This window comes from Caballeronia sp. LZ062, from assembly GCF_031450785.1.
Taxonomy (GTDB): Bacteria; Pseudomonadota; Gammaproteobacteria; order Burkholderiales; family Burkholderiaceae; genus Caballeronia.
Window position 1 is genome coordinate 741,088 of sequence record NZ_JARTWB010000002.1, and the last position, 57,671, is coordinate 798,758.

At 64.2% G+C, this 57,671-nt stretch carries 51 protein-coding genes and 1 tRNA gene (1 of these 52 running past the window's edge); 31 read left to right on the forward strand and 21 right to left on the reverse strand.

Annotated elements, in window-relative coordinates; genetic code table 11:
• Positions 1–31: 31 nt before the first annotated feature.
• The 4 genes from lysS to P9239_RS09530 form a co-directional block, all read right to left on the reverse strand.
• On the reverse strand, positions 32–1,558 hold the full coding sequence (gene lysS / locus P9239_RS09515) for a lysine--tRNA ligase (RefSeq protein WP_309750212.1): 1,527 nt from the start codon (positions 1,556–1,558) through the stop codon (positions 32–34).
• Positions 1,559–1,651: 93 nt separating this feature from the next.
• A protein-coding gene (prfB, locus tag P9239_RS09520; RefSeq protein ID WP_309750213.1) for a peptide chain release factor 2 occupies positions 1,652–2,756 on the reverse strand; the annotation gives its coding sequence in 2 pieces (ribosomal slippage) (positions 1,652–2,683 and positions 2,685–2,756; 1,104 coding nt in all).
• A 447-nt stretch (positions 2,757–3,203) separates the two neighbouring features.
• Complete coding sequence (gene recJ, locus P9239_RS09525) at positions 3,204–4,904, reverse strand: single-stranded-DNA-specific exonuclease RecJ (protein WP_309750214.1); 1,701 nt, start codon at positions 4,902–4,904, stop codon at positions 3,204–3,206.
• A 12-nt stretch (positions 4,905–4,916) separates the two neighbouring features.
• On the reverse strand, positions 4,917–6,032 hold the full coding sequence (locus tag P9239_RS09530) for a regulator (protein ID WP_309750215.1): 1,116 nt from the start codon (positions 6,030–6,032) through the stop codon (positions 4,917–4,919).
• 215 nt (positions 6,033–6,247) lie between these two features.
• Between P9239_RS09530 and P9239_RS09535 the strand changes: the two genes are divergently transcribed.
• From P9239_RS09535 to ftsB, 9 genes are all read left to right on the forward strand, one after another.
• Positions 6,248–7,501: a lipoprotein-releasing ABC transporter permease subunit gene (locus tag P9239_RS09535; protein ID WP_309750216.1), complete on the forward strand. Its 1,254-nt coding sequence runs from the start codon at positions 6,248–6,250 to the stop codon at positions 7,499–7,501.
• Positions 7,494–8,207, forward strand: coding sequence for a lipoprotein-releasing ABC transporter ATP-binding protein LolD (gene lolD, locus P9239_RS09540; protein ID WP_309750217.1), 714 nt, complete (start codon positions 7,494–7,496; stop codon positions 8,205–8,207). The genes P9239_RS09535 and lolD overlap by 8 nt, the downstream gene beginning before the upstream one ends.
• 24 nt (positions 8,208–8,231) lie before the next feature.
• Positions 8,232–9,020 (forward strand): TatD family hydrolase, encoded by a 789-nt coding sequence (locus P9239_RS09545; protein ID WP_309750218.1) that lies wholly within the window; start codon positions 8,232–8,234, stop codon positions 9,018–9,020.
• Positions 9,021–9,090: 70 nt separating this feature from the next.
• Positions 9,091–11,724, forward strand: a complete 2,634-nt coding sequence (locus P9239_RS09550) for a ComEC/Rec2 family competence protein (protein ID WP_309750219.1) — start codon at positions 9,091–9,093, stop codon at positions 11,722–11,724.
• Positions 11,725–11,751: 27 nt separating this feature from the next.
• On the forward strand, positions 11,752–12,555 hold the full coding sequence (locus tag P9239_RS09555) for an alpha/beta hydrolase (protein WP_309750220.1): 804 nt from the start codon (positions 11,752–11,754) through the stop codon (positions 12,553–12,555).
• 148 nt (positions 12,556–12,703) lie between these two features.
• Positions 12,704–14,398 (forward strand): CTP synthase, encoded by a 1,695-nt coding sequence (locus P9239_RS09560; protein WP_309750221.1) that lies wholly within the window; start codon positions 12,704–12,706, stop codon positions 14,396–14,398.
• A complete protein-coding gene (gene kdsA, locus P9239_RS09565; RefSeq protein WP_309750222.1) occupies positions 14,395–15,249 on the forward strand; it encodes a 3-deoxy-8-phosphooctulonate synthase in 855 nt (284 codons plus the stop codon). Before P9239_RS09560 ends, kdsA begins: the two co-directional genes overlap by 4 nt.
• A gap of 158 nt (positions 15,250–15,407) precedes the next feature.
• Entirely contained in the window at positions 15,408–16,691 is a 1,284-nt protein-coding gene (eno, locus tag P9239_RS09570) for a phosphopyruvate hydratase (RefSeq protein WP_159836526.1), read from the forward strand.
• Positions 16,692–16,810: 119 nt separating this feature from the next.
• Entirely contained in the window at positions 16,811–17,275 is a 465-nt protein-coding gene (ftsB, locus tag P9239_RS09575) for a cell division protein FtsB (RefSeq protein WP_175944209.1), read from the forward strand.
• A gap of 79 nt (positions 17,276–17,354) precedes the next feature.
• Here the strand turns inward: ftsB and P9239_RS09580 are convergent, their stop codons facing one another.
• From P9239_RS09580 to P9239_RS09590, 3 genes are all read right to left on the reverse strand, one after another.
• Positions 17,355–17,702 (reverse strand): hypothetical protein, encoded by a 348-nt coding sequence (locus tag P9239_RS09580; RefSeq protein ID WP_309750223.1) that lies wholly within the window; start codon positions 17,700–17,702, stop codon positions 17,355–17,357.
• Positions 17,703–17,851: 149 nt separating this feature from the next.
• Positions 17,852–18,802 carry an Hsp33 family molecular chaperone HslO gene (gene hslO / locus P9239_RS09585; RefSeq protein WP_309750224.1) on the reverse strand — a complete coding sequence of 317 codons (951 nt, stop codon included), beginning with the start codon at positions 18,800–18,802 and terminating at the stop codon, positions 17,852–17,854.
• Between the two features lie 60 nt (positions 18,803–18,862).
• Positions 18,863–19,387: a gamma carbonic anhydrase family protein gene (locus P9239_RS09590; RefSeq protein ID WP_309750225.1), complete on the reverse strand. Its 525-nt coding sequence runs from the start codon at positions 19,385–19,387 to the stop codon at positions 18,863–18,865.
• A gap of 181 nt (positions 19,388–19,568) precedes the next feature.
• Here P9239_RS09590 and P9239_RS09595 point away from each other — a divergent pair, with 181 nt between their 5' ends.
• From P9239_RS09595 to P9239_RS09640, 10 genes are all read left to right on the forward strand, one after another.
• The gene (locus P9239_RS09595; RefSeq protein ID WP_309750226.1) at positions 19,569–20,423 is read left to right on the forward strand and encodes a ferritin-like domain-containing protein; all 855 of its coding nucleotides are present in this window, start codon (positions 19,569–19,571) and stop codon (positions 20,421–20,423) included.
• Between the two features lie 49 nt (positions 20,424–20,472).
• Positions 20,473–21,357 carry an alpha/beta hydrolase gene (locus P9239_RS09600; protein WP_309750227.1) on the forward strand — a complete coding sequence of 295 codons (885 nt, stop codon included), beginning with the start codon at positions 20,473–20,475 and terminating at the stop codon, positions 21,355–21,357.
• Positions 21,358–21,446: 89 nt separating this feature from the next.
• Entirely contained in the window at positions 21,447–22,277 is an 831-nt protein-coding gene (locus P9239_RS09605) for a 3',5'-nucleoside bisphosphate phosphatase (protein ID WP_309753967.1), read from the forward strand.
• Between the two features lie 146 nt (positions 22,278–22,423).
• On the forward strand, positions 22,424–23,053 hold the full coding sequence (locus P9239_RS09610; protein ID WP_309750228.1) for an L-threonylcarbamoyladenylate synthase: 630 nt from the start codon (positions 22,424–22,426) through the stop codon (positions 23,051–23,053).
• A gap of 97 nt (positions 23,054–23,150) precedes the next feature.
• Complete coding sequence (locus P9239_RS09615) at positions 23,151–23,816, forward strand: site-2 protease family protein (RefSeq protein ID WP_309750229.1); 666 nt, start codon at positions 23,151–23,153, stop codon at positions 23,814–23,816.
• Positions 23,817–23,820: 4 nt separating this feature from the next.
• Complete coding sequence (locus P9239_RS09620; protein ID WP_309750230.1) at positions 23,821–25,023, forward strand: tryptophan--tRNA ligase; 1,203 nt, start codon at positions 23,821–23,823, stop codon at positions 25,021–25,023.
• Positions 25,023–25,631 (forward strand): class I SAM-dependent methyltransferase, encoded by a 609-nt coding sequence (locus tag P9239_RS09625; protein ID WP_309750231.1) that lies wholly within the window; start codon positions 25,023–25,025, stop codon positions 25,629–25,631. The genes P9239_RS09620 and P9239_RS09625 overlap by 1 nt, the downstream gene beginning before the upstream one ends.
• 87 nt (positions 25,632–25,718) lie before the next feature.
• Positions 25,719–26,633: a 4-hydroxy-tetrahydrodipicolinate synthase gene (gene dapA, locus P9239_RS09630; protein ID WP_309750232.1), complete on the forward strand. Its 915-nt coding sequence runs from the start codon at positions 25,719–25,721 to the stop codon at positions 26,631–26,633.
• 186 nt (positions 26,634–26,819) lie between these two features.
• A complete protein-coding gene (bamC, locus tag P9239_RS09635) occupies positions 26,820–27,962 on the forward strand; it encodes an outer membrane protein assembly factor BamC (RefSeq protein WP_309750233.1) in 1,143 nt (380 codons plus the stop codon).
• Between the two features lie 3 nt (positions 27,963–27,965).
• Positions 27,966–28,739 (forward strand): MBL fold metallo-hydrolase, encoded by a 774-nt coding sequence (locus P9239_RS09640; protein ID WP_309750235.1) that lies wholly within the window; start codon positions 27,966–27,968, stop codon positions 28,737–28,739.
• 115 nt (positions 28,740–28,854) lie between these two features.
• Here P9239_RS09640 and P9239_RS09645 read toward each other — a convergent pair whose 3' ends face one another.
• Complete coding sequence (locus P9239_RS09645; protein ID WP_236572749.1) at positions 28,855–29,109, reverse strand: hypothetical protein; 255 nt, start codon at positions 29,107–29,109, stop codon at positions 28,855–28,857.
• 265 nt (positions 29,110–29,374) lie between these two features.
• Positions 29,375–30,613 carry a cupin domain-containing protein gene (locus P9239_RS09650; RefSeq protein ID WP_309750236.1) on the reverse strand — a complete coding sequence of 413 codons (1,239 nt, stop codon included), beginning with the start codon at positions 30,611–30,613 and terminating at the stop codon, positions 29,375–29,377.
• Positions 30,614–30,646: 33 nt separating this feature from the next.
• On the opposite strand from P9239_RS09650, the gene P9239_RS09655 reads away from it, so the two are divergent.
• Positions 30,647–31,189 carry a peptidylprolyl isomerase gene (locus P9239_RS09655; protein ID WP_309750237.1) on the forward strand — a complete coding sequence of 181 codons (543 nt, stop codon included), beginning with the start codon at positions 30,647–30,649 and terminating at the stop codon, positions 31,187–31,189.
• A 52-nt stretch (positions 31,190–31,241) separates the two neighbouring features.
• Here the strand turns inward: P9239_RS09655 and P9239_RS09660 are convergent, their stop codons facing one another.
• The 5 genes from P9239_RS09660 to P9239_RS09680 form a co-directional block, all read right to left on the reverse strand.
• Positions 31,242–32,618: a hypothetical protein gene (locus tag P9239_RS09660; RefSeq protein WP_309750238.1), complete on the reverse strand. Its 1,377-nt coding sequence runs from the start codon at positions 32,616–32,618 to the stop codon at positions 31,242–31,244.
• A complete protein-coding gene (mutS, locus tag P9239_RS09665; RefSeq protein ID WP_309750239.1) occupies positions 32,581–35,205 on the reverse strand; it encodes a DNA mismatch repair protein MutS in 2,625 nt (874 codons plus the stop codon). Before mutS ends, P9239_RS09660 begins: the two co-directional genes overlap by 38 nt.
• Positions 35,206–35,543: 338 nt before the next feature.
• Positions 35,544–35,912, reverse strand: a complete 369-nt coding sequence (locus P9239_RS09670; protein WP_309750240.1) for a glycine zipper domain-containing protein — start codon at positions 35,910–35,912, stop codon at positions 35,544–35,546.
• Positions 35,913–36,091: 179 nt separating this feature from the next.
• A complete protein-coding gene (gene lplT / locus P9239_RS09675) occupies positions 36,092–37,390 on the reverse strand; it encodes a lysophospholipid transporter LplT (RefSeq protein ID WP_309750241.1) in 1,299 nt (432 codons plus the stop codon).
• Between the two features lie 208 nt (positions 37,391–37,598).
• Positions 37,599–38,402 carry an inositol monophosphatase family protein gene (locus tag P9239_RS09680; protein ID WP_309750242.1) on the reverse strand — a complete coding sequence of 268 codons (804 nt, stop codon included), beginning with the start codon at positions 38,400–38,402 and terminating at the stop codon, positions 37,599–37,601.
• Between the two features lie 299 nt (positions 38,403–38,701).
• On the opposite strand from P9239_RS09680, the gene P9239_RS09685 reads away from it, so the two are divergent.
• Both P9239_RS09685 and cysE read left to right on the forward strand, forming a co-directional pair.
• Positions 38,702–39,490, forward strand: coding sequence for an RNA methyltransferase (locus P9239_RS09685; RefSeq protein ID WP_309750243.1), 789 nt, complete (start codon positions 38,702–38,704; stop codon positions 39,488–39,490).
• 160 nt (positions 39,491–39,650) lie between these two features.
• Positions 39,651–40,445 (forward strand): serine O-acetyltransferase, encoded by a 795-nt coding sequence (gene cysE, locus P9239_RS09690; protein WP_309750244.1) that lies wholly within the window; start codon positions 39,651–39,653, stop codon positions 40,443–40,445.
• A 110-nt stretch (positions 40,446–40,555) separates the two neighbouring features.
• Here cysE and P9239_RS09695 read toward each other — a convergent pair whose 3' ends face one another.
• The 4 genes from P9239_RS09695 to P9239_RS09710 all read right to left on the reverse strand — a co-directional run bounded on the left by P9239_RS09695 (position 40,556) and on the right by P9239_RS09710 (position 43,420).
• On the reverse strand, positions 40,556–41,365 hold the full coding sequence (locus P9239_RS09695) for a UDP-2,3-diacylglucosamine diphosphatase (RefSeq protein WP_309750245.1): 810 nt from the start codon (positions 41,363–41,365) through the stop codon (positions 40,556–40,558).
• An 11-nt stretch (positions 41,366–41,376) separates the two neighbouring features.
• Positions 41,377–41,868 carry a peptidylprolyl isomerase gene (locus P9239_RS09700; RefSeq protein WP_244846768.1) on the reverse strand — a complete coding sequence of 164 codons (492 nt, stop codon included), beginning with the start codon at positions 41,866–41,868 and terminating at the stop codon, positions 41,377–41,379.
• Positions 41,869–41,941: 73 nt separating this feature from the next.
• Positions 41,942–42,529, reverse strand: coding sequence for a peptidylprolyl isomerase (locus P9239_RS09705; protein ID WP_309750246.1), 588 nt, complete (start codon positions 42,527–42,529; stop codon positions 41,942–41,944).
• Positions 42,530–42,628: 99 nt separating this feature from the next.
• On the reverse strand, positions 42,629–43,420 hold the full coding sequence (locus tag P9239_RS09710) for a tetratricopeptide repeat protein (RefSeq protein ID WP_309750247.1): 792 nt from the start codon (positions 43,418–43,420) through the stop codon (positions 42,629–42,631).
• A 455-nt stretch (positions 43,421–43,875) separates the two neighbouring features.
• Between P9239_RS09710 and cysS the strand changes: the two genes are divergently transcribed.
• The 9 genes from cysS (at position 43,876) to P9239_RS09755 (ending at position 55,418) form a co-directional block, all read left to right on the forward strand.
• Entirely contained in the window at positions 43,876–45,273 is a 1,398-nt protein-coding gene (gene cysS / locus P9239_RS09715; protein WP_309750248.1) for a cysteine--tRNA ligase, read from the forward strand.
• A gap of 47 nt (positions 45,274–45,320) precedes the next feature.
• A complete protein-coding gene (locus P9239_RS09720) occupies positions 45,321–46,352 on the forward strand; it encodes a DNA repair protein (RefSeq protein WP_309750249.1) in 1,032 nt (343 codons plus the stop codon).
• Positions 46,353–46,479: 127 nt separating this feature from the next.
• Entirely contained in the window at positions 46,480–47,451 is a 972-nt protein-coding gene (locus P9239_RS09725) for an acetyl-CoA carboxylase carboxyltransferase subunit alpha (protein ID WP_309750250.1), read from the forward strand.
• Positions 47,452–47,496: 45 nt separating this feature from the next.
• Positions 47,497–48,924 carry a tRNA lysidine(34) synthetase TilS gene (tilS, locus tag P9239_RS09730; RefSeq protein WP_309750251.1) on the forward strand — a complete coding sequence of 476 codons (1,428 nt, stop codon included), beginning with the start codon at positions 47,497–47,499 and terminating at the stop codon, positions 48,922–48,924.
• Between the two features lie 335 nt (positions 48,925–49,259).
• Entirely contained in the window at positions 49,260–50,510 is a 1,251-nt protein-coding gene (locus P9239_RS09735) for an aspartate kinase (protein ID WP_175944160.1), read from the forward strand.
• 151 nt (positions 50,511–50,661) lie between these two features.
• Positions 50,662–50,754 (forward strand) — tRNA-Ser (locus tag P9239_RS09740).
• 312 nt (positions 50,755–51,066) lie between these two features.
• Positions 51,067–51,318, forward strand: a complete 252-nt coding sequence (locus tag P9239_RS09745) for a PAAR domain-containing protein (RefSeq protein ID WP_309750252.1) — start codon at positions 51,067–51,069, stop codon at positions 51,316–51,318.
• 10 nt (positions 51,319–51,328) lie between these two features.
• On the forward strand, positions 51,329–54,181 hold the full coding sequence (locus tag P9239_RS09750; RefSeq protein WP_309750253.1) for a type VI secretion system tip protein TssI/VgrG: 2,853 nt from the start codon (positions 51,329–51,331) through the stop codon (positions 54,179–54,181).
• A 190-nt stretch (positions 54,182–54,371) separates the two neighbouring features.
• Positions 54,372–55,418, forward strand: coding sequence for an Imm72 family immunity protein (locus tag P9239_RS09755; protein ID WP_309750254.1), 1,047 nt, complete (start codon positions 54,372–54,374; stop codon positions 55,416–55,418).
• 303 nt (positions 55,419–55,721) lie between these two features.
• On the opposite strand, the gene P9239_RS09760 is transcribed toward P9239_RS09755, so the two are convergent.
• The 3 genes from P9239_RS09760 to P9239_RS09770 form a co-directional block, all read right to left on the reverse strand.
• On the reverse strand, positions 55,722–56,480 hold the full coding sequence (locus P9239_RS09760; protein WP_309750255.1) for a M48 family metalloprotease: 759 nt from the start codon (positions 56,478–56,480) through the stop codon (positions 55,722–55,724).
• A 144-nt stretch (positions 56,481–56,624) separates the two neighbouring features.
• Positions 56,625–57,560 (reverse strand): malonate decarboxylase subunit epsilon, encoded by a 936-nt coding sequence (mdcH, locus tag P9239_RS09765; protein ID WP_309750256.1) that lies wholly within the window; start codon positions 57,558–57,560, stop codon positions 56,625–56,627.
• Positions 57,557–57,671: the 3' end of a malonate decarboxylase holo-ACP synthase gene (locus tag P9239_RS09770; protein WP_309750257.1), read on the reverse strand. It continues 524 nt past the right edge of the window; the window shows 115 of its 639 coding nt (coding positions 525–639); its start codon lies off the right edge, out of view; its stop codon occupies positions 57,557–57,559. The genes mdcH and P9239_RS09770 overlap by 4 nt, the downstream gene beginning before the upstream one ends.

Consider the following 57,671-nt stretch of genomic DNA (forward strand, 5'->3'; position numbering starts at 1 on the left):
CTTCTCACCGGACACAAACCGCACCGCCCGCTCAGTCTTCCCGACGCAGATGCGGAAAGAGAATCACATCGCGGATGCTCGGGCTGTCGGTCAGCAGCATCACCAGACGGTCGATGCCGATGCCGCAGCCGCCCGTCGGCGGCATGCCGTATTCGAGCGCGCGAATGTAGTCCGCGTCGAAATACATGGCTTCTTCGTCGCCCGCGTCTTTCTGGTCAACCTGCTTCTGAAAGCGCGCGGCTTGATCTTCCGGATCGTTTAGTTCCGAAAAGCCGTTCGCGATCTCGCGCCCCGTGATGAACAGCTCGAAGCGTTCCGTGATGCCCGGCACCGAATCCGACGCGCGCGCGAGCGGCGAGACTTCGATCGGATAATCGACGATATACGTCGGCTCCCACAACTGCGATTCCGCCGTCTCTTCGAAGAGCGCGAGTTGCAATGCGCCGATGCCGGCGTTCAGGAAAGCGGGCTGCGTCGTATCGACGCCGAACTTCTTCAACTCCGTGCGCAGGAACACGGCGTCGCCGAGCTGCGCGTCGGTGTACTGCGGCGCGTACTTTTGAATCGCCTGGTTGATGGTCAGGCGATGGAACGGCTTCGACAAATCCAGCTCGCGCCCCTGATACATGATGGTCGCGGTGCCGAGCGCGTCGACGGCGGCCTGGCGGATCAGTTGTTCGGTGAAGTCCATCAACCAGCGGTAATCCGTGTAGGCCGCGTAGAACTCCATCATCGTGAATTCCGGGTTGTGACGCGGCGAGACGCCTTCGTTCCGGAAATTGCGATTGATTTCGAACACGCGCTCGAAGCCGCCGACGATCAGCCGCTTGAGATAAAGCTCCGGCGCGATGCGCAGGAACATCTGCATGTCGAGCGCGTTGTGGTGCGTGACGAAAGGCTTCGCCGCCGCGCCGCCCGGAATGGGATGCAGCATCGGCGTTTCGACTTCCATGAAGTTCGCCTGCGCCATGAAGTTGCGGATGGACGTGACGGCCTTCGTGCGCGCCATGAACGTCTTGCGCGACTCCGGCGTCACGATCAGATCCACGTAACGCTGGCGATAGCGCATTTCCTGGTCGGCGAGGCCGTGGAATTTGTCCGGCAGCGGACGCAGCGCCTTCGACAAGAGCCGCAGTTCCGTGCAGCGCACCGACAGTTCGCCCTTGTTCGTGCGGAAAAGCACGCCCTTCGCGGCTATGATGTCGCCCAGGTCCCACTTCTTGAATGCCTCGTAGACGTCCGCGCCGACGTCGGCGGGCGTCACGAAGAACTGAATCTGCCCGCTGCCGTCCTGAACCGTCGCGAAGCTCGCCTTGCCCATCACGCGCTTCAGCATCATGCGGCCCGCGAGCGCGACGGGCAGGGGATTCGCTTCGAGCGTCTCCTTGTCGGTCTCGGCGTAGTCATTTTGCAGCGCGGCCGCCTGATGCGTCGGGCGGAAATCGTTCGGATAGGCGACGCCTTGCTCACGCAGCGAGCGCAGCTTGTCGCGGCGCTCGGCGATGATCTGGTTGTCTTCCAGTTCGGGAGCGGCGCTCGTCTGAGTCGGTTCGGTCATGATGATTCTTGGCTTGTGATGCTGCGGATGTGCGGCAAATGCGCGGCGGATGAAACGAAGACGGCGCGACCGGAAGCCGCGCCGCTTGAAGACTTAAACGCCTTGTTTCAGGCTCGCGCTGATGAAGTCGTCGAGGTCGCCGTCGAGCACGGCGCGCGTGTTGCTCATTTCCACGCTGGTGCGCAGGTCCTTCACGCGGCTCTGGTCGAGCACGTAGGAGCGAATCTGATGTCCCCAGCCCACGTCCGTCTTGCTCGATTCGAGCTTGTCCTGCTCGGCCTGGCGCTTGCGCATTTCGAATTCGTACAGACGCGCCTTCAGCATCTGCATGGCTTCGGCGCGGTTGCGGTGCTGCGAGCGGTCGTTCTGGCACTGCACGACGATGCCGGTCGGCGCGTGCGTGAGACGCACGGCGGAGTCCGTCTTGTTGATGTGCTGGCCGCCCGCGCCCGATGCGCGATACGTGTCCGTGCGGATATCGGCGGGATTGATCTCGATCTCGATGGAATCGTCGATTTCCGGATACACGAACACCGACGAGAACGACGTGTGCCGCCCGCCCGAGGAATCGAACGGCGACTTGCGCACGAGCCGGTGAATGCCGGTTTCGGTGCGCAGATAGCCGTACGCGTACTCGCCTTCGACCTTGATCGTCGCGCTCTTGATGCCGGCGACGTCGCCTTCGGATTCTTCGAGCACTTCGGTCTTGAAACCCTTGCGCTCGCAGTAGCGCAGATACTGGCGCAGCAGCATGGACGCCCAGTCGCACGCCTCGGTGCCGCCCGCGCCCGCCTGAATGTCGATGAAGCAGTTGTTCGGATCGGCCGGGTTCGAAAACATCCGGCGGAATTCCATGTCTTCGACGCGCGCTTTCAGTGCGTCGGCGTCGGATTCGCAGGCGACGAGCGTGTCTTCGTCGCCTTCTTCGCGCGCCATCTCGAAGAGTTCGTCGGCGTCGCGCAGATCGTTGTCGAGGGCGGAAAGCGTCGACACCACGCCGTCGAGCAGCTTCTTTTCACGACCGAGCGCCTGCGCGTTCTTCGAGTCGTTCCAGACGTTCGGGTCTTCGAGTTCCTTGTTGACTTCGGCTAGGCGCGCGGACTTGGCGTCGTAGTCAAAGATACCCCCGTAGCTCGCCCGCGCGGCGGCGCAGGTCGGCCAGAAGGCTTTCGATCGCGTTGAGACGTTCTGCTTCCATTGTCGATCTTCGGCTTCGTAAAAAGGTCAAATTATAGCCGATCGACGCGCTTTTCCCGCGCTGGCGCACGCCGTGACACGGGACGCTGCGCGCTTGAACGTCCGTGCACAGGCGCTTCGCGCGGGGCGTCGAGCGGCACGATGTACTTCGCCTCAGGTTGACGAACGTCTCTTCGATTTCTGCGGGCTGACGAACGCTCGAAGCGCGCAATCGCACTGGCGCGGGGGCTGATTAACGAAGACGCGCGCCGAAATGGCGATGCCGCAAACGCTGCCTAAGCCACGATGTACTTCGCCGCGTCTTCCGGCGTCGCGCCGATTTTCGGGTTGACGAACGTCTACTCGATTTTCTGCGGGCTGACCAACTCTCGAAGCGCGCAATCGTATTGGCGCGGTCGGCCAATTAGCGAAGACGCGCGCCGAACACGACAATGCGGCGAACGCTGCCTCAAGCCGCGTGCTCGACGATCAGCTGCACGCGCGCCACGCCGTTCCACGAATCGCTGACGAGCCGGTACGCGACAGTCGCGCGCGGCGGCAGCGGATCGACGTGATTGAACCAGATCGCGTTGAAACGCTGGCGGCCGCGCACGAGTTGCAGCTTTAGGTGCTTGTCCTTCACGAGCGATTGCGACGCGACGTCGAATTCCCCCGAAAACGTCGGCGCCGGAAAGCCCTGTCCCCAGACCGCCGCGTCGAGCAGTTCGATGAATTGCGGCGTGAAATACGCGTCCTCCAGTTCGCCGTCCGTCTCGATGGTCCGCGAGAGCGCGTCGGCGGTCAGCCACTCGCGGCCGATCGCTTCGAACGCGTCCGTGAAGCGCGGAATGTCGGCGGTGGCGAGCGTGAGGCCCGCCGCCATTGCGTGGCCGCCGAACTTGTGGATGAGACCGGGCTCGCGCTTGCTGATGAGATCGACGGCATCGCGCAAATGGAAGCCGGGAATCGAGCGTCCGGAGCCTTTTGAGAGCGTGCCGGCGTCGTCGGCGTGCGCGAACGTGAACGACGGCCGGTGAAAGCGCTCCTTCAGCCGCCCGGCGACGATGCCGATCACGCCCTGATGCCAGCTCGCGTCGTAGAGCGTGAGGGTCGCGCGCTCGCCCGCATCGAACGATTGCAGTTCGGCGAGCGCCTGCTGTTGCATGCCGGCTTCGATTTCGCGCCGCTCGCGGTTCATCGCGTCGAGCTGTTGCCCGAGTTCCCATGCGCGGCCGATGTCGTCGGTCGTCAAGCATTCGATGCCGAGCGACATGTCCGAGAGCCGTCCCGCCGCGTTCAGGCGCGGCCCGAGCGCGAAGCCGAGATCGAAGCCCGACGCGGCGCGCGCATCGCGGCCGGCCGCGCGGAACAGAGCGGCGATGCCCGGCTGCATGCGGCCTGCGCGAATCCGCTTCAAACCCTGCGCGACGAGAATCCGGTTGTTGCAGTCGAGCTTCACGACATCGGCCACGGTGCCGAGCGCAACGAGATCGAGCAGGCCGTCCAGACGCGGCTCCGGCGTGCTCTCGTAAGCGCCGCGCCGGCGCAGCTCGGCACGCAGCGCGAGCAGCACGTAGAACATCACGCCGACGCCCGCGATACATTTGCTCGGAAAGCCGCAGCCCGGCTGGTTCGGATTGACGATGGCGCGTGCGGCGGGCAGTTCGTCGCCCGGCAGGTGATGGTCGGTCACGACGACATCGATGCCGAGCGCGTTGGCCGCCGCGACGCCTTCGACGCTCGCGATGCCGTTATCGACGGTAATCAGCAGATCCGGCACGCCGAGCGGCGAGCGCGCGGCCAGTTCGACAATCTCGGGCGTCAGCCCGTAGCCGTATTCGAAGCGGTTCGGCACCAGATAGTCGATGGTCGCGCCGAACATGCGCAGGCCGCGCACGGCAACCGCGCACGCGGTCGCGCCGTCGCAGTCGTAATCCGCGACGACGAGCATGCGCTTGCCGGCCGCGAGCGCATCGGCGAGCACGGCGGCAGCGTCGTCGCAACCCTTCAGGCCGATGGGCGCGTGCAGGCGCTTCAACTCGGTTTCCACTTCGTCCGGCGACGTGACGCCTCGCGCCGCATAGAGCCGCGCGATCACGGGATGCAGGCCATGGCGCATAAGGGCTTCGGCATCGGCGGGGGACGAGGCGCGGGTAACGATTCGCGTCATGCGGGAAGAGCCTTATTCGATGAGAAGCGCCGCGATAGGGCGGCGGCGCCAGAATTTGCGCAAATCGCCGCGCGTGACCGACAGCGTGACCGAGCCCGTATCGCCGCACAGCGTGAGACGCAGGCGCTTGAGCGAACCGCTCGATAGCGCATCGAGCGCCGGCGCGAACCACGCATCTTCGAGCGCCTTCAGCGCCGCGTTCCAGCGCGCCCAGTCCTGCTCGATGAACGGCGCGGAAAACGGGTCGAGTTCGACGAGCGTCGCGCCTTCGCCGCCGTCTTTCGGAAGCGCTGCATACGACTCCGGCGGCGTAGACGGCTTCACGCCCGAAGCGAGCGCGAGGCCGCGCGTGGCGGCGGCATCGGACATCACGGCGGCGAACGGGCGCGTGACCGGGCGCATCGCGCCTTGTGCGTGCAGCCAGATCGAATTGATGGGCGGAAGTCCGCGCGATTCGCGCTCGACGTTCAGCGGATGTTCGAACCACGCCATCTGCACTTCGTTCTGCAGCTTCATCCACGGGCGCGAGCGATCGCCGGTCCGGGCTTCGTGCGGCAGCCAGATTTCGATGTTGCGTCCCGCCGCGCGCAACGGCGACGCGCCCGCGAGCGCGCCGAGCGCATCGCCCGATACGTACCAGCGCAGCGGCGTCGGCGCCTGCAACGCTAGGCCCAAGTCTTCGATGACCGGCCGTGCGGTGTCCAGCAGCGCGCGCGCTTCCTCGGTGCGCACGCCGAGCGTGGCGGGATCGATCAGCACGAGATGATCGTGCGCGATGCGCACGTGAACCGGCTCGATGCACGCCCACAGCGCGGCGTCTCCAGAACCGGACGCGCCGGGATCGCCGCCATCGGCAAGGAGCATGAAGGGCGCGAGCGGGGCGTCGTCGGCATAACGTTGGCCCGCGTTCGGCGAAACGATGCCGAAGCGTTGCGCGATCCAGCGCTCATGCGGCAGCGTACGCTGGAAGTCTTCGCCGATCACGCGTTCTTCGAGCGTCGCGCGGGCAAGCAGTCGGTCAAGCGCCGCGCTGTCCAGTCCGTGCAGCGCAGTCGCGGCGTCGGCCGCCGAGGGCAGGGCGAACGGCAGCAGAAGGTGAAGGTCGGCAAGGGGCATGATGGTCGGCATTGTAGGGCAAAGCGCGACGCGTCATCGGCGGGGGGCACGATGCGCAAGGCGCTGCAAGACCCGCGCTTGTTACGACGCCGACCCCATGTGTGGCAAACTTTCGCAAATTTCGCGGCGCAAGGCGCACGGCCCGGTCATGCGCTGTCAAATCGGGGCGATTCACGCCTTCACGCCGGCCAAGATAGCAACGCAGCAACAGCAGAAAAAGGATTCGCTTGAAACTTCCGTACGAATGGCAGATTGGCTGGCGCTACACGCGCGCCAGCAAACGCACCACAGGCAACGGCTTCATCTCATTCATCGCGCTCGTGTCGATGGCGGGCATCGCGCTCGGCGTCGCCGCGCTGATCGTCGTGCTGTCGGTCATGAACGGCTTCCAGAAGGAAGTGCGCGACCGCATGCTCTCGGTGCTCGCGCATGTCGAAATCTTCTCGCCGACGGGGTCCATGCCCAATTGGCAGTTGACCGCGCAGGAAGCCAAGCGCAATCCCGAAGTGACCGGCGCGGCGCCCTACGTCGAAGCGCAGGCGCTCTTGACGCGGCAAGGCGCGGTGAGCGGCGTCGCGCTGCGCGGCGTGGAGCCGTCGCTCGAGCCGGAAGTGTCGGATATCGGCAAGGAAATGCGCGCGGGCAAGCTCGCGGACTTGGTTCCCGGCGAATTCGGCATCGTGCTTGGCGGCGATCTCGCAACGAACCTCGGCGTGATGACCGGCGACAAGATCACGCTCGTCGCGCCCGAAGGCACCATCACGCCCGCGGGCATGATGCCGCGCCTGAAGCAGTTCACGGTCGTCGGCATCTTCGAGTCCGGCCACTACGAATACGATTCGACGCTCGCGCTCATTTCGATCCGCGACGCGCAAGCGCTCTTTCGCCTTCCCGCGCCGACCGGCGTGCGTCTGCGTCTGAAGGACATGCAGCGCGCGCCCGATGTCGCGCGGCAACTGTCGCACACGCTCTCCGGCGACCTCTATATCCGCGACTGGACGCAGCAGAACAAGACGTGGTTCTCCGCCGTGCAGATCGAAAAACGCATGATGTTCATCATTCTCACGCTGATCATCGCGGTGGCGGCGTTCAATCTGGTGTCGTCGCTCGTGATGACCGTCACCGACAAGCAGGCCGATATCGCCATCTTGCGCACGCTCGGCGCGCAGCCCGGCTCGATCATGAAGATATTCGTGGTGCAGGGCGTGACCATCGGCTTTATCGGCACGGCGCTCGGCGTGTCGCTCGGCTGCGTGATTGCGTGGAGCATTCCGTGGCTCGTGCCGATGATCGAGCATGTGCTCGGCGTGCAGTTCCTGCCGCCTTCGGTGTACTTCATCAGCGAGTTGCCGTCCGAACTCGTGCCGGGCGATGTCATGAAGATCGGCGTCATCGCGTTTTTGTTGTCGTCGCTCGCGACGCTCTATCCGAGCTGGCGCGGCGCGAAGGTTCGTCCGGCGGAGGCGCTGCGCTATGAGTGACCTGATTCCGGCAAATAATGTCGTGCTGCAGGCGTCGGCGATTTCTAAGGCGTTCGAGCAGGGCGGCGCAAGCGTGCGGGTACTCGACAACGCGCAGCTCGAAATCTATCGCGGCGAAAAGCTCGCGATCGTCGGCGCGTCCGGTTCCGGCAAGAGCACGCTGCTGCACGTGCTCGGCGGCCTCGACGAGCCGAGCGCGGGCAAAGTGTCGCTGCTCGGCAAGCCGTTCACCGAGCTAAAAGAGAAAGAGCGCAACGAACTGCGTAATCGCGCGCTCGGTTTCGTGTATCAGTTTCATCATTTGCTGCCTGAATTCACCGCGCTGGATAACGTCGCGATGCCGCTGCGCATTCGCCGCATGAGCGAAGACGCGGCGCGCAAGGAAGCGATGGCCATGCTGGAACGCGTCGGCATCGCGCATCGCGCGAAGCATCGGCCGGGCGCGCTGTCGGGCGGCGAGCGGCAACGCGTGGCGATTGCACGGGCGCTCGTCACGCGGCCCGCGTGCGTGCTCGCCGACGAACCGACCGGCAACCTCGACGGCGGCACGGCGGATACGGTGTTCAACCTGATGCTGGAGTTGTCGCAGACGCTCGAGACGAGCTTCGTGATCGTCACGCACGATCCCGATCTCGCCGCGCGCTGCGACCGCATCATGCGTCTGCGCGACGGCGTGCTGCACGAAGAGCCGCCGGTGCCCGTCTAAGCGGCGCGCGCCTCGGAGGACGCCATGTGGATCGACACGCACTGTCATCTCGATGCCTCCGAGTTCGACGCGGACCGCGACGCGGTGGCCCGCGCGGCGGTCGATGCAGCGGTGACGCGCATCGTGATTCCGGGCGTCGAGCGGTCGAACTTCGATACGGTGCGCGCGTTGTCGCATCGCATCGAGGGCGGCGCGTATGCGCTCGGCATCCATCCGCTTTTCACGCCTCGCGCCACCGACGACGACCTGCGCGTGCTGCGCGAGCAAATCGCGGCGAGCATGGACGATCCGCGCTTCGTCGGTATCGGCGAAATCGGGCTGGATTATTTCGTGCCGACGCTCGACGATGCGCGCCAGCAGTTCTTCTACTACGAGCAACTGAAGCTCGCCCGCGAGTTCCGACTGCCGGTGATTTGCCACGTGCGCAAGTCGCAGGACAAGGTGCTCAAGGGCCTGCGCGTGCACGGCATTCATTGCGGCATCGCCCATGCGTTCAACGGCAGCTTTCAGCAGGCGGAAGCGTTCATCGCGCAGGGGATGCGGCTCGGCTTCGGCGGCAATCTGACGTTCGAGCGGGCACGGCAGATCAGGCGGCTTGCGGCCGACCTTCCGCTCGATGCGATCGTGCTCGAAACCGATGCGCCCGACATTGCGCCCGCCTGGCGCTACAAAGGCCGCAATACGCCGGATCAGGTCGCGGGCATCGCGAAAGTGCTTGCGCAACTTCGCGGCATCGATGAAGGCGCGCTTTCCCTAGGCACAACGGCTAACGCGCACGCCGCGCTGCCCCGGCTCGCGCTGGCGGCTTCATAATCGTTCACGGTTGCATTCGGTTCGGATCACTGAATTATGTGATGCGGGCGGATGCGTTCGCGGGACGAGAATGGAGAGCATAAGCGTGCGGGCGGTGTTGCTGTGTTTTGCATTGGGCGTCGCGTGGTTGCAGCAACAGGCCGTGTTGCCGGGCTGGGGCGGCTGGGCGGCATGCATCGCGATTCTTTGCGTAACGGCGGGCGCGGGTTTCGTCGTGAACGGGCGAGGGCGCATCGTGGCCTTCGCGGTGGCAGCCGCTGCAATCGGCTTCGCCTACGCCGCCGTGCGCGCGGAAATGCGCTTGCAGCAGCACTTGCCGGTCGAGTTCGAGCAGCGCGATATCGAACTGAGCGGCTTTGTGCGCGGTCTGCCGGAGCCGCAAGACGAAGGCACGCGCTTTCTCTTCGAAGTGGAATCCAACGGCGCGAGATTGCGTGATTTCCCGCGCATCGTGAGACTGCTTTGGGCGCAGGATGCGCCTGGGCTCGTCGCGGGCCAACGCTGGGCGCTGACTGCGCGGCTCAAGCGCCCGCACGCCAATGCGAACTTCTCACTGCGCGATGGCGAAGTCGGCTTGCTTGAGCGCGGCATTCGCGCGACAGGCTCCGTGTCCGTCAGCCGGCCAGCGCGGCTTCTTCCCGGCGACGTAATCGGACCATGGCTCGCCATCGACCGTTGGCGCGCGCGCATCCGGCGGCGCATCGAAACGGTGCTCGCGGACGCGCCGCATCGCGGGGTCGTCGTCGCGCTGGCGGTGGGCGCGCAAGACGCCGTGAGCGACGGCGACTGGGCCGTTCTGCGAGCGACCGGCACGAGCCATCTCGTCGCCATTTCGGGGCTGCACATCGGCTTCGTCGCGGGACTCGCTGCGTTTGTCTGCGGCTTCGTGTGGAAGCGCGTTCGCTTGGCGGGCGTGCCTGCGCCGCTGGTGGTTGCCGCGCCGAAGGTGGCGGCGCTCGGTGCGGCGTCGTTTGCGGCGTTATATGCCGCGCTCGCGGGCTTCAACGTGCCCGCGCAGCGCACGTTGTGGACGCTGGTCGTGTTCGCGATCGCGTTCGTCGGCGGGCGGCGGCCGGCGTCCTCCCTCGTGCTCGCGTGGGCGCTTGCGTTCGTGCTGATCGCGGATCCGTGGGCGGTGACATCGCCCGGATTCTGGCTCTCGTTTTGCGCGGTCGCGGCGATTTTGCATGCGATCACATCCAACGGCAGGCGCGCGTCGAAAGCGCCGCGCGACGACGCCGACGACTGGCTCGCAGGTTTGGAAGCGCGTGATCCGGTGCTGCCCGATGAAGTCGCGTCGAGTCGAACCGTCGCCGATTCGCCGCCGCGCGGGTGCTCCCGCTCGCTGACCGGCGCGAGCGGTCGCGCCGCTGCGAACGCGTTTCCTGATGAAGCCGGGTCTAGCCAAGCCGTCACCGATCCGCCGCCGCGCACCCGTTCGTGGTCGCTCGTCAACGCATGCCGGCGCGCCGCTGTGAAGGTGCGTGGACACTTGGCATCGAGCGCGCGCGTGCAATACGCCGTCACGCTCTCGCTCGCGCCGTTGACCGCCTACTGGTTCTCGCAAATTCCGCTCATCGGCCCGCTCGCCAACGCGTTCGCGATTCCGTGGATCAGCTTCGTCGTGACGCCTGCCACGCTCGCCGCGCTCATCGCCCCCGCACCGCTCGATGCGCCGATGCTTCACTTCGCGCACGCCGCGCTGTCCGTTCTGTTCGACGCGCTCGAAAAGGTAGCCGACGCAGGCCCCGCATGGTCGCTCTGGTATTTGCCGCAACCCGGAATGTTCGCGATGGCGGCGTCGCTGACGGGCGCGGCGTGGGCGCTTGCGCCGCGCGGTTGGCCGTTGCGCTTTGCCGTGCCGCTCACGTGGCTGCCGCTTCTCGTACCCGCGTCGAGCGGCGTGTCACAAGGCACGTTTCGCGTGACCGCGCTCGATATTGGCCAAGGCTCCGCGCTCGTCGTCGAGACCGCGCATCACACGCTGCTTTTCGATGCCGGCCCCGGCCCCGAGTCGACGCACGCAGGCGAGCGCATCGTCGCGCCGTATCTGATCGCAACAGGCGTGCGTTCGCTGGATGCGCTCGTCGTCAGCCATTCCGATTCAGACCACGCGGGCGGGGCGCCTGCGGTGCTGCAAGCGGTCGTAGTGCGGCAACTGCTGGCGTCGCTGCCCGCGAATCATGCCCTCTGGTCCGACGCCGGCAGGCGCGGCGCCGATACGCTGCGCTGCGCGGCCGGTCAACACTGGACATGGGACCGCGTGGACTTCCGCGTGCTGTGGCCCGATCCCGGGCCGCTGACCGGCACGCCGAATCATCAGGCTTGCGTGATGAAGGTGACGAACGCAGCGGGGCGCACCGCGCTCTTCACGGCGGATATGGAAGCCGACGTCGAACGCACGCTCCTCGCGCGCGATCCCGCCGCGTTGCGCGCCGATGTGCTGATCGTGCCGCATCACGGCAGCCGCACGTCGTCGACCGAGCCTTTCCTCGATTCCGTCGGGCCGCTCGCCGCGGTATTTCAGGTAGGCTATCGCAACCGGTTTCACCATCCGAATCCCACGGTGTACGCGCGCTATCAGATGCGCGACATCGCGCTCACGCGCAGCGACGAGGACGGCGCGGCGCGCATCGACATCGGCTCAGAAGTCGTGCTCGATCGCTACCGGCAAACGCACGCGCGCTACTGGATGGGGCGCTGAGAACAAGACGACAAGACGAGGAGCCGCTTGAAGGACGTCATCCATTTCTCGCACGCGAACGGCTTTCCGGCGTCGACGTATCGCACGGTTTTTGCCGAACTCGCCGACGACTACGAGATTCGCAGCATCGAACGATACGGCCACGATCCGCGCTTTCCGGTCACGCAGGGCTGGCCGCACCTCGCGGATCAGCTCATCGAGGACATGAGCCGCTACCGGCAAGACGCGCATCCGAAGGTGTGGCTCGTCGGGCATTCGCTCGGCGGCTATCTTTCGCTGATGGCGGCGCAAAAGCGCCCCCAGTGGGTGAAAGGCGTGGTGATGCTGGATTCGCCGATCATCGCGGGATGGCGCAGCGGCGTGCTTCGCGCGACGCAATGGACCGGGCTCGACGAGCAGCTTTCGCCCGCCGCCGCGACGAAAAAGCGCCGCATGCAGTGGGGAAGCCGCGAAGAAGCGTGGCGGCATTTCCGCGCGAAGCCCGCGTTCGCGCGCTGGGACGAGCGCATGCTGGCCGACTACATCGATTTCGGCATTCCGCGGACGCACGTGAACGGCACGCGCACGCTCGCGTTCGACCGCCAGGTCGAATACCGGATCTATCGCACGCTGCCGCACACGCTAGGCGCGCGGTTCGCGCACGGCGCGCCGGTGCCGGTCGGCTTCGTCGCGGGCACGCATTCCACGGAAGTGCGGCAGGTCGGGCTTGACATGACGCGGCGCATCGCGGGCGAGCACTTCGAATGGATCGAAGGCGGCCATTTGTTCCCGATGGAGCGGCCAATCGAGACGGCGCGCGCCATCCGGCGGCTGCTTCACGCCATGAGTTGATCGCCTCAGAGAGGGCGCGAGCGTGGATGGAAATGGTGCGCATCAAGAGCACCGAAAAACGGATCGGCGCGAGGCGTTTGGGCGCGTCAGCCGCTGGGTCGCGACCGGCCTTTACGGTATAATCCGTTTTTCCCGCGAGCATCTAGCGATGACCAAATATGTATTCGTCACCGGCGGCGTAGTTTCTTCCCTCGGCAAGGGTATTGCCGCCGCCTCCCTCGCCGCGATCCTCGAATCGCGCGGTCTGAAAGTCACCCTCCTTAAGCTCGATCCCTACATCAACGTCGACCCCGGCACGATGTCCCCGTTTCAGCACGGCGAAGTGTTCGTGACGGAAGACGGCGCGGAGACGGACCTCGACCTCGGCCACTACGAGCGCTTCATCAGCACGAAGATGCGCAAGGCCAACAACTTCACCACGGGCCAGATTTACGAATCGGTGATCCGCAAGGAACGCCGCGGCGAGTATCTCGGCAAGACGGTGCAGGTCATTCCGCATATCACCAACGAAATCCAGGCGTTCGTCGAGCGCGGCGCGGCTGCGGCTACGTGCGGTCAGCCGGATGTCGCGATCGTCGAAATCGGCGGCACGGTGGGCGACATCGAATCGCTGCCGTTCCTCGAAGCCGCGCGTCAGATGAGCCTGCGCATGGGCCGCAACAGCGCCTGCTTCGTGCACCTGACGCTCGTGCCGTTCATCGCCACCGCGGGCGAACTCAAGACGAAGCCGACGCAGCACAGCGTGCAAAAGCTGCGCGAAATCGGTATCTATCCGAACGTGCTCTTGTGCCGCGCGGACCGCCCGATTCCGGACGACGAGCGCCAGAAGATTTCGCTCTTCTCGAACGTGCATGAGGAAGCAGTCATTTCGGTGTGGGACGTGGACAGCATCTACAAGATTCCGCAGATGCTCAACGACCAGGGTCTCGACGAAATCGTCTGCAACGAACTGAAGCTCTCGCCGAAGCCGGCCGACCTCAAGATGTGGTCGGACCTCGTCGAGAAGCTGGAGAATCCGAAGCACGAAGTGACCATCGGCATGGTCGGCAAGTACGTGGAACTCACCGAGTCGTACAAGTCGCTGATCGAGGCGCTGCGTCACGCGGCCATTCACACGTCGACCAAGGTCAACATCGAATATATCGATTCCGAGCAGATCGAAGCCGGAGGCGCCGATGGCCTGAAGCATCTCGACGCCGTGCTCGTGCCGGGCGGTTTCGGCCGTCGCGGCACCGAAGGCAAGATCAAGGCGATCCGCTATGCGCGGGAATCGAAAACGCCGTATCTCGGCATCTGCCTCGGCATGCAGCTCGCGGTCATCGAGTTCGCGCGTGACGTCGCCGGCCTCGCGGACGCGAACAGCACCGAGTTCGATTCCAATACCACGAACCCGGTCGTCGCGCTTATCACGGAGTGGTACGACCGCGCGGGACGCATCGAAAAGCGCAACGAAGAGTCGGATCTCGGCGGCACCATGCGCCTCGGCTCGCAGAAGTGCCCGATCAAGCCCGGCACGATGGCCGAGCGCATCTACGGCACGGATGTGAACGAGCGTCATCGTCACCGTTATGAAGTCAATAACCGTTTCGTGCCCCAGCTCGAAGCGGGCGGCCTTATCATCAGCGCCCGTACGCCGAGCGAGGACTTGCCGGAGATGATGGAGTTGCCGCAGTCGATGCATCCGTGGTTCGTCGGCGTGCAGTTCCACCCCGAGTTCACCTCGACACCGCGCGACGGGCATCCGCTCTTCAAGGCGTTCGTGGAAGCGGCGCGCGCGCACAGCATCGCGGCGGGCGGCGAGAACGCTGCGCCGGTCGCAGCAACGGCGGGAGCACAGGCATGAAGCTTTGTCACTTCGAAGCGGGACTCGACCAGCGGTTTTTTCTGATCGCGGGCACGTGCGTCGTCGAATCGGAGCAAATGACGATCGACGTCGCGGGCAAGCTTAAGGAAATCACCCAGAAGCTCGGCATCCCGTTTATCTACAAGTCGTCATACGACAAGGCGAATCGCAGTTCGGGCAAGTCGTTTCGCGGCCTCGGCATGGACGAAGGCCTGCGCATTCTCGGCGAAGTGAAGAAGCAACTCGGCGTGCCCGTCCTCACGGACGTGCACTCCGAGCACGAGATCGAGGCGGTCGCATCGGTCGTGGACGTGTTGCAGACGCCCGCGTTTCTGTGCCGTCAGACGGATTTCATCCACGCGTGCGCGCGTTCGGGCAAGCCCGTCAACATCAAGAAGGGCCAGTTCCTCGCGCCGCACGACATGAAGAACGTGATCGACAAGGCGCGCGACGCCGCGCGCGAGGCTGGGCTCTCGGAAGACCGCTTCATGGCGTGCGAGCGCGGCGTGTCGTTCGGCTATAACAATCTGGTGTCGGACATGCGGTCGCTCGCGATCATGCGCGAAACCAACGCGCCGGTCGTGTTCGACGCCACGCACTCGGTGCAGTTGCCGGGCGGGCAGGGCACGAGTTCGGGCGGTCAGCGGGAGTTCGTGCCGGTGCTGGCGCGCGCGGCGGTCGCAACCGGTGTCGCCGGACTCTTCATGGAGACGCATCCGGACCCGGCCTGCGCGAAGTCGGATGGTCCGAACGCTGTGCCGCTCGCGCGCATGGAATCGCTGCTGACGACGCTCATCGCGCTCGATCGTGCGGTGAAGAGCGGGCCGTTTCTCGAGAACGACTTCAACTAAGCACGGCGCGCTGTTTCCGGCATGGTTACACGCGAGCGCCGCAGTGAACCGGCCGCGCGCCGGAAGGTCTCAGCCAGGCCAACGAAGCGAAGCCAGTGAAGCGAAGGCTGGCCGCTTCGATCGTGACTGACAGAATTCATCGTCAATTTGAGGAAACCATGAGTGCTATCGTAGATATCATCGGCCGCGAGATTCTCGATTCGCGAGGCAATCCGACTGTCGAATGCGACGTGTTGCTCGAATCGGGCACGATGGGCCGCGCGGCGGTTCCGTCGGGTGCATCGACGGGTTCGCGCGAGGCCATCGAATTGCGCGATGGCGAAGCAGGCCGCTATGGCGGCAAGGGCGTGCTGAAGGCAGTCGAACACATCAACACCGAGATTTCCGAAGCCATCATGGGCCTCGACGCCTCGGAACAGGCCTTCCTCGACAAGACGCTGCTCGAACTCGACGGCACCGACAACAAGTCGCGCCTCGGCGCCAACGCGCTGCTCGCCGTGTCGATGGCGGTCGCCAAGGCTGCCGCCGAGGAAGCGGGCTTGCCGCTGTATCGCTATTTCGGCGGTTCGGGCGCCATGCAGTTGCCCGTGCCGATGATGAACATCGTCAACGGCGGCGCGCACGCGAACAACAGCCTGGATATTCAGGAATTTATGATCGTGCCGGTCAGTCAGCCGACGTTCCGCGAAGCGCTGCGTTGCGGCGCGGAAGTGTTCCATGCGCTGAAGAAGATTCTGTCGGATCGCGGCATGAGCACGGCGGTGGGCGACGAAGGCGGCTTCGCGCCGAACTTCGGCAGCAACGACGAATGCCTGTCGACGATTCTGCAAGCCATCGAAAAGGCTGGCTATCGCGCCGGTGAAGACGTGCTGCTCGCGCTCGACTGCGCGGCGAGCGAGTTCTACCACGACGGCAAATACCAGCTCGCGGGCGAAGGCCTGCAACTGTCGTCGGGCGAATTCACCGACTATCTGGCGACGCTCGCCGACAAGTTCCCCATCGTCTCCATCGAAGACGGCATGCACGAAAGCGACTGGGACGGCTGGAAGACGCTGACCGAGCGCCTCGGCAAGAAGGTGCAGCTCGTCGGCGACGACCTGTTCGTCACCAACACGCGCATCCTGAAGGAAGGCATCGAGCGGGGCATCGCGAACTCGATCCTGATCAAGATCAACCAGATCGGCACGCTGACGGAAACCTTCGCGGCTATCGAAATGGCCAAGCGCGCGGGTTATACGGCGGTCATCTCTCACCGCTCGGGCGAAACGGAAGATTCGACCATCGCGGATATCGCGGTCGGTCTGAACGCTGGCCAGATCAAGACCGGTTCGCTGTCGCGCAGCGACCGTATCTCGAAGTACAACCAGTTGCTGCGTATCGAAGAAGACCTCGGCGATATCGCAAGCTATCCCGGCAAGTCGGCGTTTTATAACTTGCGCTGAAAGTCCTCGCTAAAGCTTTCGCCGCTTTAGTCGATAAGGACGTTGATCTTATCTTCTGCCCGCCGCCCCGGCCTCGCGCCAATCGAGACCGACGGGCGGCGCTTATTTTGGCTACTTGAATGCGGCTCGTAACTGTCGTTCTGGTCTTGTTGCTGGCGCTGATCCAGTACCCGCTCTGGTGGGGACACGGCGGCTGGCTGCGCGTGCATGAACTGCAGCAGCAACTCGCGCAGCAGACGGACAAGAACACGAATCTCAAGCTGCGCAACGAGCGCGTGCAAGGCGAAGTGCAGGATCTGCAAAGCGGCACCGCCGCCGTGGAAGAGCGCGCGCGCTATGAAATGGGCATGGTCAAGGACAGCGAGGTCTTCGTGCAGTTCGTCGCGCCCAATTCCACCGCGCCCGTCAATTCGGCGAACGTCCCGGGCATGAACGGCTCGACGCGCGGGCAGGTATCCGCCGCGCCGTTGCGCGTGGTGCCGAATCCGGTGTCGCGGTCGAAGCAGGAGTTGCGCGATCTCGACCGCAAGGCACGCAAGGATAAAGCCGCCGAAGCGAAGAAAAAGCAGGGCGCAGGCGGGTGACCTAAAACACTCAGCGGGCGAATAAAAATGGCGCAGTCTTTATCGACTGCGCCATTTTTTTTCGGTTCGCGCGAGCGGCCTACCACCAAGTTCCGATGCCGACGCCCGTGCCCCAGTAAGGACCGCCCCAGCCGCCGCTGGAGTAGCCGCCGTACACGCTGACAGGCGGCGTGTAGTAGCCGGACATCATCTTGGCGTTGTTGCCGGCAGTCGCGGCTTGCTGCGATTCGCTCAGCGCCTGTTTGTCGATCTCGTTGTAACGCTGCATCTGCTCTTCGGGCGTGAGCGTCTGCTGCGCCGTCGGCGGCGTGTTCGGCAGCCGGCTGTAGATCGGCGACGGGCCGGGCGGGTCCATCATGCAGCCGGTGACGAGCAGCGCGGCTGCGACACACGACGAAAGTTTCAGCAATAGCGATGCGGTTTTCATTTGCGACCTCCAGCCGGTCGGACAACTAAACAAGCGTCAATCATAGCGCGCGGTGCGTGCTCCGAAACCCGCTCGCCGCGCGGTTCCTCCGCCAGGCCCAAGCGCGTCCGGCGCGCGCCGAGCCGCGCCGGGCAAGGCATTGCAGGCGATCAGTGGCGCTGGTCGGACGCCGGACTCACGCCCTGCGACAGTTCTTTTGCGACAAAAAGTTGCGCAACGTCGACCGGATCGAACTCGTAGCGTTGATTGCAGAACTCGCAGTGCACTTCGACGCTGCCGCGTTCTTCGATCACGCTGTCCACCTCTTCGCGCCCGAGCATCCTCAGCATGCCGCCGACTTTCTCGCGCGAACAGGTGCATTGAAAGCGCGCCGGCGCGGGCTCGAAATGCTGCACGTTCTCCTGCCAGAAGAGCCGCCGGAACACCGTTTCGGGATCTTCCTTCAGCAATTCCTCGTTCGACAGCGTGCTGCCGAGATGACAGACGCGCTGCCACGTGTCCGAGTCATGCTCGCCCGGATGCGGGACGATGCCGCCATCGCCCGGCAGCTTCTGCAACAGCATGCCGACGGCGCGGTCCGTATTGGCGGCAAGCCACAGGCGCGTGTCGAGCTGCTCGGAGTGATGCATGTACTGTTCCAGCACCTCGGCCATCGACGCGAGCGGCCCGTGTTCGCCGGACAGCGGCACGATGCCCTGATACGGCTGCTGGCCGGGCTTTTTGTCCGATGGATCGAGCGTGATGACGCAGCGTCCATGACCGTTGCGGTTGAGCAGTTCCGGGAGCGGCATGTCGTCGGTGAGCGTGCTTTCAGCGCCTTCCGCGAGCTTGGCCGTCGCGCGCAGCGTCAGACTCGAACTGCACTGCACGACCAGCATCTTCACCGGACCGTCGCCGTAGATTTGCATGATGAGCGTGCCGTCGAACTTGAGGTTCGCGGACAGCAGGGCGCACGCGGCCATCATCTCGCCGAGCACGTTGCGCACGGCCGTCGGGTATGCGCGGCGCGCGAGCACTTCCTGCCACGTATTCCGCAGCGAAACGATCTCGCCGCGCACCGGCGCCGCGTTGAACATGAATTTCTGCAACTGGTCGTTCACAACTCTTCCTTGGGTGTTGAGGCGGAACGTGCCGCTCTGCGTCTCGCGCAGCGCCGCCGTTCAGCCGATGCGCACGAGCTGCGCCTTATAGTATTCGCGCCGGTCGGCGTAACTCGCCGTGGCCGCGCGTATGCGGGCGATGTCCGCCTCGCCGATTTCGCGCACCGCCTTCGCGGGCGCGCCGAGAATCAGCGTGTTATCGGGAAAAACCTTGCCTTCGGTAACGATCGCGCCCGCGCCAACCAGACAGTTGCGGCCGATCACCGCACCATTCAAGACCACCGCCTGAATCCCGATCAGCGAGCCTTCGCCGATGGTGCAGCCGTGCAGCATCGCCTGATGGCCGACCGTGACGTTCGCCGCGATCGTCAGCGGAAAGCCGGGGTCGGCGTGCAGCACCGCGCCTTCCTGCACGTTGCTCCCGCGGCCGACGACGATCGGTTCGTTATCGCCGCGCAGCGCCGCGCCGAACCACACGCTCGCGTTCTCTTCGAGCGTGACGCGGCCGATGATGGTCGCGGTATCCGCGAGGAACACGCTTTCGTGGATGGTGGGGGCGTCGTCGCCGAGTTTGTAGATCGCCACGGTGTCTCCTCTGGCTTGCGTCTTCGATGATGGATGCCGGCCGCGCGGCGCTACAATGCGCGCCTTCGCGCCCGGACCGTGAACCGGCGTTATAGTTGCGCGGTGTTTTGCCCGTCGGATCATCATTTTAGCCGTTTGCGGCATTTCGCCTGTGCGCCGCCATCTTCGATCAGCCGCTGTCATGCCGAATCTCTCGCCGCCTACCGCCGTCCTCTCGGATGCCGACGCCTCCTGCGCCCGCCGCACCGCGCTCGCGATCCTGCGCGAGCGCGAGCCGGTCGGAAAGGCGGAACGGGCGCGTGCGCTCTTAGAAGACGTGCGCGCGGGCGCGCTATCGGTCGATCCGGCGCTCGTGCTGGCCGACCCCGGCGATCTTCCCGGGCGCCCGGCGCGCCCGGAACTCGTCGCGCCGTCGTCGCTGAAGCGCCGCAGCATGCAGTCCGACGCGGGACGCGCCGTGCTGCTGCATGCACTCGCGCATATCGAATTCAACGCGATCAACCTCGCGCTCGACGCCGTGTGGCGTTTTCCGTCGATGCCCGCCGATTTCTACGCCGACTGGCTGAAGGTCGCCGCAGAGGAAGCGCATCACTTCTCGCTGCTGCGCGCGCGTCTCGCCGAATTCGGGCACGCTTACGGCGACTTCCCCGCGCACGACGGTCTCTGGGAAATGGCCGAGCGCACGCGCGACGACGTGCTCGCGCGCATGGCGCTCGTGCCGCGCACGCTGGAGGCGCGCGGGCTCGACGCGTCGCCGCCCATCCGCAAGCGGCTCGCGCAGGCGGGCGATCACGCGTCGGCGGCCATCCTCGACGTGATCCTGCGCGATGAAATCGGCCACGTGCTGATCGGCAATCGCTGGTTCCGCTTTCTGTGCGACGACGCTGCGCTCGATCCGCACGCGACGTACGAACGCCTCGCCGAGCAGTATCACGCGCCGAAGCTGCGCGGCCCGTTCAATTTCGAAGCGCGCCGCGACGCCGGTTTCGACGAGGCCGAACTCCGCGCGCTGGCGGGACTCGACGCTTCCGTCTAGCCGCTATACTGAACGGTCATCCTTTTTCACGAATTGCCCGAGGCGGACCATGAAAGAATCGCGCTCCGAGTACGTCGATGCGCGCGGCGTGCGCCTGCGCGTGCGCCGCTGGGGCTCGCCCGACGCGCCCATGCTCTTCATGCTGCATGGCTGGATGGACGTGGCCGCGTCCTTTCAGTTCGTGGTCGATGCGCTCGCGGGTGACTGGCAGGTGCTCGCGCCGGATGCGCGCGGTTTCGGCCTTTCGGACTGGCCGGTCGCGCAAAAGGGCGGCGGGCACTACTACTTTCCCGACTATCTCGCGGACCTCGACGCGCTCCTCGACTATTACGCGCCCGCGGCACAGGTCGATCTGATCGGGCACAGCATGGGCGCGAACGTCGCGCTGCTCTATGCGGGCGTGCGGCTGGCGCGTGTGCGGCGCGTGGTCGATCTCGAAGGCTTCGGACTGACGGCGACGCGTCCGTCGCAGGCGCCGGGAGCACTTGCGAGATGGCTCGACGATTTGCGCGCGCCGCCGCCGCTGCGCAGCTACGCCACGCTCGACGAAGTCGCCGACCGGCTGATCCGCACGAATCCGCGTCTTGCGCGGTCGCGGGCGCGCTTTCTGGCGCAGCACTGGTCGCGGCAGGAGGCCGACGGCGCGTTCCACCTGCTCGCGGACCCGGCACACAAGCTGCGTAGCCCTACGCTGTATCGCCTCGATGAAGTGATGGCCGTCTGGTCGCGCGTGCAGGCGAAGGTGCTGCACGTGGAGGCGGAAGGGTCCGAGACGCTCGCGCGGTTCGCGGGCGCGATGCCCGTCGCGGAGTTCAAGACGCGCTTCGCCGCTTTCCCGGACTGGCGCGAAGAAATCATCGGCGATGCGGGGCACATGATCCATCACGACCAGCCCGAGCGCATCGCCGCACTGATCGAGTCTTTTTGCGCGTGACGGCGGGGCCTTCGCGGACCGCAGCGCGGTCATCGCGATAAGCGTTGTTCCATGCCGTTCAAGTAAAATGACAATCCATGAAGCCCACCATCAACGCCGATCTGCACTGCCATTCCACCGTTTCCGACGGTCAGCTAGCGCCGTCCGACGTCGCGGCGCGTGCGCACGCGGGCGGCGTGCAATTGTGGTCGCTGACCGACCACGATCAGCTGGGCGGACAGCGTGAGGCGCGCGAGGCGGCAGAGGCGCTCGGCATGCGCTATCTGCCGGGCGTCGAGATTTCGGTGACGTGGGCGTCGCGAACGCTGCATCTGGTCGGCATGAACGTCGATCCGGAGAATCAGGCGCTGCTGCAGGGCCTGGCCTCGACGCGCAACGGGCGCGCCGCGCGGGGCGTCGCCATCGGCGAGGCGCTCGCGGCGGTCGGCATCCCGAATGCCTACGAAGGCGCGCTGCGCTATACCGACGACCCGGACATGATCTCGCGCACGCACTTCGCGCGTTTTCTCGTGGACCAAGGCTACGCCGAGACGACCTCGGACGTGTTTGCGCGCTATCTCGGCGACGGCAAGCCGGGCTTTGTCGGGCACCGCTGGGCCAGGCTCGCGGATGCGATGCGGTGGATCCGCGACGCGGGCGGTGAGCCGATCATCGCGCATCCGGGCCGCTATAACTACACGCCGGTCGAGTTCGCCGCGCTCTTCGACGAGTTCATCCAGCTGGGCGGCAAGGCCATCGAAGTCGTGACCGGCAGTCATACGCCCGACCAGTACCGCGAGTACGCTGACGTGGCGCGCCGTTACGGCTTCGAGGCGTCGCGTGGTTCGGACTTTCACGGGCCGGGAGAAGGGCGTGTCGATCTCGGCCGGCTTCCGCCGCTGCCCGAAGACCTCACGCCCGTCTGGGCACGCTGGCTGTAGCGCGCCAGCGCGTCCGTTGCGCGCACGCGCACGGTCCTTGCCTCATTGCATCTATCGCACGCACGATTCGGCCGTATCGTCGCGCTCGCGACTCTCGCGCGAGGCGAACGCGTCCGCCGGCACGAACGGAACAACAAGGCGTCCCCATGTCTCAATTTTTTCGTATTCATCCGGATAATCCGCAGCCGCGGCTCATCAATCAGGCGGTGCAGATCATCAAAGACGGCGGCATCGTCGCGCTGCCGACTGATTCCAGCTACGCGCTCGCCTGCCATCTCGACGACAAGACGGCCGTCGAGCGGCTGCGGCGCATTCGCGGCATCGACGACAAGCAGCTGCTGTCGCTGCTCGTGCGCGATCTGTCCGAGCTCGCCAACTTCGCGATGGTCGACAATCGGCAGTACCGGCTCATCAAATCCGTGACGCCGGGGCCGTATGTGTTCGTGCTGCAGGCGACAAAGGAAGTGCCGCGCCGGCTGTCGCATCCGTCGCGCAAGACCATCGGGCTGCGCGTGCCGGACCACGAGATCACGCTCGCGCTGCTCGGCGCGCTCGGCGAGCCGCTGCTCGCATCGACGTTGATCCTGCCGGGCGAGAGCGAGCCGCTCAACGACGCCGAGGAAATCCGCGACCGGCTGGAAAAGCAGATCGAACTCGTGATCGATGCCGGGGCGTGCCCCGCCGAGCCTTCCACGGTGATCGACCTGACGGGCGGCGAGCCGGTGCTGGTCCGCCCGGGCCGGGGCAGTCTGGAGCCGTTCGGCCTGACGGCGTGAGCGCGGCTTTTCGCCTGCGCCTTCGCTAGCCAAGAACCGCCGCGCGCACGCCGCGCCGCGCCTGCCGACGCCTGCCCGCTTGATACAATAGCGCCCTATGGATCCTTCCCTGATACAAACCATCGCGGTCTACGCGCTCCCGGTGATCTTCGCGATCACGCTGCACGAGGCCGCGCATGGCTATGCCGCGCGTCTGCTCGGCGACAACACGGCTTATGTGCTCGGCCGCGTTTCCATGAATCCCATGCGCCACATCGACCCGATCGGGACGATTGTGATTCCCATCGTGCTGTATTTCGTGACGAGCGGCGCGTTCATGTTCGGCTACGCGAAGCCGGTTCCCGTCGCGTTCGGCAATCTGCGCAATCCGCGCTGGGGCGGCCTGTGGGTCGCAGCGGCCGGTCCGGGCAGCAACTTCGTGCAGGCGCTTCTTTGGGGCGTGCTCGCGGTGCTGCTCGCCGCGTTTCATGTCGATGAAGCGTTCTTCACGCGCATGGCTGCTGCGGGCGTCGGCGTGAATCTGGTGTTCGGCGTGCTCAATCTTTTTCCGCTGCTGCCGCTCGACGGCGGGCGCATTCTGTCGGCGCTCCTGCCGGTGCGCGCGTCGCTTGCTTTCCAGAAAATAGAGCCTTACGGTTTCTGGATCGTGATGGCGCTCATCATGACCAACGCGCTGACGCGCTTCTGGCTCGGCCCGCTCGTGAACGTGGGCTACGCGGCGGTGTCGGCCATCCTGAATCCCTTCGCTTCACTCTTTCCCTAAGATCATGTTCCCTGACCGTATCTTCTCCGGCATGCGGCCCACCGGGTCGCTGCACCTCGGCCACTATCACGGCGTGCTGAAAAACTGGGTGCGGCTGCAGTCCGAATATCCGTGCTTCTTCGCGGTGGTGGACTGGCACGCGCTCACCACGCATTACGAGACGCCCGAGGTCATCGAGAAAAACGTCTGGGAAGTGCTGATCGACTGGCTCGCTTCCGGCATCGATCCGGCGCAAGCCACGCTGTTCATCCAGAGCCGCGTGCCGGAGCATGCGGAATTGTCGCTGCTGCTCGGCATGGGCACGCCGCTCGGCTGGCTCGAACGCGTGCCGACCTACAAGGAGCAGATCGAGAAGCTGAAGGAAAAGGACCTGTCCACATACGGATTCCTGGGCTATCCGGTGCTGATGGCGGCGGACATTCTGCTCTATCGCGCGTCGCTCGTGCCGGTGGGCGAGGATCAGGTCCCGCACGTCGAAATGACGCGCGAGATCGCGCGCCGCTTTAACTATCTCTATGGCAAGGAGCCGGATTTCGAGGAGAAGGCGCTGGAAGCCGCGAAGAAGCTCGGCGGCAAGCGCGCGAAGCTGTATCACGAACTGCGCGTCGCGTATCAGCAGGAAGGCGACGACGAGGCGCTCGAACAAGCCCGCGCGATGCTGCAGGAATCGCAGAGCCTGTCGATGAGCGACCGCGAACGCCTGTTCGGCTATCTCGAAGGCGCGCGCAAGCTGATTCTCGTCGAACCGCAAGTGCTGTTGACGGAAGCGTCGCGTATGCCGGGTCTCGACGGCCAGAAGATGTCGAAGTCGTACGGCAACACCATCGGCCTGCGCGAAGACGCCGAGACCATCACGAAGAAGGTGCGCACGATGCCGACCGATCCGGCCCGCGTGCGCCGCACCGATCCGGGCGATCCGGACAAGTGCCCGGTGTGGCAACTGCATCAGGTCTACACCGACGAAGACACCCACAAGTGGGTGCAGCAGGGCTGCCGCAGCGCGGGAATCGGTTGTCTCGACTGCAAGCAGCCTGTGATCGAAGGCATCTTGCGCGAGCAGCAGCCGATGCTCGAACGCGCGCAAAAGTACATGGACGATCCGTCGCTGTTGCGCGCGATCGTCGCCGATGGCTGCGACAAGGCGCGCAAGTTCGCGACCGAAACCATGCGCGACGTGCGCGAAGCCATGGGCCTGTCGTACAACTGATGGATGCCGGTACGCCGAGCGGCTGGGTCACGCGCTGGGCGCATCTCGTTGCGCCCGGCGCGGATGTGCTCGATGTCGCGTCGGGCAGCGGGCGCCACGCGCGCTGGCTTGCGAAGCGCGGCCACGCGGTGCTCGCCGTCGATCGCGATGCTGAGGCGCTTGCGTCGCTGTCCGCGTGCGCCGGCATCACGACGCTCGTCGCCGATCTCGAAGGCGCGCCGTGGCCGCTTTCAGGCGACCGCCGATTCGGTGCGGTCGTCGTGACGAACTATCTGCATCGGCCGCTCTTCGGGCATCTCATCGATTCGCTCGCGCCCGGCGGCGTGCTGATCTACGAGACGTTCGCTGCGGGCAACGAGCGCATCGGCAAGCCGTCGAATCCCGCGTTTCTGCTGACGCCCGGCGAGTTGCTGGAGGCGGTGCGCGGCCGGCTTCGCGTGATCGCTTACGAAGACGGTTCTGTCGAGCATCCGCGTGCTGCGTATGTGCAGCGAATCTGCGCGGTGCTTGAAGCGCAGGCAACGAATGTGGCGCAGTCGAGCGCGGCAGAACCGCTCACGGTTGGTAACACGGCTCCGGGTTCGCCTCGTTACGATTTGGCGGGCTAATCCGCTACAATCGCGTAATATCGCTTTTTGCGACTAAATTCACGATTAAATTCATAGAGTTTCATGACTAACGGAATGAACGGCGGAATGAACGGCGGAATGAACGGCGGGAGCGGCGGCCTCCGGATCCGCGGCAGCATCCCTGCCATCGTCACACCGATGCACGAAGACGGTAGTCTCGATCTGCCGGCGTTTCGTAAGCTGATCGACTGGCACGTCGAACAGGGCTCGAACGGACTCGTGGTCGTGGGAACGAGCGGCGAGTCGGCCACGTTGTCGGTCGAAGAGCACGTTTTGATGGTGCAAACGGCGGTCGAGCACACGGCCAAGCGGTTCCCGATCATCGCGGGCGCTGGCGGCAATTCGACGGCAGAGGCCATCGAGCTCTCCAAGCAGGCGAAGAAGGTGGGCGCGGACGCCACGCTGCAAGTCGTGCCGTACTACAACAAGCCGACGCAAGAGGGCATGTTCCGGCACTTTAGCGCCATTGCGCAAGCCGTCGATCTTCCCGTGATTCTCTACAACGTGCCGGGCCGCACCGTTGCCGACATGAGCAACGAGACCATCCTGCGTCTGGCCGAGGTGCCCGGCATCATCGGCGTGAAGGAAGCGACCGGCAACATCGATCGCGCGGCGCATCTCATCAAGCACGCGCCGGCCGATTTCGCCATTTTCAGCGGCGACGATCCCACGGCTATCGCGCTGATGCTGCTGGGCGGCCACGGCAACATTTCGGTGACGGCCAACGTCGCGCCGAAGCAGATGAGCGAGCTCTGCCGTGCCGCGCTCGAAGGCGACGCGATCACCGCGCGCCGCATCCATTTGAGCCTTCTGGAACTGCACAAGCAACTGTTCTGCGAGTCCAACCCGATTCCGGCCAAATGGGCGCTGCAGGCGCTCGGCCGCATGGAAGGCGGCATCCGCCTGCCGCTCACGCCGCTCGACGCGCGCTTTCACGACATCGTGCGTGGCGCGCTGCAAAGCGCCGGGCTTCTGTCTTGACCGCAGCGCGGCGGCGCACTCGCGATATCGACGACACATCGAACCCGACGGCGCCGCTGCACGTGATCGAAGCGATCGCGTCCCGTCATCAACCGCCGCTCATCGGCCTCACTTGCCCGCGTTCGCACGCGCGACGCACGCGAGGCCATGCGTAACAGCACGTCATCTGCAGCAAAGAAGGACCTCATGAAACATTCCACTCTTCTTACCCGAGCCAAACGCCTGAGCGTGCTGTCGCTCGGCGCCGGCGTCGTCTTCGCGCTTGCGGGTTGCGACACGCTGAACGACTGGCTCGCACCCGATCGCGTGAACTACAAGGCCGCGGAAACCGCGCCGGCGCTGAACGTTCCGTCCGATCTCAGCACGGCCGACATCAGCCAGCGTTATGCAGCGCCGCCGCCGATCAACACGCTCGGCGGCACCGCGCAACGCAATGCCACGCCCGCTGGCAACCTGACGCTCGGCGTGCCGAACGCGCAGGATCCGTACGGCATGCACGTCGAGAGCGACGGCGACCGCCGCTGGCTCGTCGTCGATGGCCGCTCGCCGGATCAGGTCTGGCCGCAGTTGCGGGAGTTTTGGACCGAGAACGGGTTCACGCTGAAGACGGACTCGGCGCAGACCGGCATCATGGCGACCGACTGGGCCGAGAACCGCGCGAACATTCCGAGCGACTGGTTCCGCAACAGCGTCGGCAAGCTGCTCGATTTCGCGTATTCGTCGGGCACGCGCGACATGTTCCGCACGCAGGTGGATCGCGCGTCGGACGGCTCGACGGACATTTCCGTGACGCATAGCGCGATGGAAGAGGTGCTGACCGGCCAGGACAAGACGTCGTCGCGCTGGGAGACGCGTCCGCGCAATCCGGCGCTCGAAGCCGCGTTCCTCGCGAAGATGATGCAGAAGTTCGGCTTGACCGAGGACCAATCGAAGCAGCTGATCGCGCAGGCGCGTCCCGCCGGCGCAAAGGTCGCCGTCGAGCAGACTGCGGGCACGTCGACGCTCGATCTCGCGGAGCCGTTCGATCGTGCGTGGCTGCGCGTGGGGCTCGCGCTGGATCGCACCAACTTCACGGTTGACAATCGCGACCGTGAGAAGGGCATCTACTACGTGCACTTTTCGGATTCGATGGCTGAACTGAAGAAGGAAGGTCTCTTCGGCAAGCTCTTTTCGAGCAATTCGCCGAAGCCGACGCGTCAGTTCCTCGTGAACGTCCGTCCGAAGGCGGATGCGCTCACGCAAGTTGCCGTCGTGGACGCGAACGGCCAGCCGGACAATTCGTCCGATGCGCAGCGCATCGTGTCGTTGCTGCACGCGCAACTGAACTAGGCTGTGAGATTCGCCAGTCTGGGCAGCGGCAGTGAAGGCAACGCATTGCTCGTCGAGTCGACGAGCGGCACGACCACCACGCGCGTGCTGCTCGATTGCGGTTTTTCCGCGAAGGAAGTGGAGCGCCGGCTCGCGCGGCTCGGGTGCACTGCAGCGCAACTCGACGCCATCGTCATCACGCACGAGCACACGGACCATATCGGCAGCGCGCTGACACTGGCGCGCAAGTGGTCCATTCCGCTCTACATGAGCTGGGGCACGGCACGGGCGGTCGGCGCGGACGAAGCGAAGGTCGATCTTCGCGTGTTGTGGGGCGATGAAAGCGTCGCTATCGGCGATGTCAGCCTGCTGCCGTACACCGTGCCTCACGACGCCCGCGAGCCGCTGCAATACGTCTTTTCGGATGGCGCGAGCCGTCTCGGTGTCCTGACGGATGTGGGCGTCGCCACGCCGCATATCACGAGCGTGCTGAGCGGCTGCGACGCGCTCGTGCTCGAATCCAATCATGATCTCGCGATGCTTGCTGCAAGCCGTTATCCGGCGTCGCTTAAGGCGCGCATCGGCGGGACTCACGGACACCTGAATAACGATGCTGCGGCGGCAATTCTGGCGTCGCTCGATCGGTCGAAGCTGCGGCATTTGGTGGCGGCGCATCTGAGTCAGCAAAACAATTTGCCGCATCTCGCGCAGGCCGCGCTGTCTGCCGTGCTGGGCGCCTCGGCGGGCGATGTCGTGGTCGCGTCGCAGACGGATGGATTCGACTGGCTGACGTTATAAGAAGCAGATAGACCCGCGAGCACCAACAAAAAAACCGGCGAAAGCCGGTTTTTTTGTATGGGCCGCGTCGAGCGGCCCTGCCAGGCGTGAAGCGCTGGCGTAAAGCCTGTTGGCCTTACTGGCTTGCGCCCGAAGCCGGAGCAGCCGACGAAGCAGCAGCGTCCGAAGCAGCGCCAGCTGCCGAAGCTGCGTCGCTTGCAGCGGCCGATGCGCTCGATGCAGCAGCGTTTGCGTCCGAAGCGGCAGCAGCCGGAGCCGAAGCAGCCGACGAATCGCTTGCAGCGCTCGGAGCAGCCGTATCGCTAGACTTGTTGCATGCAGCCAGGGCAACAGCAGCCAACAGGGATGCTACGAGGAGGGATTTCTTCATGATCACGTCCTTTTATGGTTAAAGGTAAGCAACAGCGCAAAGTACCGGTAATGTGTGCTCCAACACCGACCTGGGCCGCTGTGGAGCCTCACAATTGTTTTTGTGTGAGACCTACACGGCTTGGCCGGAAATTATAGGCACTTTCGTCACGACCGTCGATAAATGCGGGGACGGTACGTTGTCTTTCTCATACAAACTTTCGTATTGCGGAACAGCAAAACCAGGGCCTTCCGTGAATATGCCTGACGCTTTCACGTCAAGCGTTTCAGGCTGGCGGGTCCGTCTGAATCCAGCCCGCACGATACCACTCGTGCAGCAGGGATGTCATTGCCGAATCGTCTGTAAGTGTTACAAAGCGTTTCGCTTCCAGACGCCTTGTGTCGGCCAACTCCGGCAGCCACTTTTTAGCCTTTGCGGTTAACGCGGCAGCTTCGCCATTAACGAAATACGAGTGCGTGTTGTAGAGCAAATTCGTCTTTCTATCTAGTGTGATCCCGGTCTTTTTCGCGCGCTCAACAAATTTTTGCTGATTAAGCGCGCGCGCCGGCGAATCGAATACGACATTGGCTTTCGGCTCGCTCAGATAACTTCCGAGAAACTCCGCGACATCCTTTTCATTCCAAGTGATCTTCGCAAGGATCGCGCCAACGCGCTCGACGAGCAGCGCGGGCAACTCGCCCGGCGTCGCGACCGGCGGTTGCGCCGGATCGCGGTAGCGGATATCGCGCTTGCCGTCCGCGGGCTCGTCGCCTGCGCGCTCGGCCAGGTGATAAAGAAACTGCGCGGTAAGCTCGCGAGCCGATGGCGCCCGGAAGCCGATGGAGCACGTCATGCATTCGCCCTCGGCGATGCCGTCGTGCGCAATGTGCGGCGGCAGGTAGAGCATATCGCCCGGCTCGAGCACCCATTCTTCCTGCGGCTCGAAGTGCTGTAAAACTTTCAACGGCAGGCCGGGTTTTAGCGAGAGATCGCGCTGCGCGCCGATGCGCCAGCGCCGCTTGCCATGCACTTGCAGCAGGAACACATCGTAAGAGTCGAAGTGCGGACCGACGCCGCCGCCGTCCGTCGCATAGGAGATCATGAGATCGTCGAGGCGCGCGTCCGGGATGAAGCGAAAGCGGTTCATCAACGCGTGCGCGCGCTCGTCATGCAGGTTCAAGCCTTGCACGAGCAGTGTCCATTCGCGCTTCCTGACAGACGGCAGTTCGTCCGGCGCGAACGGGCCGTGCTCCAGATTCCAGGCGTTGCGGAAATGGGTAATCAGGCGCGCTTCGACATCGTCGAGGTCGGCGAGTTCGAACAGTTCGTCGCGAGGAACGGGTGCGGCAATGCCGGGTATCGCTTGACGAATCAGAAGCGGCTTTTTCTGCCAGTAACGGCGCATGAACTGTCGCGGCGTGCGGTTGCCCAACAAGGGCGTGACTTCGTCGGGAAGCGGCGCGCCGGATGGCTCGGAAAGGCTGTGAAGGGGCGAAGCTGGAACGTCTGAGGGCCGCTGGCGCATCGTATAATCGAGGCTTGTATCTTGGAGGATTCAATGAAAATTGCGAAAGACACTGTCGTTTCGGTCGCCTACAAGCTATCGGATGCGCAAGGCAATCTGATCGAGGAGAGCGACGAGCCGATGGTCTATCTGCACGGCGGCTATGATGGCACGTTCCCCAAGATCGAGGAAGCGCTCGACGGTCGCGAGCCCGGTTACGAAACGCAGATCCAGCTCGAACCGGAAGATGCGTTCGGCGAATACGATCCGGAGCTCGTGAAAATCGAAGAGCGAAGCCGGTTTCCGGAGCCGCTCGAAGTGGGCATGCAGTTCGAGGGCACGCCCGAAGACAGCGACGACGAACTCGACGCGCTCATCTACACGGTGACGGACGTCGCAGAAGACAAGGTGGTGCTCGACGGCAACCACCCGCTCGCCGGCATGGCGTTGCGCTTCGCGCTGTCGGTGCAGGAAGTGCGCACCGCGACCGAAGACGAGGTCAAGCATCAGCACGCGCATGGCGTAGACGGCCTGGAAGTGCTCGATGAAGACGAAGACGACGAACCGCGCGCGGATTCCGGCCCGACGCTGCACTGAGCGCCTCCGCGTTTCAGAGAGTCTTCGCAAGCGCAGCTTCGGCTGCGCTTTTTTATTGCGCGCTGCCGTTGCCGGACACGCCCGGCGGCGGCACCGGAAGAATAGGCGGTAACGCCTGCGGCGGGCTAAGGATGGGCGGCAAGCCAGAGGCAGGTTGCATCAGCGAGGGCGGTGCGGGCAGCGACTCAGGCAGATCGTTGCGCGGCATCGTGGGAGGCGTGGATGCCGGCGCGCCGGCAGACGGAGCCGAATAGTTGGGATAGGAGCCATAAGGCGCGCTCGACGGGCCGGCCTGCGCGGGCGCCTCCGTCTGCGGCTCACTCGGGCCGCGCCTGCCCGAGTCCCGGAAGTCGCGCACGTCCCGCACGCGCAAGCGAAACGGCGGGTGCCACCGCGGGTCGCTCGTCACTTCCAGCCATTGCGACTGCGGCCGCTTGAGCGAAAGCGCGACGCGCGTGAGATTCGTCACCGTAAGCCCTTTGTCGTTGCGCAGCGGCTGGTCGATATGAAAGCCGTTCGGCTCCGGCGCCTCGATTCGGTGAATGACGATCATCGGTCCGCGAAACGTCTCGGCTGCTTTCACCAGCGCGCGCTTCAACTCCAGAAACCCATCGCGCGGTTCGTTCGAGCGTGAAAAGCGAAGCCACGCGAAACGATCGCGCCGCTCGTAACGCGCGAAGTCGGGATCGCCCTGAAGAACGACGACGAGCGCCCGCATGCCCGCGCGCCGCGCCGACTCCGCCGCGTGATCGAGCCAGAACGTCGTCGCGACCGTGCGGTCCTCGAACTCGCCGTTGCGCCCGCCCGCCGTCAGATAGTGATTGTTGGGGCTCGGCGCATTGAGTCCAATGAACGCGATGCCGCTCGCCTGCCAGCGCACGTTTTCACGAAACGGCCTGAACCGTGCGACTTCGCTTTCACGCGTGAGCGCAAGCGGCTCCTGGCCGAGCGAATTGGCATCCGCGAAGAAAAGCTGCCGAACGAAGTCGAGGCGCTCGACCGGATCGTACGCGCCGCCATGCGTCAGGCCGCAATCGGCCCAGTCGTGCTGGCCGAGCAGCAGCACCACTGGCGTTCGCGATGCATCGAGCACATCGCGCCGCGACTGGTAGATGCTGTCGCGGCACGGCTCGTTCGCGCCCTTCACGTTGCCGTCGTAGACGATGAAGCCGATGTTGCGATCACGCGCGATCGCATCGAGCATCTGACGCACGGGCGCTTCGTCGGCGGGGCGGGCGAGCGCGTCCGCGATCACCGCGAACGACACCGGATCGCCGCCTTGCGCGTGACCATTGACGGCCGCGCTCGTGAGCAACGTCAAGAGGAGCACATGGCGCAGAGCCCGCGCTGCCGCGCCCAAAAGGCGCGGCGCGCACTTGCCGTCGATGCGTTCAGTGCGACGCATCCGGCGCGCGATTCGCCAGTTCATGCAGTTCGTAGAGCAGATCGAGCGCATCACGCGGACGCAAGTCGTTTGGATCTACTGCGCGCAGTTTGTCGAGCACCGGGTGATCGGGCGCGGGTTGCGCCGCCGGTTCCTTATCGGCGTCGTCGTCGAACGCGTAGGGCGGGCTCGCGAAGAGGTCGAACTGCGCAGTCGGCTGACCGATGGACTGCTGCTCCAGATGCACCAGATGCTTGCGCGCGGCGCGGATCACCGCAGCCGGGACGCCCGCGAGCTGCGCGACCTGAAGGCCGTAGCTCTGATTCGCCGGGCCTTCGTCGACCGAATGCAGGAACACGATGCCGTGATCGTGCTCGACCGCGGACAAGTGCACGTTCGCCGCCTGCGCAAACTCCGTAGGCAACTGCGTCAGCTCGAAGTAATGCGTCGCGAAGAGCGTGTAACAGTGATTGTGCGAGAGCAAATGCCGCGCGATGGCCCACGCGAGCGCGAGGCCGTCGAATGTGGATGTGCCGCGGCCGATCTCGTCCATGAGCACGAGGCTGGACGACGTCGCGTCGTTGAGAATGGCGGCGGCTTCCGTCATCTCGACCATGAACGTGGAGCGTCCGCCCGCGAGATCGTCCGCCGCGCCGATGCGCGTGAAGATGCGGTCCAGTGCGCCGAAGCGCGCGCGTTTGGCGGGCACATAGCTGCCGACGTACGCCATCAGCGCAATAAGAGCCGTCTGCCGCATGAACGTCGACTTGCCGCCCATGTTGGGGCCGGTGATGAGCAACAACTTGCGGTCTACGCCCAGGCAGCAATCGTTCGCGATGAACTGTTCCACCTGCGCTTCGACGACCGGGTGCCGTCCCTGTTCGATATCGATGCCGGCATTCGCCGAAAACTCCGGCGCGACCCAATCGAGCGCGCGCGCCCGCTCCGCGAACGCGCCGAGCAAGTCCAGTTCGGCGAGCGCGCTTGCGACGCGTTGGCAATCTTCGAGGAAGGGCAGCAGGTTCTGCAGAAGCGCTTCATAGAGCGCGCGTTCGCGGGCCAGCGCCCGCTCCTGCGCGGACAGCGCCTTGTCCTCGAACGCCTTCAACTCCGGCGTGATGTACCGCTCGGCGTTCTTCAGCGTCTGACGACGGCGGTAATCGTCCGGCACTTTGTCGGTCTGACCGCGCGTCACTTCGATATAGAAGCCGTGCACCCGGTTGTACTCGACACGCAGATTGCCGATGCCCGTGCGTGTCCGCTCGCGCGCTTCCAGGCCGATCAGGAATTGATCGCAGTTCTCCGAAATATCGCGCAGTTCATCGAGATCGGCGTCGTAGCCGCGTGCGATCACGCCACCGTCGCGAACCAGCGCAGCAGGCTCGGGCGCGACGGCGCTCGTGAGCAGATCCAGGCATTCGCGCGGCGGCTCGAGCGCCGCGCCGATGCGCGCGAGTGCCGGCGATTGCGCGGGCAACGCGGCGACGAGCATCTGAAGGTCGGGCAGCGCTGCGAACGTGTCGCGCAGGCTCGACAGATCGCGCGGGCGTGCCGAGAGCAGCGCGAGCCGCCCAGTGATGCGTTCGATGTCCGAGATCCTGGAGAGCGCGGTGCGAAGCGCATCGAGCCCGCTCCCCGCCGGGGCGTCCAGCAGCGCGCCGATCGCATGTTGACGGGCTTGCGCGATGGACGCATCGCGCGGCGGATGATGCAGCCAGTGACGCAAGAGGCGGCTGCCCATGCTCGTGCAGCAGGTATCGAGCAGCGAGCAGAGCGTCGGCGATTCGGTGCCGCGCAGGGTTTCGGTCAGTTCGAGATTGCGGCGCGTCGCCGGATCGAGCCCGATGTATTCCGATTCATGTTCAACCTTCAGGCTGCGCACGTGGCGCAACTGCTGGCCTTGCGTGGCCGCGGCGTACAACAGGAGCGCGCCCGCCGCGCCGCACGCGCAGGTGAGCGTTTCGCCGCCGAAGCCGTCGAGGCTCGCTACGTTGAGTTGCTCGCGAAGGCGCTGCGTGCCGGAGCCGACATCGAAGTGCCAGGCCGGCACGCGCGTCGGCGCGGCGAGGTTCGTCACGCCGAAGGTCGCCTGCATGTCGCTGACGGTATCGGCGATGAGCGTCTCTGACGGACGGATGCGTTCCAGCGCAGTTGCCACTTGCTCCGGCGCGACTTCCGCGAGCCGCAGCGCGCCGCTCGCGAGATTGAGCCACGCGAGACCGACGCTCGTGACCACGCCGCGCCGGTTGTGCGCGGGGCAGAGCGCAAGCAGATAGACATCGCTCTTGTCGGAGAGCAGCGCCGCGTCGGTGAGTGTGCCGGGCGTGACCACGCGCACGACCTTGCGCTCGACCGGTCCCTTGGATGTGGCCGGGTCGCCGATCTGTTCGCAGATGGCGACCGACTCACCTAACTTCACGAGCTTGGCGAGATATTGCTCGCACGCGTGATGCGGCACGCCCGCCATGCGGATCGGATTGCCACCGGAAGCGCCGCGCTGCGTGAGCGTGAGATCGAGCAGGCGCGCGGCTTTCTCGGCATCGTCGAAGAAGAGCTCGTAGAAATCGCCCATGCGATAGAACACGAGCGTGCCGGGATGCTCCGCCTTGATGCGCAGGTACTGCTGCATCATGGGCGTGTGCTGCGCGAAATCGGCCGGAAGCGCGGCCGAAAGCGCGGCCGGAAGCGCGGCCGGAACCGCCGCCGGAAGCGCGGCTGCGGCCGGGGCGGTAGGAGAGTCGGGAGTTGCCGTGTGATTGCCCATCTTGCGTGCGGTAAGAGCCGACGGGCCGAACGCAACGTGCGCTCAGCCGCGATCCAGCCGATAGTGCAAGAGTTTAACCCGTCGTGCTCAGACCACGGAGCCGGCCGAACGGCATAGGCCGCGCTACGGTCCGCCAGATAGCAACCGGGGCCGCCGATCGGTTGCAATCGGCGGCCCCGGTGTCCCATGCAAACGATGCGCGATGCTTACGAGCGTCCCGCCAGAAAGCCGACGAGCAGCGCGAGACCCGCCACCGCGCCGAGCGTGTGCCACGGTTTGTCGTGGACGAAGTCGTCGGCATAACCCGCTGCATCGCCGAGCTTGTCGGTGATGGCCGAGCTCGCGCCGTCCATCTGCGAGCGCGCGTACTTCAGCTTCGATTGCAGTTGCTTGCGAAGGCGGTCGGCGTCGATGTCCTTCCCGCCGTGCAGAGCGCTTTCCAGATCGTCGAGCAGGCTACGCAGCTGATCGCTCGCCGAATCGACGACATCGCCCGCACCGCGCACGGCGCGTTGGCCGACATCGGCTGCGCCATTGATCTTGCTGTCGAGCGTCGAACGTGAAAACAATCCCATTTCATTGCTCCTTTATTTGACGTGCCGGAGAATGGCTGCGCGGTGGCTGCTTGACACGGCCCGCGCGGCCCCTTGCGCTGTTGCGCGTTCCCTGCTGCTACACCTTCAACACGTCCGCCATCGTTCCTCCCTGAATCGAACGCTGGCGCACGCAGCCGGATGCAACCCGTAAGCAAGGTTCATTCCTCGACGAGCGCGCCGAGATCCACTTCACGTTCGTTGCGCGTATGGCGGCGCATTGCAAGCGCCATCATCCCGCAGACGAAGGTGCCGAACACGACGGTGATCCACTGCACCGGAACCTTCTCCGTCAAGAGTAGTGCATAGGCGCCGAGCATCGCGAGTACCGCGAGGTTCTGATTGAAATTCTGCACGGCGATCGAATGCCCCGCCGACAGCAGCGTTGCGCCGCGATGTTGCAGGATCGCGTTCATCGGCACGATGAAGAAACCCGACAGACCGCCGAGCGCGATCATCAGCGGATACGCCATGAGGATGTACGCCGGCGCGAAGAACGGCCCGACGTGAACACCCGCGCCGGCCGGGAACAGGTCCTTGTTGTAGAACGCCATGGCAATCGCCACCGCGCCGATCAGCACGCCGACCGGCAGCACCTTCAGCGACTGCCTGAGCGATATCCACGCGGATGCCGCCGCCGCACCGAGCGCAATGCCGACGCCCGTGATGCCTTGCAACACCGCTGCCTTCGAGAGCGACAAGCCGAGGTTCGCGTCGGCCCATTTGAGCACCAGCAGTTGCAGCGTGACGGCCGCGCCCCACAGGAGCGTCGTGACCCACAGCGCGATCTGCGCGAGCTTGTCGCTCCACAGCACCTTGAAGCAGTGCGAGAAGTCGTGCACGAGGCGCGTCGGCTGCGTCAGCAGGTTCGGGTAGCGCGCGCCGGTATCGGGAATGAATGCGTTAATGGCGGCCGCCGATGCGTAGATCAGCATGACGGCGAACATGGAGGCGTGTGCGGCGCTGCTGACGAGCGGCACATGCGCCTGCGACACCCAGCGCTCGACGACCTGGCTCACGAGCGCGCCGCCGATCACGGTGCCGATGATGGTGGAGCCGACCGTTGCCGATTCGAGCCACGCGTTCGCCGCGATCAGCTTCTGCGGCGGCAGCAGTTCGGTGAGGATGCCGTACTTGGCCGGCGAATACGCCGCCGCGCCCAGGCCGACGACGCCATACGCGATCATCGGGTGCACGCCCGCGATCATCAACGCGCAGCCGCCGGCTTTCAGCGCATTCGAGACGAACATGACATGGCGCTTTTGCAGCGCATCGGCGAATGCGCCGACGAAGGGCGCGAGCACCACGTACGACACGGTGAAGAAAATCTGCAAGAGCGGCGTGACCCACGGCGCGGAATGCACGACGGCGAGCATCGCGATTGCGGCGATCAGAAGCGCGTTGTCCGCCAGCGAAGACACGAACTGCGCGGCGATGATCGTATAGAAGCCTTTTTTCATGGCGTGCTTGCGGCCGGGGCGCGTGGCGCCGAAAGGGAAGGGGGAAAAGGGCGGCCCGAGGATGCGGCTAAAAGACTGCGCGGCTAAAAGACTGCACTCTAGCCGAGCGCGGCGTTGACTGCAGAACACGCGTCGCGCCCGTCGAAAAACAGCGGAACGGAGCGCGGCGGCGCGCGCTCCGGCAAAGCGATGTAGCGCGTGCTTTGGGTTATTCGCCCGTCAGACGTGTGCGCGAATACATGTCGAGAATCTTGACCATCTGGGCGTAGACCTTCGGGTTAGCCGCGACGATCTCATTCTGGAACAGGAAGTCCGATTCGCCCGTGTAGTTGCCGACGAGACCGCCCGCTTCGGTCACGATCAGGCTGCCCGCCGCCACGTCCCACGGATGAATGCCCTGCTCGAAGAAGCCGTCGAGCCGGCCCGCTGCGACGTTCGCGAGATCGAGCGCCGCCGCGCCCGGCCGGCGCAGCCCGGCGCACGACATCGTCATTTCGCTGAAAAGGCGCGTGTAGGCATTGAGCCCCTGACCGTCGCGGAACGGAAAGCCCGTGCCGATGAGCGCATCCGAGAGACGGTCCAGCTTGCCGACGCGGATGCGCCGCTCGTTCAGATACGCGCCGCCGCCGCGCGATGCGGTGAAGAGATCGTTGCGCGTCGGATCGTAGACGACCGCCTGCGTGACCGTGCCCTTGTGTGCGAGCGCGATCGAGACGCAGTAGTACTGGAAACCGTGGATGAAGTTGGTGGTGCCGTCGAGCGGATCGATGATCCACTGATAATCGGATTCGCGATCGTCCTTGCCGGACTCTTCCGCGAGAATCGAGTGATCGGGATAGGCGGTGTGCAGCGTCTCGATGATGGCCGCTTCCGACGCCTTGTCGACTTCCGTCACGAAGTCGTTGTGCTGTTTCTTGCTGACGAGGAGACGGTCCAGGTCCAGCGACGCGCGGTTGATGATCTGTCCGGCGCGGCGCGCGGCCTTGACAGCGATGTTGAGCATCGGATGCATGAGCGAAATCCTTTGACCGCCGCGCGTGGCACTGACGTGCGCGGGCGATGCATTAGCAAGATGGGTTGGCGACAACGACTAGGTCGACGAAAGACGAATTGGATAAGAGCGGGGCGCCCGCAGACGTTCACGAAGCGCGAAGGGGCCATTTTACCCGAATGCGCGGCGGCGCATCGAGGCGCGGCTGCCCGTGCGAATCGGCGATAACATAATGGGTTCTTCCCGCGGGCTACTTCTGCGCGTTGCTTGCGCGGATGAGTTCCGCTACTCATTTGCAACTCGAACGCACGAATCGCGCCTTGGAATCCAACGATCTCTCCCATCCTGCCGGTGGCTTCACGTCCACACGGTTCATTCTTGTCGAGCCTAGTCATCCGGGCAATGTAGGCGCCGCGGCTCGCGCACTCAAAACGATGGGCTTTGCGCGCCTCGTGCTCGTCGCGCCGCGCGTCGCCGATGTGAAGAACGAGCCGGAAGCCATCGCGATGGCTTCCGGCGCGGACGACGTGCTCGCGTCCGCGCATGTCGTCGCCACGCTCGCGGAGGCACTCGTCGGCGTGCGCTGGTCCGTCGCGCTCACCGCGCGCACGCGCGAATACGGTCCGCCGCACATGCCGCCGCGCGCCGTGGCAGAACGCGCGCGCGAATTAGCGCATCAGGGAGACATCGCGCTCGTGTTCGGCAACGAGCGCACGGGACTCTCGAACGCGGATGTCGAGCGTTGCAGCGCGCTCGCGCATATTCCGGCCAATCCTGCGTACAGCTCGCTCAATCTCGCGCAGGCGGTTCAGGTGCTTGCTTATGAATTGCGGCTCGCGTTCCATCAAGCCGCGCCGGTTGCACCGCGTGCGCCGGTGGCGACGCCCGTCGAAACGGTGGGGCAGCTTGCATCGAGTGATGAAATCGAGGGCATGTACGCGCACCTCGAAGAGGCATTGATCGCGCTCTCGTTCCTCGACCCGGCGAATCCGAAGAAACTGATGTCGCGCGTGCGGCGTCTTTTTGCACGAGCAGGTCTCGAACGTGAGGAAGTGAACATTCTTCGCGGCATTGCAAAGCATATTCTTCTGGGTGGTAAGGAGCCGTGAGCGCGACCGCGCGGTCATCGGGGGCACGGGGCGCGTCCTGCACGGGCGGCTCGCTCGTCCTACAATCGGCGGAAAACGGCTCGCCGACATAAGCTTTGCGCTTTCGCAGCTAAGCACCGCGCTACCCCAGCGCAACCCATCCCCGACTGAGATCACCGCCATGTTCGACCGATTTCGCGAAGACATCGCCGCCATTCGTGAGCGCGATCCCGCCGCTCGCAGCGTCTTTGAAGTCGTGACGTGTTATCCGGGGCTGCATGCCATCGTCCTGCATCGTTTCGCGCACGGCTGCTGGCATCGCGGCTGGCGCTGGCTCGGGCGCTTCGTGTCGCAGATTGCGCGCTTTCTGACCGGCATCGAGATCCACCCGGGCGCGACGCTCGGGCGGCGCGTGTTCATCGATCACGGCATGGGAGTCGTGATCGGCGAGACGGCTATCGTCGGCGACGACTGCACCATTTACCAAGGCGTGACGCTCGGCGGCACCTCGCTCTCGCGCGGTGCGAAGCGGCATCCGACGCTGGAGCGCGGCGTGATCGTGGGCGCGGGCGCGAAGGTGCTCGGCAGCTTCACGGTCGGCGCAGAAGCGAAGATCGGCTCGAACGCGGTCGTCGTGAAGCCGGTTCCCGCGGGCGGCACGGCGGTCGGCAATCCGGCGCGCGTCGTGATGCCGGCGGTCGCGAAGAAGCCCGATGCGCGCGAGAGCGCGAACGCCGCGTTCTGCGCATACGGCATCACGCCGAACGCGGACGATCCCGTGTCGCTCGCGATTCACGGCCTGATCGATCACGCATCGACGCAGGCGCAGCGCACCGACGAGATCGTCGCGGCACTGGAGCGGCTCGGCGCGCGCGTCGAGGCGCTGCACGGCATCGACGGCGCGGCACTGCTCGACCTGAAGCGCCTCTCGAAAGTAATGGAAGGCGAGGCGCGCAGCGCCGAACGCCAGCTATAGGGCAACGCGCGCGCGTCGAGGTGCTGCACGGCATCGACTGCGCGGCGCTGCTCGACCTGAAGCGCCTTTCTAAAGTGATGGAAGGCGAGGCGCGCAGCGCCGAACGCCAGTCATAACGGCAACGCGCGCACGCCGCCGGCATCCAGGCGTAAATAGCCGCCGCGCGGCGCCTCGATATCCAGTTCCCAATCGGGCAGGACCCAGCGCACGCCTTCCACTTCGCGATGCATCGCGGGGCGGTGCGTGTGGCCGTGAATCAACGTATGCGCGCGGCTTCGGATGAAAAGCTCCGACACGGCCTTGCGCGTCACGTCGTATTTCGGCGATGCGCCGTTCATGCGCGCCCCTTCGCTCTTGCTCCGCATGCGCTGGCCGATGGCGAGCCGCGCGCCGAGCGGCAGCGCGAGGAAAGCGCGTTGCGCGTAACGATTGCGCGCGAAGTGGCGGAACCGCTGATACGCGCGATCGGCCGTGCAGAGCGCGTCGCCGTGCGCGAGCACGATGCGCGTGCCGAACGCGGTCATCGCGTACGGATCGGGCAGCAGCATGGCGCCGGCTTCGCGCATGAAGCGCTTGCCGAGCAGGAAGTCGCGATTGCCGTGCATCACATACAGGCCGATGCCGCGCTCGGACAGCGTGTGCATGAGCTTCGTCATGCGCCGGGCGAAGCGTGCGCGCTCGTGGTCCACGGCGGGGTCGAGCACGTCGTCGCCGACCCAGAACTCGAACAGGTCGCCGAGAATGAAAACGGAGTCCGCCTCGTTGGCCGTGACTTCGATGAAATGTTCGAACGCGGCGACCGTGTTCGGTATCGCCTCGCTCAAGTGCAGGTCCGAAATGAAAAACAGCGGGCGCGCGTCGTGCGCGCTGCCCGCTGCTTCGTCTTTCAATTCGCGACCGAGAGCCTTCGTATCGATCATGCGATGAACGATCAGACCACCACGGCCTTCTCGATGATCACGTCATCGACCGGCACGTCCTGGTGGAAGCCCTTCGAGCCCGTCTTGACCTTCTTGATCTTCTCGACCACATCAAGTCCTTCGACGACGCGGCCGAACACGGTGTAACCCCAGCCTTGCGGCGTCGGCGACGAGTGGTTCAGGAAGTCGTTGTCCTTCACGTTGATGAAGAACTGCGCGGTGGCCGAGTGCGGATCGTTCGTGCGCGCCATCGCGACGGTGCCGGTGTCGTTCGTGAGGCCGTTGTTGGCTTCGTTCTGGATCGGCGCGTCGGTCGGCTTCTGCTTCATGCCCGGCTCGAAACCGCCGCCCTGAATCATGAAGCCGTCGATCACGCGATGGAACACCGTGTTGTCGTAGTGGCCCTTCTTCACGTAGTTGAGGAAGTTCTCGACGGTCTTCGGCGCCTTTTCGGCGTCGAGTTCGAGCTTGATGACGCCGTGGTTCGTATGCAGTTCGACCATGTTCTTTCTCCGGTGTGTTGAATGAGCGGAATGAGCGGCGCGCGACCATCGCGCGCCGCCGCGAGTGTTCGTGTTACTGGGACACCACGGTCGCCGACTCGATCACGGTCGGCTTTTGCGGCACGTCCGCCATCGGCCCGCGCGTGGTGGTCGGGCTGGCTTCAATCTTCTTCACGACATCCATTCCGGAGACGACCTTGCCGAACACGGCATAGCCGTTGCCGTCCGGATTTGGATAGTCGAGCCCGGCATTATCGACCGTATTGATGAAGAACTGGGCCGTTGCCGAATTCGGATCGCTCGTGCGCGCCATCGCGATGGTGCCGGTCCCGTTCTTCAGGCCGTTACGGCTTTCGAGCGGAATGGGCGCGCGCGTGGGCTTCTCCGCGAAGCTCGTGCTGTAGCCGCCGCCCTGAATCATGAAGCCGGGGATCACGCGATGAAAAATCGTGCCGCTGTACTGACCGGACTTCACGTAGGCGAGAAAGTTCTCAACCGTCTTCGGCGCCTTCTCAGGATACAGCTCGACGCGGATGTCGCCTTGCGAAGTCTTGAATAGCACGTTCGGATGCGCGGCCTGCGCGGGTTGCCCTGGTTGAGCAAAGGCGGGGGCGGTCGCGATCAGGGCGGCGCCGGACAGCGCCAACATCAGCAATTTCATGAAGTCGGATCCTCGATTGATGGATGCAAAGCGTCGCGCTATCGCGCGGCGCAGGACGACAGCTTACCGCCTGCGCGCGCGGGTTCGCGCAGGTTTGTCTTAAGGCTGCTGCCCGCTGGGCGCGACATAAGGCGACGTGGGCAGCGGGCCGGTCGGTCCGCCGAACGGCGAGTAACTGTCGGGCGAGGGCATGGTCGTGACGTTGGAGCCCGGCGTGGGCGCCCATTCATCCGATGCCGCGCGAGGCGCGGATGCCGCCTGCGCGCCCGAGGCCGCGGCCGTCCCGCGCTTTCTCGGCGGCGGCGTGATGATGTTCTGAATTGCGGTGACGCGCTGGCGCGTGAGCGGACTCGTCGAGCCGAGCGATTGCGCGCGCTTGTACGATTCGCTCGCGAGCCGCAGATACAGATCGCCGAGATTGTCGTAGGCCAGCGCATAGCCGGGGTTGGCCTTCACCGCCGTCTCCAGCGCGACGCGCGCGTCTTCGTAGCGCCCCTTCTTCGCGTACAGCGCGGCGAGATTGTTGTACGGCTCGGGCAATTCGGGATAAGCCTGCGTGAGTTCGGTGAATGCGGTGATAGCTTCGTCGTCGCGATTCAGGCGAGCGAGCACGGTCGCGCGCTTGAACTTCGCCTGCACGTCGCGCGGATGCGTGGCGAGCTGCGCGTCGAGCTGCGTGAGTGCGGCGTTCCAGTCTTTATTGGCGATGGAGGCGTCGATCTGAGGCGTGCCGTCCGCCGTGGCAGCGGACACTTGAGCGAGCGCCGCGTTCGACCAACCGAAGCACGCGGCGACGCCGATCACGGCGACGGCGGCGGTGCGCGCAAGCGTCGCGTTGAAGCGGTTGCGGAAACGATCGGCAGCGGGCCGGCGAAAGAGTGGCAGAGGCATGCGCGCTTGGGCGTGAGTCACTTGAATATGGGTCAGGGAATGAGGCGGGAGACAACCGGAGAACCCGGAAGCTCGGCTGTGAACGACTTGAAAAGCAACTGCCGGGCGAAGCACGAAACACCATGAACGGCGAGGGCGAAAGCGAAGCACGAAGCACGCGTGGCACTGCCCGCCGTGCGGCCGCCTGGAGGTTTCATGGGCATAAATCCGGGTGTTATACTCCGACCTATTCTAACAAAAGGTCCGGACGTTCCGCGCACGCGCCTTGCACACGACATTGCGCTCGTGCTCACGCGCTGCCGACATCCGACTGTCTTTGCCACTCGTGGCCGTCTCCGTCCTGGTCGTCTGACCGTCGTGTTCGCGCTCGCGTGTGCGTCTTCCCCGCCCCGCAGTATCGAGCACGCCGTTTGCGACTCAACGCACGGTTGGTTCCGGCACACGCACTGTCCTCTATGAATTCGCTGCGCATCTACAACACGCTCGCGCGTGACAAGCAAACCTTCACGCCGCTTCGCCCCGGCGAGGTACGCATGTACGTCTGCGGAATGACGGTCTATGACTATTGTCACATCGGTCATGCTCGCGTCATGGTCGTGTTCGATGTCGTGCAGCGGTGGTTGCGCACGCTCGGCTACAACGTCACGTACGTGCGCAACATCACGGACATCGACGACAAGATCATCCGTCGCGCGGTCGCGAACAACGAGTCCATCAAGTCGCTCACGCAGCGCTTCATCACGGCGATGCACGAAGACGCCGATGCGCTCGGCGTCGCGCGGCCCGACCTCGAGCCGCGCGCGACCGACTACATCCCGCAGATGCTCGGCATGATCGATGCGTTGCAGGCGAACGGTTATGCCTATCACGCGAAGGACGGCGACGTGAACTACGCGGTGCGCAAGTTCACGGGCTACGGCAAGCTCTCGGGCAAGTCGCTGGAAGACTTGCGCGCGGGCGAGCGCGTCGCGGCCAACGATGCGAAAGAAGACCCGCTCGACTTCGTGTTGTGGAAACACGCGAAGGAGGGCGAGCCCGCCGATTCCGGCTGGGACTCGCAGTGGGGACGCGGCCGGCCGGGCTGGCATATCGAATGTTCCGCAATGGCGTGCGAGCTGCTCGGCGAACACTTCGACATTCACGGCGGCGGGCAGGACTTGCAGTTCCCGCATCACGAGAACGAGATCGCGCAAAGCGAAGGCGCCACGGGCAAGACCTTCGTGAACTACTGGATGCATAACGGCTTCGTGCAGATCGACAGCGAGAAGATGTCGAAGTCGCTCGGCAACTTCTTCACGATCCGCGAAGTGCTCGAAAAATTTGATGCCGAAGTCGTGCGTTTCTTTATTGCACGGGCACACTATCGGTCGCCGCTGAATTACAGCGACGTGCATATCGACGATGCAAGAAACGCACTGACACGCCTGTATACAGCATTGAAGGATGTCGAGCCGGACAATCAGCAACTTGACTGGAACGAGGCCAACGCGCAGCGTTTCCAGTCTGCGATGAACGACGACTTCAACACGCCGGTGGCCGTGTCCGTGCTGTTCGATCTCGCAAGCGAAGTGAACCGCACGCGTGATGCCGCGCTCGCGCGTCAGTTGAAGAGCCTGGGTCAGGTGCTCGGTTTCTTCGGCCGCGAGCCGCGCGCCTTTCTGCAGCAAGCAGGCGGCACCGCCGCGGCAGAAGGTCTTTCGCCACACGAGATCGAAGCGAAGATCGCCGAGCGCATCGCCGCGAAACAGGCGAAGAACTATGCCGAAGCAGACCGGATTCGCGCCCAGTTGCTCGAAGCCGGGATTGCACTTGAAGACAAACCGGGTGGGTCGACCGAATGGCGTCGCGTTTGAACGCGCACCTTCGAACCCTCTGATCGACTCGCCAGGCAGGAGGCAAGATGGCAACGGCCAGGAAGACGCCGGTCAAGCGACCGGCGTCAGGAAGTGCTGCGTCGCCCGCAACGAAGCGGACGCGCGGTGCGCAGTTGAATGCAAGCACGCAGACAGAGAGTGCCTCTGCCGCGGCGCCGCGCAAGACCGCGGTCAAGCGCGCATCGAAGGAAACGGCGAGTGCGAAGGTGAACGGGGCACGCCGCGTCAACGGCGAAGATGTCGTCGCCCGCACATCGAAGGCTGCAATCGTTCCTGCTCCGGCGCCGCGTGCGAAGAGCAGCGGCCGCGCATCCGCGAGCGTTGCGGCGAACGTGCAATCGCTCGTCGCAGAGAAGGAGGGCGAAGTCGTTCGCAAGTCGCGCGCAGTCACAACCGATGCCGCCGTGCCGGTGCAAGTGGGCGGCCTCACGCGCGAGATCGTGCGTCCCGATTACTGGGACAAGGCCTGCGCCGACCTTATGAAGCGCGACCGCATTCTCAAGAAGCTGATCCCGAAGTTCGGGCAGATGCATCTCGTCAATCTCGGCGATCCCTTTTCGACGCTCGCGCGATCCGTTGCCGGCCAGCAGATCTCGGTGAAAGCCGCGCAAGCCATTTGGGAGCGCGTGAAGACCGCGTGTCCCGCCATTGTGCCGGCGGACTTCATCGCGCTCGGCGCAGAGAAACTGCAAGGATGCGGGCTCTCGAAGCGCAAGACCGAGTACATACTCGATCTCGCGCAGCACTTCGTCTCGGGCGCGCTGCATGTCGGTACGTGGGCGTCGATGGACGACGAAGCGGTCATCGCCGAACTCACGCAGATTCGCGGCATCGGCCGATGGACGGCGGAGATGTTTCTCATCTTCAACCTGTCGCGCCCGAACGTGCTGCCGCTCGACGACCTCGGTCTCATTCAGGCCATCAGCGTCAATTACTTCAGCGGCGAGCCGGTCACGCGCAGCGAAGCGCGGGAAGTCGCGGCGAACTGGGAGCCGTGGCGAACCGTCGCGACGTGGTACATGTGGCGCAGCCTCAATCCGATTCCCGCAGACCACTGATTCGCAACAGCATTTGCCGGGCTATCGTTGATTTATAATCGATAGTTCCCGCGCGTTTTTAACAGGGACGGACGCGGTTAGAATAGACGCCCTTGCGCCCCTGCCCGTTGTTCAAGGACTCGAACACATGAAGACCACGTTTCTGGATTTCGAGCAGCCGATCGCTGAACTCGAAGCGAAGATCGAAGAACTCCGCTTCGTTCAGGACGATTCCGCTGTCGATATCTCGGAAGAAATCGAGCGGCTGTCGAAGAAGAGCCAGCAGCTCACCAAGGATCTGTACGCGAACCTGTCGCCGTGGCAGGTTTCGCAAATCGCGCGTCATCCGCAGCGGCCTTACACGCTCGACTACGTGAACGAACTGTTCACCGACTTCCACGAACTGCATGGCGACCGTTCTTTCGCGGACGATCTCGCTATCGTCGGCGGCTTCGCGCGCTTCAACGGCCAGCCGTGCATGGTGATCGGTCATCAGAAGGGCCGCGACACCAAGGAGCGCGCGCTGCGCAACTTCGGCATGCCGCGCCCGGAAGGCTATCGCAAGGCCGAGCGCCTCATGCGCCTCGCCGAAAAGTTCAGCATGCCCATCTTCACGTTCGTCGACACGCCGGGCGCGTATCCGGGCATCGGCGCGGAAGAGCGCGGGCAGTCCGAAGCCATCGGCCGCAATCTCTTCGTCATGGCCGAACTCAAGACGCCGATCATCACCACGATCATCGGCGAAGGCGGCTCGGGCGGCGCGCTGGCCATCGCGGTCGCGGACACCGTCATGATGCTGCAGTTCTCCACGTATTCGGTGATCTCGCCGGAAGGCTGCGCGTCCATTCTGTGGAAGAGCGCGGCGAAGGCGCCCGAAGCGGCCGAAGCGCTCGGGTTGACGGCGCATCGCCTGAAGGCGCTCGGCCTCATCGACAAGATCGTGAACGAGCCGCTCGGCGGCGCGCATCGCGATCCGAAGGGCATGGCCGCGCTCCTGCGCCGCGCGCTCGCGGATTCGCTACGTCAGTTCCAGGGCTTGAGCGTGCAGGATCTGCGCGATCGCCGCTTCGACAAGATCATGGCCTACGGCAAGTTCAAGGAATCGCTGCCCGGCGCATGATTGCGCCGTCCTTACGTTTCATTCTTCCATCTCTTCACGATTCTCGTGACTTCCGACAGCGAAACCCCGGCCGGCCGCCTCGTGTTCGAGGCGGTCCGCGCCGCGGTGGCCGATGCCGGACTCGCCGCCGATGCGCTGCTTGCCGTCGCACTCAGCGGCGGACTTGATTCCACCGTTTTGCTCGATGCCGCTGTGCGCGTTCACAGCGCGGCGGGGGTCGTCGCTTTTCATGTGCATCACGGACTCAGCCCGAACGCCGATGCGTGGGACGCGCATTGCGAGGCCTTCGCGGCATCGCTCGGCGTGCGTTATGCGGTGCGCCATGTCGACGTGATGCGCGCGGGCGGCGCGAGCCTGGAAGCCGCCGCGCGCGATGCGCGTTATCGCGCGCTCGACGAACTCTGCGACGCGCACGGCGCGGCGGCGCTTCTGATCGCTCATCACGCGGACGATCAGGCGGAAACCGTGCTGCTGCAACTGCTGCGCGGCGCGGGCGTCGCGGGGCTCGCCGCGATGGCCCCGCAGCGGCTCGACGGCGCGAACGTGCCGCGCCTGCGCCCGCTATTGCGGCTTTTGCGCGCGCAACTGGAGCAGTACGCGCACGAGCGCGATCTGAGCTGGATCGAGGACGAATCGAACGCCGATACCCGCTACGCGCGCAACGCGCTGAGACACGATGTGCTGCCCGTGCTCGCCGTGCATTTTCCCGGCTTTCGCGATGCCCTCGCGCGCACGGCGTCGCACGCGGCATCGGCGCAGCGGCTGCTCGACGATCTGGCGCGCCTCGACCTGGAAACCGCGCAGGGCGAAGAAGAGGGCGCGCTCGCACTCGACGCGCTGCTGCCGCTCGACGACGAACGCGCCGTCAACTTACTACGTTACTGGATGCGCACACGCGACTTGCCGGCTGCATCGACGGCGCGTATCGCCGATATGCTGCGCCAGCTTCGGCACGCGGCCAGCGCACGCGAGGGCCACGCGCTGCGCGTCGATCATGCGGGGCGGTGTCTGCGCGTTTATCGCAATGCGTTGTTCTGGGAAACGGGCGACAGCGCGGATGCACCCGATCTCGATCAGGGCGCGGCAGTGGCCAAGCCGCACAGCGAATTGCGTTGGCAAGGCGATGAAGTCTGGCGGCTGCCGCAGTGGCGAGGCTCGTTCGTGTTCGAGCCGGCCGCCTCGCCCGGTAGCGATGTCGTCGCGGAGGGCTTGCTGCGCGCGGCGCCGATCATCGCGCGATCGCGTGCGGGCGGCGAGCGCATGCGTCTTTCCGCCGATGCGCCGAGCCGCACGCTGAAGAATTTGTTCCAGGAGCGCGGCGTGCCGGCGTGGAAGCGGGACGTGCCGCTGCTTTTCATTCGCGATGCGCTTCTCTTCGTGCCGCTCGTCGGCGTGAACCGCGAAGTGGCGCCTGAGACGTCGCATGCGCCGTTGCGGCGCATCGTCTGGCGGCCGGATTTGCTGCTGGCCTGAACGCGGCAATTCGGGCGACTCGCCAGAAGCCGGTAAAATGGCGCACGCGGCCGTCCAATCTTGAAATTTCGGCCTCGATCGGGTACCGTAACTCGTTTGCCCGCCACGCGCTTTGCGCGGCATCTCCGTTCAAAAGACGCGAATTTCGCCCGTGATGCGCCCCTTGCGCGCCAGGTCACTCACGAGTGCAACTCTAGCGGCGGGCATCCGGCGGCACTCCGCGTATCGTTGCTGGCTTTCCCCTATCCCCGAAGCCGTCGAGCGCAACGCCATAGCACAGCGAGCATCATGCATCGAGCGCGTCAGCGCGGTTTTCCCTTCAGTTCAAAACGACAATGGCACTCATCGTACACAAATACGGCGGCACCTCGATGGGCTCGGTCGAGCGCATCAAGAACGTCGCCAAGCGCGTCGCCAAATGGCACAAGGCCGGCCACCGAATGGTCGTCGTGCCCTCGGCGATGTCCGGCGAAACCAACCGCCTGCTCGGTCTTGCAAAAGACATTACGGCGAACCCGGACCCGCGCGAACTCGACATGATTGCCTCCACGGGCGAGCAGGTGAGCGTCGGGCTTCTCGCCATCGCGCTGCACGCCGAAGGCCTCGACGCCGTGAGTTATGCCGGCTGGCAGGTGCCCATCAAGACCGACAGCGCGTTCACGAAGGCGCGCATCAGCGAGATCGACGGCGAGCGCGTGCTGAAAGACCTCGACGCGGGCAAGGTCGTGGTCATCACTGGCTTTCAGGGCGTCGATCCCGAAGGCCATATCGCGACGCTCGGGCGCGGCGGCTCGGATACATCGGCGGTCGCGATTGCGGCGGCGCTGAAAGCCGACGAGTGCCTGATCTACACCGACGTCGACGGCGTCTATACGACCGACCCGCGTGTCGTCGAAGAGGCGCGCCGGCTGGATCGCGTGACGTTCGAGGAAATGCTGGAAATGGCGAGTCTGGGCTCGAAGGTTCTGCAGATCCGCTCAGTGGAATTCGCCGGCAAGTACCAGGTCAAGACGCGGGTGTTGTCCAGCCTGACCGATCCGCTCATGCCGCTCGAAGCCGAAATGCACTCGGGCACCCTGATTACTTTTGAAGAAGACGAGAACATGGAAAAGGCAGTTATCTCCGGCATCGCGTTTCAGCGCGACGAAGCGCGCATCGCGGTCATGGGCGTGCCCGACAAGCCGGGCGTCGCGTATCAGATTCTCGGTCCGGTGGCCGATGCGAACATCGACATCGACATGATCATTCAGAACCAGAGCGTGAACGGCAAGACGGACTTCACGTTCACGGTGGGCCGTGGCGACTACCAGCGCGCGCTGGAGATCCTGAACGGCCAGGTGAAGGGCCACGTGAACGCGGAAACCGTGCTCGGCGATCCGAAGGTGTCGAAGGTGTCGGTCGTGGGCGTGGGCATGCGCTCGCACGTGGGCATCGCGAGCACGATGTTCCGCACGTTGTCGGAAGAGGGCATCAACATCCAGATGATCTCGACTTCCGAAATCAAGATTTCCGTGCTGATCGATGAGAAGTACACCGAGTTGGCCGTTCGCGCGCTGCATAAGGCGTTCGAGCTGGATCGCGGTTGAGCGTTCTCTTCCCACCGTTGCGGTTCCGGCTGTCGGCGAGATTCGAAATTGATCGATTGGAAAAAATCGTCATGCGAATTTGACCGCTGCGGCTGAACAGGCTATTATCTCGATCTCGTTGCACTGCACTCCCGGTGCAACGTAAAGTTTGGGAGACGTGGCCGAGAGGTCGAAGGCACTCCCCTGCTAAGGGAGCATCTGGCTAAAAACTGGATCGAGGGTTCGAATCCCTCCGTCTCCGCCAGTGGTAGGAGAAAAGCCCCGCAAGTCGAAAGACTTGTGGGGCTTTTTGTTTTTGCGGTGCCAGCGCGGTTTGCTTGGCTGTGGTCGCCGGTTGGCAGGGATGGCCTGATCGTCAAGGCGGTGCGCCCAAGCATCTCTCCTTGCTTTTCAACGCCCGTCGACATCCATCCTTCGTCGCTTCGCCAAGGGCGGACCACGAGTGCGTTCCAGAACGCTACTGCGTGCCGTTTTAAGGCTTGTCCGATAGCGACGACGGAACGAGTGGGTTGCAATGCGCGCATTTCCATCTTCGAAGCCATAAGGACAACAAAGGATGAGGGATGCAAACGGCCGCGAGGCGGCGCGCCTTGGCGACAAGACGACTCACGGCGGCATAGTCATTCAAGCCGCGCCCGATTTCAAACATTTAGGTGTTCCCGTTGCGCTCGATCAACACCTAACCGAGTGCCCGATGTGCGGCGGGACCTTTCCTATCAACGCGAGCGGAAAAATGACCCATAAGGGGCGACGCGTCGCGTATATCGGCGACTCTACCGCCTGCGGCGCGGTTCTAATCAGGACGTGAGGCAATAGTCATGTTCAATCCGCTACAAAGCCGCACGCTGAAGGTGCAATGCGAGGCCCTTCCCACATGGGGCAAGGACGATATTCTCCTGCCTCAGCGCGTCAAAGGCACGGAAACGCTCGGCGAGTTGTTTGAATACCGCGTCGATTTTGCCACGCTCGATAGTCCGACGTTCCGACTCTATAAAGCGCGCGAACTGATAAAGCCCGATGATTACATCGGCAAAATCGTAAAAATTCGAATTGAATTTGAGGGGAAAGGAACGTTCGTTCCGGGCTTACCCGGTAATCAAGGCGCGGGCAATGTCGGCGCGGGCGTGCGCACGATCGAGGGCATCATTACTGCTGTCGAGCAAATCGGCAGCGACGAGCGGCGCGCGTATTATCAGTTCACGGTTAGGCCGTGGCTCTGGCTTTTGAGCCAGAATAAAGACAATCGAATATTCCGAAACGTCACGGTTTTGGAGGCTACCGAGGCCGTCTTAACGGGCACGAAATATAAGTTTCCGTGGAAAACCCGGCTGGCTGGGTTCCTGCTCAATAACAACATCTTCCCGAAGCGCGACTATATCCGGCAGTTCTGGCAAAGCGATTATGATTTTCTCATCCAGTTATGGAGCGAATGGGGAATCTATTATCACTTCGACGGCATGACGTTGATGCTATGCGACTCGCCCGGTTCGCATAAAGACCACAAGAACGCATACGACACAATTCTCTTCCACGCGCCCGAGGACAAGCGCATCGACGAAGAGCATATTCACAGCCTGCGTGTGTCGCGTCAGATTACGGCGGGCGACGTCACGCTCAACGACTACGACTATACGCGGTCGAACGGCACGTTCTTGGTGAACAGGTCCGATCACAGCAACTCATCTTTCGACAACATCGAGCAATACCATTGGGGCGACTACACGCAGCCGCTCGCGGGTGCGATGGGGCTGGACGGCCAGCCGAACGACTTTCGCAACGAGGGCGAATATTTGGCGTGGGTGCGCGTCGGGTCCATGCGTTGCGAGGGCTTGCGCGCCTATGGCACGGCCAACGCGCGCGGCATGATGACCGGCAGACGGTTCCGGCTCAAGAGCCACCCGCAACCGGAGGTCAACCGTGAATATCTCGTCGTCTCCACGTCCATCGACGTACGCAACCCGGACGAGCTTACCGCCACATCGGGCAGCGATGCACACTATCACTGCAAGACGGATTTCGTTGTGCAGCCGGCCAATGCTTTTTTTAAACTGAAGCCCAAGGACAAGCCGCGCGCCTACCCGGAAACGGCCGTTGTAACGGGGCCGGACAAACAACCGATATGGCTCGACGCCTACGGGCGCATTCGCTGCCAGTTCAAGTGGGACCGGCTCGGCGAGAACGACCAGAATTCGAGTTGCTGGCTACGCGTGTCGCTGCCGTGGCATGGCGGGCCGCATAGTTTCGTATCGGTGCCGCGTGTCGGCGACGAGATCACCGTCGGCTATCACGAAGGCGACCCGGACAAGCCGTTCGTCATGTCGAGCAAGGTGAACGAGTTCAATCCGCCGCCGTTCAAGCTGCCGAAAAACATGGCGCTCACGGGTTTGGTGAGTCACGCGTTCGAAGGTCAAGGACACAACGTTGTCGTGACCGATGACACGCCCGGCAAGCAGCAAGTGCAGGTGGCCAGCGATCAGGCCAATTCGCGCCTCGTCCTCGGCTACAACACGCGCATTGCCTACGGCGACGGACGGCAGCAGGCGCGCGGGCTGGGCTGGGAGTTGGCGACGGATGCGTGGGGCGTGTTGCGCGCCAATCAGGGCATGCTCGTTACGACCGAGACGCGCGAAGCCGCGAGCGCGCCGGCGAGGGACATCGGCGAGACTGTTGCGCGGCTCACGCAGGCGCGCGACATTCACGAAAGCATGGCCGAACTTGCGCAGCAGCACGGTGCGCAGGACGCGAGCGGCAATCAGTCGGACGTGGCGAAGTCCATCAAAGCGGCGAACGACGAGCTACGCGGTACCGGCACGGCGAACATGGATAGGGGCGAGTTCCCCGAGTTCGCCGCGCCGCATCTGACCTTGGCGAGTCCGGCCGGCATTCAATCCACAACGGCGGGCAGCACGCACATTGCAAGCGAGCAAGACTTTGCAGTGACAGCAGGCGGAAGCGTCAGCTTCGCTGCGGCGCGTTCGTTGTTCGCAAGTGTCATGAATGGCGTTGCGCTGTTCGTGCGAAAGGCGGGAATGATGCTCGTTGCCGCGTCGGGAAAAATCCGTATCGAGGCGCAGGAAGACGGCCTTGATGTGATCGCGAAGAAGGACGTCCACATCGCGAGCGAGGACGGCTGGATCAATCTGACCGCCGTGAAGGGCATACGCTTCAACGGAGCCGGCACGACTCTGGAACTTAGCGCAGCTGGATTGCTTGGCGCTACGAACGGGCGGTTTTTGGTCCACGCCGCCGACCACCAGACCGATGGCCCCCAATCCACGCCTCCCATGTTTCCGCCGAGGTCGTACACCGACACGTCGTCCCTGTCACACCTGTATCACGACGACGAACCGGTCCAGGGAGCGAAGTTCGAGATTCACTACGACGACGGCAAACGCTACAGCGGCACGCTGGACGGCGCTGGCCATGCCGATCTGAGCGGCGCACCTGTGGGCGTCGGCCGGATCAAGGTTGGGCCGGATTCTCGCCCGTTGCAGGTCAAGGCTAATGACGCGAACCCGGGCTACAAGCCGCGCTGGGGCGAGGGTGACTTCGATGCATCCGCGAAGAAACAGAACAACGGTGGAGTATGGCTAAAAGGCGGCGAGACGCAATACTTCATTGACTTCAGTCACCCCTATAACAAGGTGCTGGAAGACTACGTCAAGAAATAATGGCGATGCCGACGAACTGGAAGGATGTGATTTTTTCTCCGACTGAACGGGCGGCGGTTCGCGACCTGGACAAGAATCAGATTCTCCACAAGACCGTCCCGCAGGGCTATACGAATCGTGCGCCAGCGGTTGCTGGTCACGCATTGCCCAGTCGCGACAGCGCACAACCGCAACACTGAGGATAATCGACATGTCCGCCTTTCTGTATGTCGCAGGGAAAAACGACGACGAGGCCCGCGACCGCGCTTTCTACCTTCTTAAGAAATACACGAGCGCCACGCTGCTGCGGCACGCGATTGCCCTCTATCGTGAATTTTTGAGCGACTTTGAACGCGAAATCAATCGGCCCGAGGTCGAAATCGACTATAGCGGTGACCTTGTTCGGTTCATGCGGTTTCTGCAACCAATGGAATACGCTGAACCACTGTTGACAATTCCCGCGCGCCGCCCGGAAGCATTTGATTCCTTGCGGGACGGGCTTGCTTTTCATACCTACATATGGGGGCGAAAGTACGAAGAACTTGGGGCGGACGACCCGAGCGATCTTTTCTATAAGATTGGTTATCGCAAGCCGGCGCATGAATCTCTAGGAACCTTTGGCAAAGCGAATCGTTCTGCTGATTTTATGTCCTTGCTTTATGGGACGCTCAACAAGAAGGGAAGAATCTATTTCAGTCGCCCAATCGCTAGGTCTCGGTCGGCAATGTGCTGGACATATGAAAGCATTTTCTTCGACGCGCTATCATTCAACGGCATACCTGCGATCCACTTTCCCACGCAACTCAGCCATTGCCCGCCACCTAACGAAAACACTACAGGCGAGGTCTGGAGCGGTCGTCAGATACCCGTAACGGGCATTTGGGAGCCTTGGTCCATCGATCCGAAGATCGGCGTTCGTTGTCCGAATTACTATCTTGCCGGTGATACCGCCAGCCAGTACCAATTCGAAGGCACTGACACGCTAGAAGACGTGCGCTGGCGCTTGATCTGGAAGGATACCCGGTATGCGGACGGAACCATCCCTTACGACGAGCGTGAGTATTTCGCGCCACCCCCGCCTGTGATCCGCAATCGACGCTTGCTAACTGCTCGTCCAGGCGATATCTGCCCGCGAAGCGGCGAATGGTTCTCTCACCACCTGAACCGGCGCGTCACCGTGAAAGCAGGTGAGCCGATGCCTGGGCCGGAACGTGGCAAGACCGGTGCGGTTATCTGGTATCTAGAACTGAACGACTGACTCACTGTCTCGCGGCGACCGAGTGCTCGATCCGGCGCCTCCGGCTCGTTCTTGAACCTCGTCCGGGCCTATCGAGCGCCGAAAGACTGTTGCCCAAAGTGAAAGAGAGGCGCCGATTGGCGCTTGGGCTGAGGCGGCATTTCGTCGATGAAATTGGCCGCCCCGGCGCAAGCACCGATCGCGCATGACTGACTCGCTTGCGCGAACCGGTGTCAACTACCGTCAACAATGCGCAGGATGCAGGTCCGCAGGAACTACCCAGCCGCTTCTGCATCCCGTCGAAGCAACGCTAGCTCCTCAACCTCACTTCGCCGCCGCAAGCCTCTCCTCAATATGCTTCGCGCGCGACGGCGACGACGGGTGCGAGCTCAGCATGCTCGAGTTACCGCCATCCAGCGCCGCCAGCTTCTGAAACGCCGTCACGAGCCCGGCCGGGCTATAGCCTTTCTTCTTCTGCATATCGAACGAGTAATCGTCCGCGGCGCTTTCCTGCGATTGCGAGAACTGCGCGTTGACGAACTTCTCGGACAAATCGCCGAGCTGCGATGCCGACAAGCTGCCGACCACGCCGCCCGCTGCCGATGCCACCGAGCGCGCCGCCGACGTCGCGTAGGCGACCTGCATCGCCTTCTTCGTGTGGCCGAGCGCCACGTGGCCCATCTCGTGACCCACGACGCCGCGCACTTCGTCGTCGTTCATCTTGTCCATCAGGCCGCTGTAGACGCGCACGCAGCCGTTGGCCATCGCCCACGCATTGACGTCCTTCGTGATGTACACCTTATAGTTCACCGGCACGCCGTTGATGTTGTCGCCGAGTTGCTTCGCGATGCGATTCAGGCGCTGCGCATACGCGCTCGATGCCGGCGCGATCTTGTTTTGCGCGTCCATCTCCGTGCACGACTTGTCGGAGAGCTGGCGCACGTCGGCGTCGCTGAGCGTGAATGCCTGCGTGGCCATCTGGCCCGACTGCAGCAGCGTGTCCGGGCTCAGATTGGCGACGCTGCTGCACGAAGCGAGCGTGAAGGCGGCGGATGCGGCGATGGCGATGCGTACGAGTTTCATGGTCTGCCTATATGAGTTGTTGTGATCCGTCCACGAAGATTCGCGGACGGAGCGCAATGCTCAAGGGCAGCATCGCCGTAAGCTATCCGACAATTCCTAATTTTGCTGACAAGCCGCTGACGGAACGCCAGCGAGCCAAGCGAATCAGTGATCCGTGCGTCGGCATGCCGCGCGCACGCGCGCCGCCGTTGATGCTACCGGCGACGCTTCCATGGCAATTGCCGGCGTCTCGGGCAGGGCTTCGGAGAGGAGCTGAGTCAGCGTGCGGCCGGGCGGCATTTCGACGAACACGCTCGCGCCGCGCTCGGCGAGCGCGATCGTCGAATCGTGCCAGCGCACCGGGTAGCGCAGGTTGGTCGCGAGGTCTTCGCGGATTGCATCGGCGCGCGCGAGCACGCGTGCGCCGCGATTGCCGACATACGCGATGCGCGGCGCCACGAAGCGCACCTTCTCGGCGGCTTCGGCGAGCCGCACGGCCGCTTCTTCCAGCAGCACGCAATGCGACGGCACGCTCACCGCCAGCCGTTCCGCCTTGCGCGCGCCGCGTGCCAGGGCGAGTCCGCGCACGGCGTCGAGCCCTTCATCGCTGCCGGATACGACGATCTGCCGCGGTGCGTTCAAATTGCCGATGTAGGCATCGGCGCGCGCCTCGTCGATCACGCTGGCAATCTCGCGTTCGTTGAGGCCGAGTATCGCGAGCATCCCGTAGCCGCGCGGATAGGCGTCCCGCATCAGCGTGGCGCGCAGGCGGACGAGCCGCAACGCATCGTCGAAAGCGAGCGCGCCGCAGGCCACCGCCGCGCCATACGCGCCGATCGACAGGCCCGCGACCGCTTGCGGCTCGATGCCTTCTTCGGCGAGCGCACGCGTCGCCGCGACGCCCGCCACCGTCAGCGCGATCTGCACCGAGACGGTCGATGCGAGCGCGTCGGCCGTATCGAGCGATAAGACGGCTTCGCCGAGAATCACCGACGCCTCCGCGAGCGTGCGCGCGATAGCCGGATGCGGCTTCTCGGCGCCCAGCCGATGCAGGAAGCCCGGCGTCTGCGCGCCCTGTCCGGGAAAGAGAAAAGCGATCATGGCGCCGCCCACGGATCGGCGGCGAAACGCGGACCGTCGGCGTGACGAAGCAGCACGCGCACGTTCTGCCGCGCGAACTCCGCAAGCGAGAACGCGGCTTCGGGCGTTTCG

Excerpts from the sequence above, each read along its gene's own strand:
- lysS (WP_309750212.1), bottom strand. The coding sequence starts at position 1,558 with ATGACCGAACCGACTCAGACGAGCGCCGCTCCCGAACTGGAAGACAAC.
- recJ (WP_309750214.1), bottom strand. The coding sequence starts at position 4,904 with ATGACGCGAATCGTTACCCGCGCCTCGTCCCCCGCCGATGCCGAAGCC.
- P9239_RS09530 (WP_309750215.1), bottom strand. The coding sequence starts at position 6,032 with ATGCCGACCATCATGCCCCTTGCCGACCTTCACCTTCTGCTGCCGTTC.
- lolD (WP_309750217.1), top strand. The coding sequence starts at position 7,494 with ATGAGTGACCTGATTCCGGCAAATAATGTCGTGCTGCAGGCGTCGGCG.
- P9239_RS09545 (WP_309750218.1), top strand. The coding sequence starts at position 8,232 with ATGTGGATCGACACGCACTGTCATCTCGATGCCTCCGAGTTCGACGCG.
- P9239_RS09550 (WP_309750219.1), top strand. The coding sequence starts at position 9,091 with ATGGAGAGCATAAGCGTGCGGGCGGTGTTGCTGTGTTTTGCATTGGGC.
- P9239_RS09560 (WP_309750221.1), top strand. The coding sequence starts at position 12,704 with ATGACCAAATATGTATTCGTCACCGGCGGCGTAGTTTCTTCCCTCGGC.
- kdsA (WP_309750222.1), top strand. The coding sequence starts at position 14,395 with ATGAAGCTTTGTCACTTCGAAGCGGGACTCGACCAGCGGTTTTTTCTG.
- eno (WP_159836526.1), top strand. The coding sequence starts at position 15,408 with ATGAGTGCTATCGTAGATATCATCGGCCGCGAGATTCTCGATTCGCGA.
- ftsB (WP_175944209.1), top strand. The coding sequence starts at position 16,811 with ATGCGGCTCGTAACTGTCGTTCTGGTCTTGTTGCTGGCGCTGATCCAG.
- P9239_RS09580 (WP_309750223.1), bottom strand. The coding sequence starts at position 17,702 with ATGAAAACCGCATCGCTATTGCTGAAACTTTCGTCGTGTGTCGCAGCC.
- P9239_RS09595 (WP_309750226.1), top strand. The coding sequence starts at position 19,569 with ATGCCGAATCTCTCGCCGCCTACCGCCGTCCTCTCGGATGCCGACGCC.
- P9239_RS09600 (WP_309750227.1), top strand. The coding sequence starts at position 20,473 with ATGAAAGAATCGCGCTCCGAGTACGTCGATGCGCGCGGCGTGCGCCTG.
- P9239_RS09610 (WP_309750228.1), top strand. The coding sequence starts at position 22,424 with ATGTCTCAATTTTTTCGTATTCATCCGGATAATCCGCAGCCGCGGCTC.
- P9239_RS09615 (WP_309750229.1), top strand. The coding sequence starts at position 23,151 with ATGGATCCTTCCCTGATACAAACCATCGCGGTCTACGCGCTCCCGGTG.
- P9239_RS09620 (WP_309750230.1), top strand. The coding sequence starts at position 23,821 with ATGTTCCCTGACCGTATCTTCTCCGGCATGCGGCCCACCGGGTCGCTG.
- P9239_RS09625 (WP_309750231.1), top strand. The coding sequence starts at position 25,023 with ATGGATGCCGGTACGCCGAGCGGCTGGGTCACGCGCTGGGCGCATCTC.
- dapA (WP_309750232.1), top strand. The coding sequence starts at position 25,719 with ATGAACGGCGGAATGAACGGCGGGAGCGGCGGCCTCCGGATCCGCGGC.
- bamC (WP_309750233.1), top strand. The coding sequence starts at position 26,820 with ATGAAACATTCCACTCTTCTTACCCGAGCCAAACGCCTGAGCGTGCTG.
- P9239_RS09645 (WP_236572749.1), bottom strand. The coding sequence starts at position 29,109 with ATGAAGAAATCCCTCCTCGTAGCATCCCTGTTGGCTGCTGTTGCCCTG.
- P9239_RS09650 (WP_309750236.1), bottom strand. The coding sequence starts at position 30,613 with ATGCGCCAGCGGCCCTCAGACGTTCCAGCTTCGCCCCTTCACAGCCTT.
- P9239_RS09655 (WP_309750237.1), top strand. The coding sequence starts at position 30,647 with ATGAAAATTGCGAAAGACACTGTCGTTTCGGTCGCCTACAAGCTATCG.
- P9239_RS09660 (WP_309750238.1), bottom strand. The coding sequence starts at position 32,618 with ATGAACTGGCGAATCGCGCGCCGGATGCGTCGCACTGAACGCATCGAC.
- mutS (WP_309750239.1), bottom strand. The coding sequence starts at position 35,205 with ATGATGCAGCAGTACCTGCGCATCAAGGCGGAGCATCCCGGCACGCTC.
- P9239_RS09670 (WP_309750240.1), bottom strand. The coding sequence starts at position 35,912 with ATGGGATTGTTTTCACGTTCGACGCTCGACAGCAAGATCAATGGCGCA.
- lplT (WP_309750241.1), bottom strand. The coding sequence starts at position 37,390 with ATGAAAAAAGGCTTCTATACGATCATCGCCGCGCAGTTCGTGTCTTCG.
- P9239_RS09680 (WP_309750242.1), bottom strand. The coding sequence starts at position 38,402 with ATGCATCCGATGCTCAACATCGCTGTCAAGGCCGCGCGCCGCGCCGGA.
- cysE (WP_309750244.1), top strand. The coding sequence starts at position 39,651 with ATGTTCGACCGATTTCGCGAAGACATCGCCGCCATTCGTGAGCGCGAT.
- P9239_RS09695 (WP_309750245.1), bottom strand. The coding sequence starts at position 41,365 with ATGATCGATACGAAGGCTCTCGGTCGCGAATTGAAAGACGAAGCAGCG.
- P9239_RS09700 (WP_244846768.1), bottom strand. The coding sequence starts at position 41,868 with ATGGTCGAACTGCATACGAACCACGGCGTCATCAAGCTCGAACTCGAC.
- P9239_RS09705 (WP_309750246.1), bottom strand. The coding sequence starts at position 42,529 with ATGAAATTGCTGATGTTGGCGCTGTCCGGCGCCGCCCTGATCGCGACC.
- P9239_RS09710 (WP_309750247.1), bottom strand. The coding sequence starts at position 43,420 with ATGCCTCTGCCACTCTTTCGCCGGCCCGCTGCCGATCGTTTCCGCAAC.
- cysS (WP_309750248.1), top strand. The coding sequence starts at position 43,876 with ATGAATTCGCTGCGCATCTACAACACGCTCGCGCGTGACAAGCAAACC.
- P9239_RS09720 (WP_309750249.1), top strand. The coding sequence starts at position 45,321 with ATGGCAACGGCCAGGAAGACGCCGGTCAAGCGACCGGCGTCAGGAAGT.
- P9239_RS09725 (WP_309750250.1), top strand. The coding sequence starts at position 46,480 with ATGAAGACCACGTTTCTGGATTTCGAGCAGCCGATCGCTGAACTCGAA.
- P9239_RS09735 (WP_175944160.1), top strand. The coding sequence starts at position 49,260 with ATGGCACTCATCGTACACAAATACGGCGGCACCTCGATGGGCTCGGTC.
- P9239_RS09745 (WP_309750252.1), top strand. The coding sequence starts at position 51,067 with ATGAGGGATGCAAACGGCCGCGAGGCGGCGCGCCTTGGCGACAAGACG.
- P9239_RS09750 (WP_309750253.1), top strand. The coding sequence starts at position 51,329 with ATGTTCAATCCGCTACAAAGCCGCACGCTGAAGGTGCAATGCGAGGCC.
- P9239_RS09755 (WP_309750254.1), top strand. The coding sequence starts at position 54,372 with ATGTCCGCCTTTCTGTATGTCGCAGGGAAAAACGACGACGAGGCCCGC.
- P9239_RS09760 (WP_309750255.1), bottom strand. The coding sequence starts at position 56,480 with ATGAAACTCGTACGCATCGCCATCGCCGCATCCGCCGCCTTCACGCTC.
- mdcH (WP_309750256.1), bottom strand. The coding sequence starts at position 57,560 with ATGATCGCTTTTCTCTTTCCCGGACAGGGCGCGCAGACGCCGGGCTTC.